Here is a 54,598-nt window from a genome sequence, read left to right on the forward strand (position 1 = left end):
TGTCGTCATTGCCCGCGCCCGCGTCGATGCTGTCATTGCCAAAGCTGCCCGACATGCTGTCGTTGCCGTCACCACCCGAGAGCGTGTCATTGTCAGCCCCACCCGCGACCACGTCATTGCCTGCGCCGCCCGAAATCGAATCCGCGCCAAAGCCACCGCCGATGATGTCATCGCCGTCGCCACCGTCGATGGTGTCATTCCCCAGACCGCCGCCGATGTTGTCGTTGCCGGGGCCGCCCGCGGCCTGATCGTTGCCATCCGACGACGAGATCGAATCGTTGCCCGCCCCGCCGTCAACACTGTCATTGCCTGCACCAGCGGCGATCTGGTCGTTGCCATCCGTGCCCGTCAGCGTGTCGTCGCCATCTGTGCCGGTGATGACGCCGGTTGGTTCTGGCTCGACAAAGCTGCCCACCTCCAACTGCCCCAAGAACGCAGCATCTCCGGCAACACCAAAGAAGAGGATAGCGCCATCGGGATTGATATGCAGTTCGACGATGTCGGGATCGAAGCCACCTTCGACGCCGCCATCCACCACCACGATCTCTTCTTGAAACACACCATCTGCGTTGAAGCGGCGCACATGCAAATCAATGCTGCCGACAAACTCGTTGCCAGTCTGATAGGCCAAGGCGAAACCGCCATCGGACAAGGGGAACAACTCGGGCTCGAATTGACGCGCGGCGCGCTCCCCACCGCCATTTGCCATGAAGGCTGGGGTATTCCCCGTGCCATCGGGATTGAGGATCATCAAAGTCATCTCGCTGACACGGCTGAGCGCATCGGCGGAATCGTAAGTGTTCACGGCGATAACGATCCGCCCATCGGGCAGCCGCAGAATGGCGTAGTCGTCCAGCTCGCCAAAAATCGCCTCGGGGAAATAGGTATCATCCAGCAGAACGATCGGATCGCCGACGGCGGCAAGGTCCGCATCGACAAAGCTGCCATAGAGGAAATTGCCGGTGCTGGTGCGCGCGTCGGGATCGGTGTAGCCAATGGCGAAGAACCCACCGTCCGGCAATTCCACGGCCCCGGTGTTGATGATCGTCCCTGCGGTCATCTCTGCCGGGTCGATCCGAAAGATCGCATTTCCGATCGTGCCATCCGCAAAGATCTTGGCCATGACATTATGGACCAGCAGACCGCTGCCGTCAGGCAGGGAGATGACCGAACCCGGATCAGAGAACGACAGGTCTACCGGGGCAGTCACAACATTTGAAATCGCCCCCTGCGCGGTGATCGTGACGATAAAATCGGTGACAGTGTTCGGAACCACCAGGGTTCCGGTGTCGGGGTCGCGAATGCCATCCGTGCTCTCGTTCAGATAGATCACGGCACCGCCATCCGGCTGCGCAATCGAGAATTCGACGCTGTTGCGATAGAGCCCCACCTCTGCCTCTGGCAGCTCACCGACGCGCAGGCGCAGCGGCTCTCCGATGCGCACACCGGACGGATCATGGAGCGTGACAGTCTGGAAGTTCTCTGTCGTCCCGGCGGGAAAACTGGTCTCAAAGAAATTTTCAAAGCTGAGGAAGTTACCGTTCGACAGGCGCAAGACTTCGGTGGAATTCATTTCCGCTCCAATTTATTCAATCAAAGAAGTCGCCACGGAAATGCCGCTGCGACCACAGGTTTCAACATTGTGTTCAACAATGCCTCAGGTCTACATCACATCACGCGGCGGGATCCCGCCGCGTGACATGTTTGAAATTTCTCCTGTCAGAGCGATATGTCAACTGGGATTATCACATTCTTGTGATCGTCTTTTGAGCCATGGCATGCCGATCACGCTGCGGCATCTTTGGCGTCCATATCGACCCGGAGGCTCTGCGTGCGGCCTTGCTTGCTCTCGCCGAAATAGATCGTCTGATGTGGAAAGGGGATTTCGATGTTGCGGGCGTCAAACACCTCTTTCAGAACACCATTATACGCCCGCCCAATGCCCCATTGCCGACCCGGCACACATTTGATCCGGGCGCGTAGCATCACGGCGCTGTCGCCAAAGCTGTTGACGCCGAACCATTCCAGATCGTCGAGAATTCCATTGGCCTGATCGGGATCGCCCCTGAGCTCGGCAAAGGCGTCGAGCATCGCCTGTTTCACCTCGTCGACATTCTCGCGATACGCCACGCCCATATCGCAGACGAAATAGCCATAATCGCGCACATAGTTCGAGACCATGTCGACCGAGGAAAACGGGATGATGTGATAGACACCCTGCACATCGCGTAGGCTGACAGAGCGGATCGTCAGACGCTCAACGGTGCCGGTGACACCGCCAACCGTCACCACATCGCCCACGTTCATCGCATTTTCGAACTGGATGAAAATGCCGGTGATGATGTCCTGCACCATCTTTTGCGCACCAAAACCGATGGCCAGGCCCAGCACCCCGGCCGAGGCGAGAAGCGGCGCGATATCAAGGCCGATTTCAGCCAGCACGAACATCAGTGTGACCACGACAAGCGCAATCGTCGCGGCGTTGCGCAAGAGCGTCAGAAGCGTCTGTTCGCGAGCGGTGGCCACCTTGCCGAATTCAGGATTGAGCCGGTAGTCGACCCAAGACGTCAGCGCCAGCCACAGACCAAAGGCCACGAGCAACACTAGCGAAACCGACAGGATCATGCCCGTAAGCCGCAAACCGAACTGGCTGACCATCCAGCCGCGCAGATCGATGAGGCCAATGGCGTTGAAGGCCAGCAGCACGACCCCCGCAAAGATCACTGCGCGCAGCGCAAAGAGAACCTTGGGCAAAAAGGCATTGAGGCGCCCCTGCAAGAGCGGCACCCGCGCCGACATGCTGGGCGGCAGCATCACGCCGCGCGCCATGACGCGGCTGAGAAAGGTCGCGACCGAGAACCCGAGAAGCCCGACGACAAGCACCTGACCAGAGGCAAGAAAGGCCTGAAAGACCGCGTTGCCGGGGCGGATCAGCACGACCAGGAACATGGCCAAAAGATAGGCCAAGGCGGGCCAGTGCCAGTGGCGGGCAAGATAGGCAAGCGCCCCCTTGGGCGGCGTGGCATCCTCGGTCTGCGGGTCCAACAACCAGTCGGACACGGTGCGGCGATTGCGCAGCACCAACCCGATGGCAAGCATCAGAACCGCCATGGCGATCAACGCCGAAGTCGCCCGCCCGGCGGCAAAGGACACATTGCTGTTGAGGATCGGCACGATCAGCAACTGCCCATAGCCCACGATCCCGACAATAAGATTGATCCGCGTCGACAGATAGGACGCCGCCCGGTCAGGGATCGGCAGCGGCCGCAGCGCGGTTGCAGATGGCGAAAGCACCAGCCTGACCGCGACCTTGGCCATTTCCACCAGAAGGAAAGCGTTGAGATAGAGGGTCTGACGGATGCCGATCTGGCCAAATTCGCCCAAGGCCAGAATGGCAAGCGCATAGCCTGCCGCCCAGGCGATGAGCACGATCATCGCATCCGTAACGGCGGAGGCGAGAAAGAGCAGGATGGTTCGCGCCAGCCCACCGTCACGGGCCGACCTGCTCATGCGGGCATAGAGCGTCTTGCCAAAGCCACGCAGCACCAGAAAGGCCGCGACCGTTCCCGCGATCACCAGCGCAAGCTCGGCCAAGGCGTCGATCAGGACGGCGGCCTCACCTCCACTCAGCCCATCGAGCACGGCCGGAGCGCGGGCGATCTGACGGGCAAGGCTGGTCGTCCAATCGGCAAAATCCTCGGCGGCGGCCTGAGTGACCAGAGCGATCCGGCGGCCAAAGGACAGATCCTCAGGCAGCGGATCGGTGGGGGCTACGCTCTCGGCCTCGTCGGGCAGTCCGGCGGCGCGGAGCCGCTCGACAAGCTCGGTGCGGGCGGCGTCATCTTCGATCACGTCGATAAGCAATTCGACGCTGGAGCGCGCAAGCGCGGGATCGGCTGCACTCTGCCCCGGCTCTTGCGCCGTGGCCGCGGTGACGGTCAAGAACAAGGCAACAAGAAACTGCGCAAGAAATCGTAGCATGACAAAGGCTCTCCATGTCCCGTTTGATATTTGGGCACAAGGAAGCGCCCGCGAGGGCGCACCGCGATCTTTGCACAGCACACCGCGCCAATTGGCGTCAGGGCCGTAAAACCTATTGGAATCTGTGCTGGGGTCAAGGTTTGGGTGGGGTTACGCCACGCAAAGGGACGATGGTGCCCCGCTCAGGCGACCATCTGTTCCGCCTTCTTGAGATCCACCGAGACAAGCTGGCTCACGCCCTGTTCGGCCATCGTCACGCCAAAGAGCCGGTCCATCCGGCTCATGGTCACGGCATGGTGAGTGATGATGAGAAAGCGGGTTTCAGTGCGGCGGCACATTTCGTCCAAGAGATCGCAAAAGCGGGTGACATTGGCATCGTCAAGGGGCGCATCCACCTCGTCGAGCACACAGATCGGCGCGGGATTCGCGAGGAACACCGCAAAGATCAGCGCCAGCGCTGTCAGCGTCTGTTCCCCCCCCGACAAGAGGCTGAGCGTCGAGAGCTTCTTGCCCGGCGGTTGGCACATGATCTCAAGCCCCGCTTCAAGCGGATCATCGCTCTCGACCAGCACAAGATTGGCCTCGCCACCGCCGAAGAGATGGCGAAAGAGCAGGCTGAAATTGGAATTAACCGTTTCGAACGCCGTCAACAGCCGCTCGCGCCCCTCACGGTTGAGGCTGGCAATGCCGCTGCGCAGGGTCTTGATCGCCTCTTCCAGATCGGTCTTTTCCTTGATCAGGCTGGCATGCTCGGCCTCGACCTCCCTCGCGTCCTCTTCGGCGCGCAGGTTCACCGCGCCCAACGCATCTCGCTGACGCTTGAGCCGGTTCACATCAGCCTCGATCGCGTCCGAGGCGGGCATCACGTCAGGATCGACCGCGAGGCTCTGCAAGAGAGCCTCTGGCGTCTGGTCCAGCGTTTCATGTATCCGCTCGGCGGCATAATCGCGGGTCTCGCGCGCTGCATCGAGCCGCGCCTCGGCGCGGGCGCGCATCTCGCGCGCTTCAGACGCCAGCCGTTCGGCTTCGCGCTCGTCCAACGCGGCCTGACGCGCCACGCCCTCGGCGGTCGAGAGCGCATCGGCAGCGGCGGCGCGGCGCGCTTCGCTGCGGGTGATTTCCTCGCCCAGTTCGGCGCGCTTGGCGGCCAGAAGTTCGGGCGCGGCACTGGCATCTGCCAAGGCATCCTCCGACTCTTCCTTGCGCTCGACCAGTTCGGCGATACGCCGCTCTGCGGTCTCCAGACGATGACGCCAACCGCTGATTTCCTTGGTGATTTCCTGACTGCGGCGGGTGCGCCGCTCGCCCTCGCGGCGCAGTTCATCAGCCCCCGAGCGCTTGGTCATCATGGTCATGCGCGCGGCCTCGACGGCCATCTTGATGTCTTCGAGATCGGCGCGGGCGGCGCCCAGATCGCCAAGACCGGACAGTCCCTTTTCCGCCTCCGACAGGCTTTGCCGGGCAGTCATGGCCTCTTCGTCATGGCGCGTGACGGCAAGACCCAGCGACTCGAGCCGCGATCCGGCAAGGTTGCGATCCGCTTCGGCCCGGCTGAGGGCGCGATTGGCCTCGTTGACGGCGGCATCGGCGGCACGGCGCGCCTCGCGGGCGGCGCGGTCCTCTTCGGTGCGGCGGATCAACGCCTCGCGCAGGGCCTCGTGCCCGCGCACGGCCCCTTCCGCGCGCGCCGTTGTGTGCTCAAGCTGCTGCTTGAGTTCCTCCAGACGGTTGAGCTGTTGCAGACGCAGCGCGGCCGCAGAGGGCGCATCCTCGGCCCAGGCGCGAAAACCATCCCAACGCCACAAATCCCCCTCGGTGCTGACCAGCCGTTGACCGGGCTTCAAGAGCGGTTGCAGCCGGGCGGCATCCTCGGGATCAATCAGACCGATTTGCGACATCCGACGCGCCAGCACCTCGGGAACCGAGACATGACGGCTGAGCGCGGTCACGCCTTCGGGCAGGGGCTGCGGCGTGGCATAGGCAGGCAGCACGGTCCAGCCAGAGGGGCCATCGGTCTCGACCTCGGGGGCGCGCAGATCATCGGCAAGGGCAGCGCCCAACGCCTTTTCAAAACCCTGCTGCACCTGCAGGCGATCCATCACCTGCCCGCCCTCGGCGGTATCGCGCTGCACCAGCTTGGCCAGCGCCGTCACCTCGGCGCGCAGGGCCCCCAACTCGCCCTCGGCCTCAGAGCGGGCGGCGCGGGCCTCGGCCTCTTGCGCCTGTGCCTCGGCATGGGCCTCGTCGGCGGCGATAAGAGCCTGTTCTGCCGCCTCCGCGCGCGCAACCGCCTCGGCCTCGGCCTCATGCGCGGCGGCGTGGTCGGCTTCGGCACGGGTCAGGGCGGCGCGCAGGTCCGCTTGCGCGGCGCGAGCACGCTCGGCCTCGGCCTCGCTCTTGGCCAGGGTCTTGCGGCTATCTTCCAGCAGGCGTTGCGCGGATTGATGGCGCGCGGCAAGGCGGGCCATATCCTCGGTCATCTGGCTGAGGTCATTTTCCCGCTGTTGCAGGATTTGCGCCGCTTCGCGGGCCTCAGCCTGAGCCGCCTCGAGCCGGGCATCATGCCCCTCGGCCCCCTTGGCAAGCTCACCTGCCTCCCACTCCAGCCGGGCGATGGTATCGCCTGCGTCACGGTTCAGCCCCGCCTCACGCTCCATGTCGCGGACGAGCTGCTCGATTCGGCTGCGCAGGGTGGCGATGCGGTCTCGGGCGGTCGCCTCTTGCTCGGTCAGGGTGTCGCGCTGCACGCTCAGCCGTTGAAGGATCGCCGCGGCGATGGCCTCTTCCTCGCGCAGCTTCGGCAGCGCCTCTTCGGCCTTGGACCGGACCTTGGCAGCCTCGCGCGCCGCCGATTCCGCGCGGGCAGCGGCCGTGGTGCGTTCGCGCAACTCGTCCTCGGATCGGGCATGAGCCAAATCCGCCTCTTTCCAGCGGCGATAGAGCAGGAGCCCCTCGGCCAGACGCAGCTCCTCACCAATCTGCCGATAGCGCGCCGCCTGCTTGGCCTGCCGCGCCAATTGCGCCAGTTGGTTCGCCAATTGCTCGACCACATCGTCAACGCGGGTGAGATTGGTCTCGGCCCCGCGCAGTTTCAATTCGGCCTCATGGCGGCGCTGATAGAGGCCGGAAATACCGGCGGCCTCTTCCAGAATCCGCCGCCGCGATTTGGGCTTGGCGTTGATCAGTTCGGAAATCTGCCCTTGCCGCACCAAAGCGGGCGAATGTGCGCCGGTCGAGGCATCGGCAAAGAGCATCTGCACGTCGCGGGCGCGTACATCTTTGCCGTTCACCTTGTACGCACTGCCCACATCGCGCGTGATCCGGCGGGTGATCTCCAACTGATCGGCATCGTTGAACCCGGCAGGGGCCAGACGGTCGGAATTGTCGAGATGGATCACCACCTCGGCAAAATTGCGCGCGGACCGCGTGGCGGCCCCGGCAAAGATCACATCCTCCATCCCGTCGCCACGCATGGCGGTGGGACGGTTTTCCCCCATCACCCAGCGCAGCGCCTCAAGCAGGTTGGATTTGCCACAACCATTGGGACCCACAACGCCGGTGAGACCGCGCGCGATGATCAGATCGGTCGGGTCGACAAAGCTCTTGAAGCCGGTCAATCTGAGTTTCGAGAACTGCACCTGCGCGCGCGCCCTTTGTCCCGGGTGATTCCGTTATCATGAAATTGTGAGGTGTGAGGGGCCAGCCTGTCAACGATCAACCACAGGATATGGGGCAGTCGTGGGATTTATCCACATGATATTGGGCAAAGCACCGCCAATCCCCGCAAAAAGTGGTTCTGTTGCAAAGTTCTTCAGCGATAAGCATTTTATGCTGCATTGCTGAGATAAAGGGGATTGCAACAGAACCCGATAACTTTCTTAGGCGATTTGGACCGCCGCCACAGATTGTTCAAACCGGCAGCAGGTGGCACAAAGCATCCAACCGTTTCGTGATCGCCTCGCGGCGGTCAGCGAGCAGGAGCTCGGACGTCCAAAACAGACTCTGGTGTGTGAACCCCAGCAAGGGCTCGATCCCGCCGAATTCCTTCTGTCCCAGTAACCACCGCAAGAACCCGGTCTTCGGCGCGAGGTCGCCGGCCGCCTCACGGGCGGTGAACTCAGCCAACATGAGCGGCACGAGCTTCTCGAGACGCGCGGTAATGCCGGGCGCACCGCCAAGGCGCTTGGCCCGTTGCAGGGAATGAGGATAGCGAAACGCATGAGCGAGTTCTGGTTCCAGCTGCCGCTGCACAGCCTCCAGCACCAACTGTTCGGCATCTGCCAGCGTGTATTCATGCGTGCGTGAGGCTCCAACCAGCGTGCCTTGGAATGACAGGCTGCGCATACACGTGATCCCGAGATCGTGGACAGCCAACGCATTCAGCGCCAGCAGTGTGTCAAACAACTTTCCGCGACGCGCCTCGAAGCTCTGGATCAATGCTTGCTCCAGTTGATGCAGGGCGAAGTCGGCAATCTCCAGTCGGCCGAGGTCCTTGGTCAAGCTGTCACCATGCGATTTGGGCCCTGATCTTATCGAAACGGCGCGCCGTAAGGTCTTCAGGCGAAATCCAGATTTGCAGCGCACTGCAATCCCCCCAGAGCGTCGTCAATCCGTAGCCGGTGGCGAGGGTCAACAACAGTAAATCCGTCTTTGCGACGTTCTGGGGGTCTTTCGGTCCGAACAGGACGTGCGGGACCGGGGTGTGCCGCTCAGATGGGAACTCCGTGCTGCTGCGATCATAGCGCATCTGCTTTGCTGCCAGCGATCGGATCTCTGCGGGGATGTCGTCTGCTGTATCGTCATGTAGCGTGAAATGGCGCGTGGCGCGCAGCGGCGGCATGGCAAGGGGCTCGAGCGTGCTGACAAAAGCGTCATGCAGATCAAGACGCCAGTCCCGCTCTGCCGGGGTTTCTTGCGCTGTTTCGACCGGCAATGTGGCACCTGCCGCATCCAGCGATGCCAGCCAGGCGCGATACTCTGCGGCGATCTCGGAGGGGATGTGGCCCAGCGGATCCTGATGCATGACGCGCGCGGCCCAGGCCCGCACATCGCCGTCCAGGTCGCTGCCCCACAGAGTCTCTCGGGCCCGGGCCGCCTGCTCAATTCTTTCGTCGACGTCTTCGTCGTCCTTGATGAAACGATATTGCCCGAAATAGAAGTAACTCTCCATGCATTCCTGGATATCGCTCCATCTCCAAGGAAAACTCCGTGGCACCAACTGCACGCCCCGTGCCAGGGCATACTTATCTTCGGCCTTGTTCTCGATGAAGGCCGAAGCCCAGTTGGGCAACTCCTCCAGCACAAGAGCGACGCCATCTTCGGCCAGAGGGTCGGCGGGCAGCGCTTGTTCGAGGGCCGCCTTTTGCAATGCCTCCAACTCATCACTGTATTCGGCGCTCTCGGTACCGACATAGGGAACCGGTTCAAAGGGCAGGCGCGGCTCCCAGTTGGGGGCCTGAAGTGGCACATCCGTTTCGGCTGGACGCTTGCCATAATCGCGACGGAAAATGCCCAAAGACGTGCGGTTCCATCCGCTGTCTCGCAATGGCGCAAGTGCCGCGGGCGGCGCGACGGGCGCAAGATGGGACACGGAGTCGGCCGTGTAGATCAGGCGCACAGTCTCTTCGTAAAAGGCGTCGGCCACGGCATCCAAGAACAAGAACAGCGTGCCTTCGTTCGGGATGTCGGGAAGGGTGAAGCCGTCAACGGATCTAGGCAGCGTGGCGCAGTCCAGTTGCATCAGGAAATGCAAGGGCCGTCCGTCGCTGGTGCAAGGCCATTCAAGCGATGCCGGCAGTTGTGGCCAACCGCAGAATTGGTTCGCCGTGGTTCGCTCACCTGGCACAAGGGGTTTCAGGATCAGCCCGGCGCGCCGCTCCATGTTCGCCGGAAGAGCGGGCAGCGCGGGCTGACGCGGCTTGGCAAACCAGCGCCCGGCGCGGTTCACTCGTTCAAAGCGCACTTGATGGTTGTCAAAGTCACGGGCGCGTAAATCTTGGCGCGACACCACGAAATGCATCACATAGTCATCCGAAACCAGATCGAGGTTGCAGGCAGAATTATGCGCCAATTGGAACAGCAATACCTCGTTATTGTGCTCTGACGCCTTTGCAAGCTCATAGGTCTTGCGGGCATGTACCAGCGAATCTGCGCGACTGCGGTCCAGGGTCAGGGATTTCAGAAGTTGCAGGCGCGGCGCATACCCAAGCATTTGCAGTGGACGGATGCCATCCTCAGCCGTGGTCGCCGACGGCTCAACGCGCATCGCATCATAGAGCGGCTTTGGGTCCGCATCCGGGTGCGAGTCAAAGCTGTGAGGCGTCAACGCGACGGGCGCGAAATATCCGGTTTGCCCTGTGCCCGAATAAGCTTTTGGTTGTTTTCCCAGAAGTCGGGACAAAATGCCCTGCGGTTCCGGCTTGGGTTCGACCTTCAATTCGATGTTTCGTTGGGCATGGGAATATTCACCCAAGGGCGGCGTCTCTGCCGGATGCTCGACCGGCGCCCGCCCAGGCTTTGGTGCGTAAATGATCTTGGACGCGCCGTCGTCTTCGCCCAGTGAAGGCGCGCCGCGTTGGTCATAGTTCCCAGTGATAAACAGCCAGAGCATCCCCTCCGCCGGAAAATCAGGGTCGACGCGAGGGACCTCGGCACAATCGATCTGGAGCACGTGATGCATCGGACGCCCGGCGGCATCCATTGGCCAGGGCATATCAGTCGGAAGATTAGGATGGCCGCCAAAGCGAGACATGTGGTGGGAGGGGTTCTCCGATGAAGTCGGAACCAAAGCGACAGCAGGGTGGATCAAATGAACTCTCCAAGAACGAACTAATACCTGACTTGCACAGGATCGTTGGCTTGGGATTGTGTTGATTTTTCGAAACAAATGAGACTTCAAAGAGGATGCGTACCGCCATCGGTTCGTTCAGGGTTTGATCGACTTCTACCCCGATGCGCTATTGGGGCTTGACGACGGCGACAAGGCCAAGTTCTGGATTTCACGCGACGACCTGTCGCTTGGGCATTTCGACGATGTATTCTTGCTGGGAGGACAATCATGATGGCTGACGCGTCACAGAGAAAAATCCGCTTCTCCGTGGCAGGAACGGCACATATGCAAGCCGTCCTTTCGGAGCACTTCGCGCGTCCGGTCGAACCGGCTGAGGTTGGAATCCTTGCTGGCAAAATGGGCCAATTGGACCCGACCACTCGGGGTGTTCTCAAGAGCGCTTGGGCAGAGGCGACAGTTATGCCGGTTGATCAGGTTGAACTGGGCCGAATGCTGGAGGAGGCGCGCTGCGAAGGGGTGTTGCTGCGCAAGACGACGGATCGGTTTCGCGCGGGGCGGTCTTGGCTTATGGGCGCGCCGACGCTGCCACTGGAAATCGATTGGCCGTCCGCGACCTTGCCGGGCGGCGCGACGGTCACGCTCGATTTCGTGGCGCAGCTGGACCTCGGCCATGTGCCCTCCAGTGGCAAACTCCCCGCCGAGGGTTTGCTGTTCTTCTTTGTCGACCTTACATCGCCGCTGGACGACATGTATCGTGCGGCGAGGGTTATCCATGCCGCATCGGTTCCGGAAACATGTCCGATACGTGTAAATGAGTCCGCGCCGGCAAGGTCCGAAGCCGTTTCGATCCGATTCCAGCCCATGGCCGGGTATAACAGCGGCCTGTTTCGGAACCAGGCTTTCGAAAAGGCCGCGATGGGCCTGACGGCCCCAATCTCTGCGCGATTTCGAGAAACTCGGGACGAGGTCGTTTACGAACACAGCGGGGGCCTCGTGTCTCGTGTTCTGGGGAGGAAAAAGGTCGATATTCGCCAATACCTCCACACCCTATTTCTCGGGCCGGATTTTGGGAGATGGCAGGATTTTGATGACGCCGACCGAGTGCCGCTTTTGACTCTCGATACCGAAGACCGTGATGATCTAAACTTGCCGGACCACATCCTGCACGGATGGCCCTTGACCTTTGCCATTCAAGAAAGGGCGCTGTCGGCGCACGATTTTGACGTCGTGACTGCGTTGTTGAGAGAGTGAAAGGGATGGAGCCGACCAATGCAGTCGCGGCGTTGGGGCGAGCAGTCTGGGCACTAGGGGCATAGGAAGGTTCTGTTGCAAAGTTTTTCAGCGGCAAGCATTTTGTGCGGCACTGCTGAGACAAGGGGTGTAGCATGAGCGACATCAAAGGCCGTCATTCCCGAGGTGAAATCGTGCTTTGGGCTGTGCGTTGGTACTGCCGCTACGGGGTTAGCTATTGTGCCCTTGAAGAGATGATGGCCGAACGAGGTCATCGGGTTGACCGCTCTACGATCTACCGCTGGGTTCAACACTATGCCCCCGAGATCGAGAAGCGCTTGCGTCGGCAATGGCGGCACCCTCGATCGGATAGCTGGCGGGTAGATGAGACCTATATCAAAGTCCGTGGGAAATGGGCTTATCTCTAGCGGGTCGTCGACGAATTCGGGGACTTGATCGACTTCTATCTTTCCCCGACGCGTAATACGAAAGCTGCGAAGCGCCTTCTGGCCAAGATGCTGAAAGGCTTGGAGCACCCGCGCGTTAGCAACTCCGACAAGGCGCCGACTTATGGCGCTGCGCGGGCTGAACTCATGCAAGAGGGTAAATGCGCAAGCGACGTTCGGCACCGTCAGGCCAAGTATATGACCAAAGTCGTTGAGGCTGATCACGGCAGGCTCAAGCAGCTGATCAAACCGGTGCGTGGGTTCAAGACGATGAAAACCGCCTATGCCACGAGCAAGGGTTTCGAGGTGATGCGGGCCCTGCGCAAAGGGCAATCACGCAGCTTCAATTTGATCGGCGACATCAACGGCGAGGTGCGTATGATCAAACGCTCTTTTGGCTTGGGCCCCTGCGGTCTCGCGGAGGCAATGTCTATGCTCGAACTCCGTCTCGCATCATAAGACCAATGGCGAAACTGGTTCTTCTCGCTCTCCGGAAAGGATTGCAACAGAGCCAAAAAGAATGCCGCAGATTGCTCCTCAGCGGTCGCAATCCTCCTTGACGGGGTGGCGCACAGCCTGCATACCAAAAGGGCAAGGTTCCTCGTTTGGGTGCAAAGCGCCTCGGGGATGAAATGGGAATGACGTGCCGGTGGACCCAATCAGGGCGCCCATGCGTCAGCCGCCCCCGCGACTGTAAGCGGCGAGCCCCTGCCAGATGCCACTGAGGTGTAAAATCCTTGGGAAGGCGGCAGACAGGCGACGACCCGCGAGCCAGGAGACCAGCCCTGCGTTCGTCAATCCCGCCTCGGGTGAGAGGCGCAAAGGAGATACCGCCATGACCGCATTGGTTCAAACCGCTGCAAAATCCACCGTCCTGCCCTTCGTCGCAGCCCTGTTTCTGGGCCTCGGCATCGTGACCGTTGCCGGCCATGTGCAGGCCTCGGCACTGCATGACGCCGCGCATGATGTGCGCCACGCGACCGGCTTTCCCTGCCACTAACGCATGTTTTCAAAAATCGCGACCAGCGCGTTGTTCGCTGGTTTCTGTGCAGGGCTGATAGCCGCCCTGTTGCAGATCGTTTTCATTCAGCCGGTGCTGTTGCACGCAGAGCTGTATGAAGGGGGCAGTCTTGTGCATTTCGGGGCGGAGGCGGTCAGCGCCACGCCCGAATTGCCGGGCTTTGACGTGATGCGCGACGGGCTGAGCATCCTCTTTTCGGCACTGATCTATGTCGGTTACGGGCTGGTTCTGGTGGCCTGCATGGGCTTGGCAGCGGAGTATGGCGTGCGTATCGACACGCGCAGCGGCATCGTCTGGGGTGTGGCGGGCTTTGTCGCGCTGCATTTCGCCCCCGCAGCATCCTTGCCGCCAGAGGTTCCGGGCGTGGCCTATACAGACATCACCGCACGTCAAATCTGGTGGTGGGGCACGGTGATTGCCACAGCGGTCGGGCTAGGCCTGATTGCTTTTGGCAAAGGGCCCGTGATGCTGGTCGTTGCGGTGGCGCTGTTGGCTGCACCGCATCTGATCGGCGCGCCCGAACCGGAGGCCTTTACCGGCCCGGTGCCGCCGGAACTGGCCGCGCTCTTTGCCGCGCGTGCCCTTGGCGTGGGGCTTGCGGCGTGGGTCTGTCTGGGTGCCTTGGCCGGGTATTTCTGGCAACGCGAGAACGCAGCCGCCTGACATCTCAAAACCCCGGCATCACGGTGCCGGGGTCATTCGACAGGAGACAGGAACGATGGCCAAACCACTTGCCTTTCTCGGCATCGGCCTTTTTTTCGGCACGGGGCTAGGCTTTCTGGTCGCCGCCACATCCGGCGCGCAGCTTGAGGGGCATGACCACGACCATGGCGCGGCGGTGCATGACCACGCAGCACATGATCATGGCGGCGCACATGCGACCCTGACCGAGGCGGGCACGCCCGCGCCGGTGCTGCGCCTTACCCTGCACCCCGACGGGGCGCAGAGCCGCAACCTGCATATCGAAGTGGAAAACTTTACCTTTGATCCCGAGGGTGTGAACGGTCCGGTCATACCGGGGCGTGGGCATGCGCATCTCTATCTCAACGGGATCAAGATCGCGCGCGCCTATGGGCCTTGGATGCAGTTGGATGCGCTGCCGGTTGGCACGCATGAGCTGCGCGTGACTTTGAATGCCAATGACCATACGCAACTGGCCGCAGGAGGCGTACCCATAGAGGCCACGATTGCGGTGGTGATCGAATGATCCCTCAGCCCGGCACGCGCCCGATCAGGCAATGCCGGAGCCGTCCGGCAGGGCGTGCATCCTCGATCCAGCCATCGGCGCAGGCAGCATATAGCGCGGCAAAGGCCAGCGTATCCTCTAGATCGATCGTCGGGTCGATGTCGCCAAAGAGATACGTGGCCTTGCCCGCTGCGGAAAACGCCACACTGAGCGGACGGCCGCAATTGGACATGCAGTCATGGTCCTGCACCGTGAACTCCATGCCCCGTTCGCTGAAAGCCGCGCGCAAACGGGCCGCAAAGCCCTTGCCATCCGTGCCCTCGCACGTAGAACAGACCACAATCCGGTGCGTCATCGCCGATCCCCTTTTACACCGGGCTTAGGCCAGCCGCCCCGCCCGATGCAAGCCCCTGAAGGAGCCAAGACATGCAAGCCAAGATCCCCGCCACCGTCGTTACCGGATTTCTCGGGGCCGGCAAGACCACGCTGATCCGGCACATGCTGGAAAATGCGGGCGGCAAGCGCATCGCGCTGATCATCAACGAATTCGGCGATCTGGGCGTGGATGGCGATATCCTCAAGGGCTGTGGGATCGAGGCCTGTTCGGAAGAGGATGTGATGGAATTGTCCAACGGCTGCATCTGCTGCACCGTGGCCGAAGACTTCATCCCCACCCTGCAAAAGCTCTTGGACCGCGAGCGTGCGCCCGATCACATCGTGATCGAGACCTCGGGTCTGGCGCTGCCGCAACCGCTGGTGCGGGCCTTCAACTGGCCCGAGATTTCGACGCGGGTGACGGTCGATGGCGTGGTGACGGTGGTCGATGGCAAGGCCGTGACCGAAGGCCGCTTTGCGCATGACGTGGCGGCGGTGGATGCTCAGCGCAAGCTGGATGAGAACCTTGACCACGAAACGCCTCTGTCGGAGCTCTTCGAGGATCAGATGGCCTGCGCCGATATGATCGTGATCAACAAATCCGACCTGCTGACCGAAGACGAGCGTGCGGCGCTGAGCGCGCGGCTGCGCGCAGACTCGCGCAATGGCGTTCAGGTTGTGACCGCGACCATGGGGGCCCTGCCCATCGAGGTGCTTTTGGGGCAAGGTATCGGGGCCGAGGCGGATATGGAAGCGCGGCACGAGCTGCACCATCATCACCACGACCATGACGACGACGATCATCACGACGACGAGGACCATGATCACCACGATGATCATGACCACGACGCCTTTGAGAGCTTTGTAGTGACGCGGCCCGAGATCAGCGATCCGGCCAGCTTTGCCCGTCAGGTCACAGAGGTAATTCGCGCCCATGACATCCTGCGGCTCAAGGGCTTTGCCGCAGTGACAGGCAAACCGATGCGCCTGACCATTCAGGCCGTAGGGCCGCGCGTGGACAGCTATTTCGACCAACCCTACGGAGCCGGTCCGCGCCAGACGCGGCTGGTGGTGATCGGTCAGGCGGGTCTGGATCGGGCTGCAATCACCACCGCACTCTCGGCATGATCATCGTCGAGGCGGCAGACCCAAGGCATCCAGAGGCCAGCGCGCTCTTGCGGGCGAGCCATGCGCTGATGGAGTCGCTCTTTCCGCCCGAGGATAACTTCTTTCTCGACATCGACGCGCTCTGCGCGCCTGATATCCGCTTCTTTGCCGCGCGCAGTGCGGCGCGGATCGTCGGCACCGGTGCGCTTGCGCTACGCGATGGATATGGCGAGGTGAAATCCATGTTCGTGGCCGAGGCGGCGCGGGGACAGGGCGTGGCAGACGCCCTGCTGCGCCAGATCGAGGACGAGGCGCGCGCGCACGCTTTGCCCTGCCTGCGTTTGGAAACCGGGAATTTATTACACGCGGCCCACAAGCTCTATGCACGGCATGGTTTTGCAAGACGAGGCCCGTTCGGGGACTATCCCGACGCCCTCTCGTCCATCTTCATGGAAAAGCAGCTATGAGCCTATTTCGTGGCTTTCTCGGCCTTCGCCTTGAGGCGGGCAATCAGCTCTTCCTTCGAGGGGCGCTTGCCGAACGGGTTCTTGTCGGTGCCCGGCGCGTTATGCTCTTTGTGACGCGGGATCTTGCTGCCCTTTTTGGAGGCGCCCAATGCGTTGTAGTCCATGGCTCTGCCCTTTCGGCGATACGCCCCGACAGGGGCAGCTGTGACGCTGCTCTTGCCGCAAATCGCAGCCCCGTTCAAGCTGGAACCGCCTGATGCATCTGCTCGCCGCCACCCCCGGTGCCATCGAGGATGGCAAAGACCCCGTTGATCTGGGCCAGACGCCCGCCGATGTGATCGTTATCTCTGCCGCTGATACCGAACTGGCAGCGCTGAGCGAGGCGCGTGGCGAGTTGGAAGAGCCGCCCAGTCTGCGACTGGCAAACCTCAGCCATTTGCAACACCCGATGTCGGTCGATCTGCATCTTGATCAATGCGCCACGAAATCGCGACTGGTGATCGCGCGGGTTCTGGGCGGTGTAGGCTATTGGAAATACGGGGCCGAGCAATTTGCCGCGCGCCTGCATGAGGCGGGCGTGCCGCTGGCGCTCTTGCCCGGCGATGACAAGCCGGATGCGGAACTGCGCGGTCTGTCGACGGTCTCGGACGCGGATTACGATGCGCTTTGGGCCTATCTGGTCGAGGGCGGGCCAGAGAATGCGGCGAACTTCCTGCGCTATGCCCGCTCCGTGCTGGAGGGGGGCGAGAGCCCTGCCGCCGCCAGCCCGCTGTTGCGCGCGGGCGTCTATTGGCCGGGGGCCGGGGTCGCGGGCCTCAGCGCCGCGCAAGAGGTGTGGCAGGCGGATCAGCCCGTCGTGCCGGTGATCTTCTACCGCGCTTTGGTGCAGGGTGCGGGGCTGCACCCGATCAACCGTCTGGTGAAATCACTCTTACGGGCCGGGCTCAATCCGCTGCCGATCTTTGTCGCCTCGCTCAAGGACCCGGTATCGGTGGCAACGCTGGAGCATCTGTTCGGCATTGCCCCCCCATCGGTCATCCTCAATTGCACCTCCTTTGCCGTCGGCTCGCCGCATGCGGGCGACGATAGCCCCGAGAACCCGCTCTCCATGCCCGCCGCCAATGGTGCGCCGGTGTTTCAGGTGGTGCTTGCAGGCACATCGGAAGAGGTCTGGGCCAAGGGGCTGACCGGCCTTTCGGGGCGCGACATCGCGATGAATGTGGCCTTGCCCGAGGTAGATGGCCGCATCCTGAGCCGCGCCATCAGCTTCAAAGGCGAGGCGTTTTTCGACGAAGCCACCGAATGCCCAATCGCCACTTATCGCGCGGTCGGCGACAGGGTGGATTTTGTCGCGCAATTGGCCGCGAATTGGGCCAAGCTGCGCCAGACGCCCGCGCCCACGCGACGGGTGGCACTCATCCTTGCCAATTACCCGAACAAGGATGGGCGTTTGGCCAATGGCGTGGGTCTCGATACGCCTTCGGCCACGGTCCATGCCCTGCGCCTGATGGCCGAGGCGGGCTATTCTGTGATCAATCCCCCCGAGGATAGCGATGCGTTGATGCGGGCGGTGATGGCGGGGCCGACCAACTGGCTGACGGATCGCGCCAGCCGCGAGGGGGGCGAGAGGCTGTCGCTCGATACCTACCGCGAGCATTTTAACGCCCTGCCTTGGGATCTGCGCGAGGCGATGATTGCCCGCTGGGGTGCACCCGAAGACGATCCTTTCATCGTTGCAGAACTGCGCGACTCCGACGGCCCCGCCTTTGCCCTGTCGATCCTGACCTTCGGGCATATCGTGGTCGGGCTGCAGCCCGCACGGGGCTATAACATCGACCCGACCGAGACCTATCATTCCCCCGATCTGGTGCCGCCGCACAATTACCTCGCCTTCTATATCTGGCTGCGCCATCATTTTGGTGCGCAGGCGATCGTGCATATGGGCAAGCATGGCAATCTGGAATGGCTGCCGGGCAAGGCGCTGGCACTCAGCGCCGAATGTTGGCCCGAGGCGGTGCTGGGGCCGATGCCGCATGTCTATCCGTTCATCGTCAACGATCCCGGCGAAGGCACGCAGGCCAAGCGGCGCGCGCAGGCGGTGATCATCGACCACCTGACCCCGCCCCTCACCCGCGCCGAGACATACGGTCCGCTGCGCGATCTGGAGGCGCTGGTAGACGAATACTATGAGGCCGCCGGAGTTGATCCGCGCCGCATCGCCCATCTGCGCCGCGAGATCCTGACGCTGAGTGCTGCCACCGGGCTCGACAAGGACGTGGGCATGTCGGGCACGGATGAGGCGGGCGATCTGGCGCGGCTCGATGCCTATCTCTGCGAGTTGAAAGAGGCGCAGATCCGCGACGGGCTGCATGTGTTCGGGCAGTCACCGACGGGTCGATTGGAAGTCGATTTGGCTATCGCTCTGTCCCGTGTGCCGCGCGGGAACGGAAAGGGTGGCGATGCCTCGCTGATCCGGGCTCTGGCCCTGGACCACGGCCTGAGCATTGATCCGCTCGATTGCGACATGGCGGCCCCTGCGGCTGAAAAACCGCTGGCTTTGGCAGACCTCAGCGCCGATCCATGGCGCAGTAATGGTGATACGGTCGAACGGTTGGAGCTGATGGCGCAGCGCCTCTTGGCGGGGGATGATCAAGAGGCCGGACCACATACTGCGGCGGTTCTGTCAGAGATTGCCACGCGCATCCGCCCTGCCATTGCGGCCTGTGGGCCGGGCGAGGGCGCGGGGCTCTTGCGTGCGTTGGACGGACAGGCGATTGCTCCCGGACCCTCGGGCGCCCCCACGCGCGGGCGGCTCGATACCCTGCCAACGGGGCGCAATTTCTATAGCGTCGACAGCCGCGCCGTGCCCACACCGACCGCTTGGGCCTTGGGCTGGAAATCCGCCAACCTATTGATTGAAAAGCATCTGCAGACCCATGGTGATTGGCCACGCGCCCTGCTGATCACGGCGTGGGGCACGGCCAATATGCGCACCGGTGGCGATGACATTGCACAGGCGCTGGCGCTGATGGGGGTCAAGCCGACATGGGATGCCGCCAACCGTCGCGTGACCGGATTCGAAATTCTGCCTGAGGGCGTGCTGGGGCGGCCACGGGTGGATGTGACCCTGCGCATCTCTGGGTTTTTCCGCGATGCCTTTCCACAACTCATCGCGCTGTTCGACAGCGCGGCGCGGGCCGTGCAGGGGCTGGACGAGACCGAGGACAACAATCCCGCCGCCGCGAGAGCGCGGAGCGAGGGCGTTGCACCGCGTATTTATGGATCAAAACCGGGGGCTTATGGCGCGGGTCTGCAGGCGATGATCGACGAGCGGCTGTGGGCGGACAAGGCCGATCTGGCAGAGGCATACCTCACTTGGGGCAGCTATGCCTATGGTGCCAAGGAGGCGGGCACACCGGACCGCGCGGGCTTTGAAACGCGGCTGAAACAGACCGACGCCATCGTGCAGAATCAGGACAACCGTGAGCATGATCTGCTTGATTCTGATGACTATTATCAGTTCGAGGGGGGGGCTGCGGCGGCGGTCAGCACCTTGCAGGGGCGCGACCGGCCGGTTTACCACAATGACCATTCCCGCCCTGAACGGCCGGTGATCCGCACGCTCGAGGATGAGATCGGGCGGGTGGTGCGATCCCGCGTGGTCAATCCGAAATGGATCGAAGGGGTCAAGCGGCACGGCTACAAGGGCGCGTTCGAGATTGCCGCGACGGTGGACTATCTCTTTGCTTTTGCAGCAACAACTGGCGCCGTGCGCGGGCATCACTTTGATCTGGTCGAGGCCGCGTTCCTAGAGGATGAGGACACGCGGGCCTTTATCGCGGCGCATAACCCCTCGGCCTTGCGCGAGTTGGCGGAGCGGCTGGCAGAGGCCATTGACCGGGGGCTGTGGATGCCCCGCTCCAATTCCGCGCGGGCGCGGATTGATGCGGCGCGGGGACGGTAGAGCGCTGAAAACAGAGGGAAATCCGCGTCGGTATCGTGTCGGTATTACGTCGGTATATCCATGCCTTCGAACCAGAGCGCCCCGTCGCGATAGCCCCCCCGGATCAGACGCCCCGACTGTTTGACTTCGGGATAGTCAGCGGCCCAATCGCGGTAGCGGTCATTGGTGACGATGGGCGCGCCCACGTCGCGCGCGACAGTCAGAAGGTAGCGATCGGCAACGGTGCCCTTGGGCACGACCATCACCCAATCCTCGGCCAGCCCCAGATAGCCAGCCATGGCATCATCATGTTTGTATTTTCCGGTCAGCAGATAGCCCGCATTGGCATCAAACACGACCCCCGGCGCAAAGCCGATGCGACGCAGCTGCCCGATGACCTCGCGCAGCGTTTCGATCCTCGGGGTGTTGTCGCGCCAATACATGACGTTGGAGCCATCGATCAGGATGCGGTTCGGCTCTGGCACAGGTTCGGGCGCGGCCGGGGCCGTGATCCGCAGAAAAAGGGCGCGCCAAAGCAGGATCAACGCCGCGATGGTGCAAGGCCCCGCCAGCAGGATCAGATCGCCATAGCCGGGCAGCAGAAGTGCCACGGCAGCGCCAATGAGGGAAAGGGCAACGAGGAGAACCGGGACAACCATGAGAGGTGTTTAGCGCGGGGGATGCGGAGGGGGAAGTGGGGGAGTTGGGGTGCTATTCGAGAGGGCTTCACCGGGAAAGCGGAGATTGGGGGAGGGAATGGTTGGAGAGGGGATTACCGGGATTTTGATGATGACGGCTGTAAACAGCACTACCCACACCACTCTTGCTTGGGGCGGACTTATTGCCACGGCTTCAACCTCAGGGTAGCGTACGCAGGCTTTACCTTGCAGAATGAGTGTGTTGATATATATGGCAACGCTGACTGAGCTTTGTGATTCGGGTGCTCTAGATACCATTGATCCGTTGGAGCCTGACGAGCTACCGTGGAGAACGCTATATGGGACTATGGAATTTCTTACATGGCTTGATCAGGTTTTGCCGAATTTGGAGCACAACCCAATGTATGCGAAGCTCACGCCACTTGAGCAGGTTTCTGCGTTGTTCGCAGAATACGTGTCTGGCGATGATTTTTTCTCCGACCGTCGGTTCAAGAAACTTAGCTGGACGCCAGATAGATACGTTTGGGAACTCAAGACAGATGATGTCCGTATCTTTGGTTGGGCACCCAAAAAAGATGCGTTCATTTGTTGTTTTGGCGATGCCAAGGATAGAATAGTGATCGAGAACAGTTATGGGCGTTACATAGCGCAGACAGTTTATGTGCGTGATCACATTGAACTAAATGAGCCGAAATGCTTGACGGGAGGGAGCTACAAAGATGTCATATCAAATAAAAATTGATCCGAAGTCACGGAAGGCGGCTCGCTTTATTTCGCTTCTTCAGAAGAAGGTTCAGAAAGCCTTCGTCGCGACGGGCAAAACCCAGCAAGAAGTCGCGACGATCCTGGGAGTTGATCGTTCTGTTATTAATAGGCGATTGACTGGTAGTGCTAATCTTACGGCTCGGTCCATTGCCGAATTTGCGTACGCGTTCGACAAAGACATTTACATTGAGTTTGTTGATCGTCCTCGCGTCGGCCCGTCCAACGTTACAAGGTCTGCCGACCACGTACTTAGATTGCCGGAGCAATATAGGGTTCATACCAGCGGGACAATTAGCCCTGTATCGGAATTTAATCTTGAAAAGATCGCTTCATGACGGACCACGCCTATGGAATCACGATGTTTTGTGATGACATTAGACATGAAGTTAATGGGAAGTTAACTTTAGTCGGCTGTTATTCTTCAGAACTAAACTTCACCGGCCCGCCTCCGGGAGTGTTGCCGACTTTTGCTGCGCTAGTACATCTTCGGTTCCCTCAGGAAACCACGTTCGAGACGTTGGATCTAAGCGTCATAAAAGTTGAAGAAGAAGAAACATTGCAGATATTTTCGTCACAGACAAAAGTCTCCCAAGACGCATTCCTCGATAAATCTGACGCTAAAGAGGATAATCAAAGTGACAAGATATTATCCGTCGTCGTGCCAATACAGTGGGCAGCCCTAGTGTTTTCAGGTCCCGCGTTACTCAGAGTGCGTGCGAAGTTGGACTCCGGCGTGGAAGTGCGCGCAGGATCACTTGTCATCAACTTTCCGACAGAAAACAGCGAAGAGCAGCTGACTTCTCCTAAAACAGCGTCCACCTAACATTCTCGAACACACCTCGCCACGCCTGATTCGGCAGACTGCGTTTGTGGCTCTCTGAACGTGCTACAGGCTGAGCCGACAAATGAATGCCGTCTTTGGAACTGCGCGGGCCTTGTGTCCGAGATAACAACACCCCCCCCTACAAAACATACCTCGACAAATCCGCGGACCGCATCAATTCCCCCAAATTCGCCTCAACGAAGCCTGCATCGACCGTCACCGTCTCACCCGCGCGGTCGGGGGCGGTGAAGGAGAGTTCCTCGAACACCCGCTCCATGACGGTGTAGAGCCGCCGCGCGCCGATGTTTTCGACCGATTGATTGACCTCTGCCGCGATATGGGCGAGGGCGGCGATGCCATCCTCAGTAAATCTGACCGTCACCTCTTCGGTGCCCATGAGGGCGGTGTATTGCAGGGTGAGGGCGTTGTCGGTCTCGGTCAGGATGCGGACGAAATCACCTTCGGTCAGCGCGCGCAGTTCGACCCGGATGGGCAGGCGGCCTTGCAATTCGGGCAGAAGATCCGAGGGTTTGGCGATGTGAAACGCCCCCGAGGCGATGAAGAGGATATGGTCGGTCTTGACCGGGCCGTATTTGGTGCTGACGGTCGTGCCCTCGATCAGCGGCAGCAGGTCACGCTGCACGCCTTCGCGGCTGACATCGGCACCGCGCGCGTCCGAACGGGCGCAGACCTTGTCGATCTCGTCGAGGAAAACGATGCCGTTCTGTTCGACCGCCTCGAGCGCGGTGCGGTGGACGGTTTCGTCATCAAGGAGCTTGTCGGCCTCTTCGCCAATCAGAAGCGCATAGCTGTCGGCGACGCTGACACGCTTGGTCGTGGTGCGCTGGCCGAACGCCTTGCCGAAGAGGTCGCCAAGGTTCATCATCCCCATCTGGCCGCTGGGCTGGCCGGGAATATCCATCATGCCCATGGGGTTGGAGGTATCGGCCACCTCAATGTCGATCATGGTATCGTTCAGGAGGCCATCGCGCAGCTTCTTGCGGAACATGTCGCGGGTGGCCGGGCGGGCATCCTCGCCCGCGATGGCGGTGATCACGCGTTCCTCAGCGGCCTGTTCGGCGCGGGTCTTGACGTCTTCGCGCATCCAGTCGCGGGTCTGGGCGATGGCGCTGTCCAGAAGATCGCGGATGATCTGTTCGACATCGCGGCCGACATAGCCCACCTCGGTGAATTTGGTCGCCTCGACCTTGATGAACGGGGCGCGGGCGAGTTTGGCAAGGCGTCTGCTGATCTCGGTCTTGCCGACGCCGGTAGGCCCGATCATCAGGATGTTCTTGGGGTAAACCTCGTCGCGCAGGTCAGGGCCAAGCTGTTTGCGCCGCCAGCGGTTGCGCAGGGCGACGGCGACGGCGCGCTTGGCGTCGCGCTGGCCGATGATGTAGCGGTCAAGCTCCGAGACGATCTCGCGCGGGGTCAGGTCGGTCATTTGGAAATCCTTTCCACCGTCAGCTTGCCATTGGTGTAGACACAGATATCGGCAGCGATGGCCATGGCACGGCGGGCGATATCCTCGGCACTCAGGTCGGGGTTCTCGGCAAGGCCACGCGCCGCGGCAAGCGCATAGTTGCCGCCCGAGCCGATAGCGGCCACGTCATGCTCGGGCTCGAGCACGTCGCCTGCGCCGGTGATGACATAGAGCTGATCGCCATCGGTGACGATCAGCATCGCCTCGAGCTTTTGCAGGTATTTGTCGGTGCGCCAATCCTTGGCCAATTCCACGCAGGCGCGTTGCAATTGGCCCGGCGTCGCCTCGAGCTTGGTTTCCAGCCGTTCGAGCAGCGTAAAGGCATCCGCGGTGGACCCGGCAAAGCCCGCCACAACCGGATGACCGCCGGGCGAGAGGCGGCGCACTTTGCGGGCGGTGCCCTTGATCACGGTCTGGCCAAGGCTGACCTGACCATCCCCTGCAACGACAACCTCGCCGCCCCTGCGCACGCCAATGATCGTGGTGCCGTGCCAACCGGGAAACTTGCTCTCGGACATATGATATTCCTTCCGTTTCGCGGCCCTATATGACTGTCGCGCCCAATGTTTACAACCTTTGCCCCGCTTTCAAGCCGCTTGAGCAAAGGAGTCTTGTGGATTAGGTCTTAAGCCATGATGCAGGGGCACCGCGCGCGGTTGTATTTTCCAAATCCGATGGACAAGCGCGCGAGAGCGGGTGACCATAATTTCGTGAACAAGCTGCAAAAGGCGCTGGCGCTGTCGGGGTGGACCCTGGATATTTGCACGGCTGGCCCGGTGGACACTTTGGCCGCCGCGGACGCAGACGACTATGCCCTCTTCTTGATGCAGGAACCGGCGCATGCCAAGGGGCTCAGCCTGCGGGTTGCCTATATCATGCCATTCTGGAGGATCGAGCGAACGGCAGAGCGATGGAATTTCGATGTCGCCCATGCGGCGTTTGATCCCAGCCGGATTGATCCGGTCGAAGCCACGCGTTTTGCCAAATATTGGGCCAAGCGGAAGTTTGACTTAAACCCCGACGACAGCCGTCGCGACGGGACAATTTATGTGGCGCTGCAGGGGCATATCGGCGAGCGGCGCTCGTTTCAGGTTATGTCGCCGCTCAAGATGCTGCGCGAAACGCTGCGCCGGGCAGACGGCAGGCGGGTGATCGCAGGGCTGCATCCCAAGGAGCACTATTCGGACGCAGACATGCGGAAGCTGGAGGAGTTGCGCCGCGCCCATCCGCTGTTGGATGTGACCACAGGCGGGATGGAGGCACATCTGCGCAGCTGTGATTTCGTGGTGACAGAGAATTCATCGGTCGCGTTGATGGCGATGTTTTTCCGCAAGCCTGCAATTGTTTTTGCCAAGATAGATTTTCATCACGTCACGCTGAACGTGGCCGGGATTGGCGTGGACAGGGCCTTTGATCTGGTTGCGGGGCACGCCCCGGATTGGGACAAATACCTGCTCTGGTTTCTCAAGCTGAAGTCCATAAATGCCGGTGCGCCAGAGGCATCGGACCAGATCGCCGCCCGGCTGAGAGCGCTCGGCTGGCCATTGGAGTAAAGGCCAGGTTCACCCCAGCATGTCGCGGGCGACCTGATGAAAGATCCGCGCACCGATGGGGATGAGATCATCGGGGAAATCGTAATCGGGATTGTGCAGCGCGGCATGTGCGGTGCCCGCGCCAAGGAACAGCATCGCCGCCTTGGCGCGTTGACCAAAGCGGCCAAAATCCTCGGAGGCGCGCATCGGCAGACCGCGCGCGTTATGGGGCACATGCAGCGCATCGAGCGCGCGGCGCAAGATCAGGGTTGCCTCGGGGTGGTTTTCGCAATGGGCGAAAATGTCGTGATAGCTGATCTCGGTCGTCAGCCCCTGCGCCGTGGCGGTATCCATCACCAGCGTTGTCGCGGCATCGCAGAGCGCCTGCATGCCGCCGTCGGTCAGCGTGCGTAACGTGACGTAGAGCGTCGCATCGCCCGGCGCGATGCCAAAGGCGGGGGCACCCATCTGGACATGCGTCACCGTGGCCAGCGTGAAATCGGTGTCTTGGGGCGTGCCGTGGCTGAGGGCCGTGAGTGCGGGCATGAGATGCGCCAACGTGTGCATCGGAGAGCGGCCATTTTCCGGCTCTGACGCATGGGCGGATTTGCCGGTCAAGGTGACGGCCATGCCGCGCGAGGCGCAATTGACCGGGCCGGGAATAAGGCCCACATGACCGAGTGGCAGACCGGGCATATTGTGCAGAGCAAAGGCATAATCGGGTGAAATAGTCTCGAAATCCGGATTTCTCAACACCGCCTCTGCGCCTGCGCCGGTTTCCTCGGCGGGTTGAAAGAGCAGCACGACGCGACCCCGCGCAGGACGCTGACGCGACAAGAGACGCGCGAGCGCCAGAAGCACCGTCATATGCCCGTCATGGCCACAGAGATGCCCCGTGCCCGGCACGGTCGAGCGGTGGGGCAGATCGCCCTGTTCGGTGATCGGCAGCGCGTCGAGTTCGCAACGAAAGAGGATCGTTGGGCCATAGTCTTGACCCTGATAGACCGCCGCCACGCCATGCCCGCCGAGCCCGGTCAAGAGCCGGTCGGGTGAGTGCCCCAAGAGCGCGTCGGTGATGCGCCCGGCGGTGCCCTGCTCTTGGCCCGACACCTCAGGGTGTTGGTGCAACAGGCGGCGCAGGGCGGTCAGCTCTGTGATATCGGCATTGGTCAGGGTCATGGGACAATCATGCAAGTTTTGCGGGCAAAGAAAAAGGGCCGCGACAGGCGCGACCCTTACACGACGTAGCTGGTCGTCTCAGATGCTGTCTTCGATCCAGCTCTGCAGGGCCGCCTTGGGGGCAGCACCGGCGCGGTTCGACACAACCTGCCCATCCTTGAAGATGAAGAGCGCCGGGATGCCGCGCACGCCCATGGCGACGGCGGAATTGGGATTGCTGTCCACATCGACCTTGACGATTTTGACGCGGCCGGACATCTCGGACGACAGCTCTTCCAGAACCGGGCCGATCTGTTTGCAGGGGCCGCACCATTCGGCCCAGAAATCGACCACGACGGGAATGTCGGAATTCTTGACTTCGGCGTCGAATGTGGCGTCGGTGACGGCAACGGTGGCCATGATATGTCTCCTAGTGGTCAGGGTTTCGGTCGTGAACCTATGGAGCCGGGCGCGGCACGTCAAGCGATGGTGGTGGATTCCAGCGCCCTGGTCACAAGATCGTGGGGTAAGGGCATGAGCGTCGCGGTGCGGGTCCAGAGGATCGCGGTTTCGATGCGATGATCCGGGTAAAGCTGTGCGAGCGCATGGGCATAGGCCCCCATCTGCCGGAGGAGCGCATCGGGGCAATCGGTCACGGTGTCAGGCACCAGCGCATTGGTCTTGAAGTCCACCGCGAAGATACGGGTATCTTCGATGATCAGGCGGTCAATAACACCATGGATGCGCCGCCCCTGAAGCGGTGCGAGATTGGCGGTGATCGGCACCTCCGTCAGGGCTGTGGGGGTGAAGAGCGACGACAGGCTGGACCGGGTCAGAACCTTGTCCGCTTCTGCAAGAAGGAGTGAGAGTTCTTCACCCGAGGCGGCATCACTGCCGTTGGAGAGGAGGCGCGCGGCGGTGGCGGGCCAGTCAGCGGCAGGCACGGTGGGCAGGAACTCAAGCAGGCGGTGGATCTGGCGACCGCGCCGTTTGGCGGCCTCTTCATCCAGCCCGCGCTCGCCGGGCAACGCCTTGGCCCCGCCCAAATCCGAGGGGCTGAGCGTTTTGATGCGTGCAGGGAGCGGGGCGGGGCGCTCAAAGAGCGGATCAAGGGTGATTGTCTGAGGCGGCGCAGCGGGTGTGGATTCAGTCTCTCTTTCGGCCCAAAGACCATGATCGAGACGCAAACCGGGACCATGGGCAAAGCTGTGAGGTTGCGCGCCCGCTGCCAGCATCCCGCGCTGCACCTTGTCATACCAGGTGTCGCCCTGCTTGCCCAAATCGCCATGGGCGGCGATGATCAACCACGTCTCGGCCCGGGTCATGGCAACATAGAGCAGGCGGTCACGTTCAGCCAGCAGCGCGCGCCGTTCGGCATCGATCGCGTCGGCTAGCGTCGGTGGCATATCATCGGCACGCCCGGTCCAGAGGGCATGCCCCGCTTGCGTCACGATCTGCGGCACGTTGGGACTGCGCCAGGCGCCACATTCGGGCAGGATCACGACGGGTGCCTCAAGCCCCTTGGCCCCGTGCACGGTCATCACACGGATGCGGTTGCCGGCGCTGTCGAGTTGGCGCTTGATCTCGAGGTCGTCGGTCTCCATCCAGACGAGAAAGCCAGTGAGGCTATCGACCGCGCGGCGTTCATAGGCCATTGCCTGGGCCAGCAGCGCGTCGATGCCGTCCTCGGCCTCGGTCCCCAGACGGGCCAGCAGGCGGCGGCGGCCATCATGGCGGGTCAGGATACGCTCGATCAGGTCATAGGGACGCAGGAAATCGGCATTGTCGAGCAGGTCGCGCAGGATTGCCATGGTGTCAGGGTGGTCGGCGGCGCGAGCGCGCAACTCCTCCCAGAGGTAGGGGTGGTCGCGCCCTTGGGCGAGGTCGTAAAGCTGCGCCTCGGACCAACCGAACAGCGGTGAGCGCAGGGCGGTGGCGAGCGCCAGACTATCTTCGGGCGTGGCGAGAAAGGACAAGAGTGCCTCGAGATCGCGCACGGCAAGCTCTGCCCCGACCTTGAGCCGGTCGGCCCCGGCGATGGGCAGGCCCTGTGCCTTGCATTCGCGGATGATCTCGTGAAAGAGCGCGGAACGACGGCGCACGAGAATGAGGAAATCACCCGGTTGCACGGCGCGAAAGCCGCTGGACGATTTCGGGTCGGGGATCGCCTGTCGCGCGGCGATCATGTCGCGCATGGCGGCCGCCACCTGCCGCGCCAATAGGATGGCGGGATCATTGGAGGCGCGGATGTCCACCGGCATGTGCCAGGGGGGTGTTTCCTCTTCCTCCGGCTTTGCGACAACCGGCCAAAGATCGACGCGGCCAGGGAGCGTGTCGAAAAAGGCTTTGTGACCCTCTTCCGGTGTAAAGCCGCTCTCGCTGCTCTGGTCAAAGCAGCAATCGACGGTGGTCAGGATCGCCCGCGACGAGCGAAAGGAATAGGCCAGAACGCGCGATTGCAAGGGACGGTTGGTAGCCCCCAAACGCATGCCGAATTCCTGCTGCATGCGGTCGAATTCACGCGGATCGGCCCCCTGAAAAGAATAGATCGACTGTTTCTTGTCGCCCACGACAAAGATGGTGCGGGCCACATCGGCGCGCGCCCCCTCGCCGCTGGTGAATTCCTGCGCCAGACGCTCGATCACTTGCCATTGCACCGGGCTGGTATCCTGCGCCTCGTCCACGAGAATATGGTCGATGCCGCCATCTAGACGGTAGAGGACCCACGCGGCGACCGCCGGGTCAGTCAAGAGATCACGGGCGCGCAAGATCAGGTCGTCGAAGTCGAGCAGGCCGCGCAACTGCTTGGCGCGTTCATAGGCAGGCAGAAAGGCACGGGCGAAGTCATGCAAGGCGCGGGTCTTCTGCATGGCGAGGAGAGCAAGGCGCGCGGGGCGCGTATCCTCGACGCGCAGCATCCATTGCTCGATCTGCGGCATGACATGGGCGAGGGCGTCCCGAGTGGCTTTGGTTGGGAAAGTGCCTAACTTGGCGGAAAAGGGCGATTTGGTGCCCTTCCCGGTGAGAAAAACATCCTCCAAAAGCGGCAGTGCGCCGATGTCGAGCACGCCGACCCGCGCCAGCTTGGCGGCGGCCTTGACGTCATTGGCGGATCCGGCCTGAAGTGCAGGCAGGAGGTGATCAAAAAGCACCATTTCATTGCCCAGAAACACCCGTTCACGGATCATTTCAGGGGTGAGACCCTCGGGCTGATCGAAGAGTGCGGCGAGGTCCGCGTTGCTCAGCGGTTTCGAAAATCCGGTGCGGTGGCGCACGATCTCGGCTGTCAGTTTTTCCAGAGTTTCGCCGGAATAGTGTCTGGCGAGCGCATAAAACGTGGATGCGTACGGCCCGCCGGCCAATTCTTCGACAATCTCGGCGCGCAGGAGGGTGGCGGTGCGATCCTCCATCTCGGTGAATTGTGGCGTGACGCCCGCCTCGAGCGGAAAGCGGCGCAGGAGCGAGGCGCAAAAAGAGTGGATCGTCTGGATTTTGAGCCCACCCGGCGTCTCGATCGCGCGCGCAAAGAGGCGGCGAGCCTCACACAATGTTTGATCGGTGATCGCGCCCTCATGACCCAAAAGGCCCAATTCCTGCTTGAGATCGGCATCGGCCAGCATCGCCCAAGCGCCCAGGCGGCGAAAGAGGCGGTTTTGCATCTCGCTCGCGGCGGCCTTGGTATAGGTGAGGCAGAGGATGTGCTGCGGATCGACCCCGTCGAGCAAGAGCCGGGCCACGCGGTCGGTCAGAACGCGCGTCTTGCCCGACCCTGCATTGGCAGAGAGCCATGTCGAAAGGTCGGGGCGCGCGGCCTCGACTTGGGCTTGGGTGGCGGCGTCACGGGCGGTCATTGGCCCACCTTGGTCACTTGGGGTGGATCGGTCAGATCCCATTCACCATAACGGGCGAGTTGGTCGTAATCGCCGTCCTCATCGGCATTGCGCGGCGCACGACGGGACGTATAGCCCATATCAGGGTCTGAATAGGCTGAAATCAGCGCGTGAAACTCGGACCAGATTTTCTCGGGTGGCTCTGCGTCGAGCGGCGCGTCGAGTTCTTTGGGGGGGCTGCCCAACCCGATGAACATCGCGCGGGCCACGCGGCTTGGCCCCATATCGGCAAAACCCGCACGCGTGGCAATCGCGGCCTCAAGCAGCAATTGCTTGTCAAAACTGGTTTGTTCCTTGGCGGAGGGCGGCGCGCCGGTCTTGTAATCATAGATATGAACCTGCCCCAGATCATCGAGATCGAGCCGGTCGGCCTTGGCCGAGAGGGTAAAGCCCAGATCGGGCAGGGTGGCGCGGCCCTTGGCTTCGAACGCGACGGGATGCGCGCGGGCGCGGCGGGCAAACTCCGTCTCGATGAACCAGTCCGCCACCCGTTCCAGCCGCGCCAACCAGAGCGCGCGCGCCTCGGCCCAAGGTACGTTTTCGGCCAGAACAGTCTCTGCATGGTGCATCAGGGTGGCGTGATTGCACCGTGCCGGATGCTCTAGCGTTTCGCGAATGAAGCCTTCGAGGATTTCGTGCAGCACCGTGCCGCGCAAGAGCGCATCTGGCGTACGCATCAACGGATCGAGCCTGCGCAGGTTGAGGATATGGCGAGCATATATGGCGTAGGGATCACGGATCAGACGCTTGATCTCGGTCACGCTCAGGTGATCGGGGCGCACGGCGGCGGGAGGTGCGGGTGCCGGACGCGCGGCGCGCGGCACCTCACCGGGTTCCTCAAGGGCCGTAGCGCGGTCGAGCCAGAGGCGACCACGCGCGCACATAGCGTCAATCGCCGCCTGCCCGCCCTGATCCGGCAGGCCAGAGAGCAGGTTCAGGATACGGTTGAGCCAGCGCGAAACCACGGTTTCGGCATCCGCAGACCGCACGGACCGGGTGAGCCAGACCTCGGGCGCGGCAATCGCCTGTTGAAAATCATGCGCCGAGAGGCCGATGCGCCGCTCTGGCAGCAAGAGACCCACCTGATGACGCAGGGCGCGATTGAGCCATGGGTCAGGCTTGGGGGATTCTGGCCAACTCCCCTCATTCAGCCCGGCAAGGATCAAGAGATCGGCCCCCTGCACGCGCGCCTCTAGCGTGCCCCAGATCAGGATATGGGGATGCGGATCGACCGGGTTACGCACCTCGCGTGCGCTCAGGATCTTGTGAAACAGGCTGGAATAGTCACTGGCGCTGAGGGCCCCGGCATGATGTGCCTCGGTCCGAAGTTCGATCACGGCTTTTTGCGCCTCTTGTCCGGCATCCTTGAGCCAGAGGGTCCCGGAGCCTGTACCGTGGCAGCCTTGGGCGATTCTCTCGGCCAGTTCGAGATGCGCTGCGACGCTTTTTTCAAGGGGCATTTCGCCGGAATAGTCTCTGTTCACAAAGCAAGCGCAGAGCCAGTTCACCCAGTCAGGGGCAAGCGCATCCTTTTGCGCAGCACCCCAAGCGCGCAGGCTGTCTTCGGTCGGATAGGGCGGACCGTGGCGGCGCAGGTGCAATTCCAGCTCGCGCGTGAGGCGCAGATGTGGGCCACGCTCCGCCCCCTGATGTGCCAGAGGATGTTTGAGCAGGGTCAAGAGGGATTCAGCGCTGAGCCGATTGCGGAAGAGATCGGCGACATGGCGCAGAAAGCGCCCCGGCGGCGACAAGTGCAGCGGCAGACCCGCGCTGTCATCGGGCAGAATATCCCAGCGGTCGAGCGCGGCGGTCACTTGACGGGTAAGGGTCCGGTCCGGGGTGATGAGGGCGGCGGTGCGCCCGTCCTCGGCCGCTTGACGCAGGCGCATGGCGATGGCCAGTGCCTCTTGTCGCTGCGATTGGGCCTCGACCAGGGTCACATCGGCCATAGCCCCGGCAATGTCCGCCAGATGCGGGCCGTCGCGCAGCCACTGATCGGTCACAGGCGCGGGGCGCAGGGCGAGCGACACCAGCGCATTGCGTGCCGGATGGGTGGCGGGCATGTCGGACCACGGGCGGACGTCCGCAGGCGTGATCCCGGCCCCCGCTGCCACACGGCAAAAACGGTATTGCGGGTGATCCTCGGACAGCATGGCGTCGCCCAACGCCTCCCAGACCGCGCCGGGCATGTCGAAATCAAAGCCGGGCAGTACCACCGCACCTTGCGGCAGGCGTGCAACCGCCTGCATAAGATGCTGCGTCGCGCCACGCGACCCGGTCGAGCCCGCAAGGATCACAGGGTGCGTTGGCGGGGTTTGAGCCCAGAGGGACACCAGCCGTTCGATGACAAGGCGCTGACGGGTTTCCACATCGGGGGCGGCACCGCCTGCCTCGAAATAATGGCGGACAATGCCAAGGAAGGATTTGATCCGCGCCCAATGGCCAGATTGGTCACTGACATCGAGCGCCTCGATAGCCTGTGGCACCACCCCTTCGCCGTGCATTTCATCCATCAACCCGGCAAGGCTATCGGAAAGGTCGTAAATCGCGCTGCGCGGGGCAAGATCGGGGGCATTGTCGAGAAGCGTGGTGATCAGCTGCACCAGCTCCAGCCTGCGGCGAAGAGGCGGCACCGGATCGGGGATATGGGCCAGATCCCAAAGCTCTCCGAGATCGGTCAAAAGGCTGATGCGCGGCAAGAGGCACGGCGGGCCCTGGTCGAATAGCTCGCGGATGCGGCGGGCCATGCGGCGGGTGTTAACGATGAGCTGCACGCGGGCAAGGGTTTCGGGCGGCTGGCCCAGGTGCCGCGCCCGCAAGCCGTCGACCAACGCACGGGGAAAATCCACGCCGGGGGGCAAGCCGTAGAAGCGGGGGGTGTCCGAGCGATCAAACATCGGGAGCGGCAAGCAGGGTTTCGGCCAGCGCGATTCCCTCGGGGCGGCCGACATCGCACCACTGGCCCGGGTAATCTGCGGCATAGAGCCGGCCATCGGCAAGCATCATGTCCCAGAGGCGGTTGAGGGAAAAGGCACGCTCGGGAATGGTCTGGAGCAGGTCGGGTTTCACGATCTGAAGCCCGGAATAGACAGAGCCCGCGCCGCGTGTCGCCCTACCGTCCGGGGCGATCTGAAAATCCCCGGCCCCGCTATGGCCCACGGCCTGCGCGCGCGGGACGCACAGCAAGAGCGCATCCATCTCGGCGGGGCGCCAGAGGCGTGCCAGGTGATCAAGCGGGTTTGGACCGCGCCAGACCGCATCGGTATTCATGGTAAAGACCGGGCCGGGGCCAAGCAGCGGCAAGGCTGCGCGCAGCCCGCCGCCAGTCTCAAGGATCTCGGGCGTTTCATGAGAAAGGCGGATATCGCGCCCCGCCAGATGCTGCGCCAGTTGATCGGGCAGATAATGCAGGTTGGCCACAATCGGGGCCGCGCCATGTGCGGTGACAAGATCAAGCGCATGGTCGATGAGCGGGCGACCCGCCACCTCGATCAGGGGCTTGGGCCGGGTCGCGGTCAGCGCCCCCATGCGCGTGCCGAACCCGGCGGCAAATAGCATCAAGGGCAGGTTCATCGGGCACATTGCGCGCGCAGGCGCTCTCTGATGGCGGATGTCGGCGCGGGCAGGGCAGCGCGCAAGAGATCGGCCACCGGCGACAGGGTCGGATGGTCGAGATCCCGTTGCAGATGGTCCCAGACGCGTGGAATGAGGTCGATATAATGCCCTTTGCCATCGCGTAGGCAAAGGCGGGCAAAGACACCCAGAATGCGCAGGTTGCGTTGCGCGCCAAGGCAGTGATAGGCCCCCTCGAATAGGGTCTGTTCCGTGGCGGTCGCAGCACAATAGCGGGCGATCATCGCGGCCTCGACAGCTTGGGGCACATCGCGGCGGGCGTCTTGCAGCACCGAAACCAGATCATACGCGCGGTGCCCGGTCATTGCGTCCTGAAAATCGAGCAGGCCGACGCGGGCCGCGCCAATGCGTCCCGGCAGCCAGAGCAGGTTTTCGGCATGATAGTCGCGCAGGACGATCACATCGGTGGTCGCGGCGCGCTGACGCAAGAGCCGCTGCAGCGCGGCGAGCACCTCGGCGCGCTGCGGACTGTTATCCCCGGTAGCGCCAGTAAGATACCAGTCAAAGGCCAAGGCCGCCATGTCGGTCATGGTCTCCGGCCCATAGGGTTTGAGGCCCTCGGGCGGCGGCGCGCGGTGCAAGTCGATCAGAACGTCGGTGGCCGCAGCATAAAGCTGATCCTCCATTTGAGGGGCAACGGGGATCACACGGGCAAAGAGCGCATCACCCAAGTCTTCGAGAATGAGAAAGCCGCGCGACTCGTCCTGTGCCAGAATCTGCGGCGCGCTGAGGCCAAGACCGGTCAGGTAGCGGGCGATATGCAGAAAGGGGCGCACATCCTCGCCGCGCTCGGGCGGGGCATCCATCAGCACGGCCGTCGTGCCGGTTGAGGGATGGGTAAGGCGCAGGTAGCGCCGGTTCGAGGCGTCCCCCGCCAGCGGGGCAATCGCCGCCCCGGCCCAATCGGTCGCGGCGATGAACTCCTGCATCAAGGCGCTCCGCTCAGTCATTCAAAACCCCCTGTAATCGCTGTGCCCACCTGTCATCCTGCCAAGTGATCCGCAAGAGGCGGCTATCCTCTGCACCGGGGTTTGACAGCGGTTCCAATTCCAGCCAGAGCGCACCGGGCGGTGTCATGTCTCCCAGCCGGTCAGGCCATTCGATCAGGCATATGGCTTCTGCAAAGGCTTCGGTCAGGCCCAATTCGACCAGTTCCATCGTATCGCCAAGGCGATAGAGATCGGCATGCCAAATCTCGGCCCCCTGCCCCTGATAGGTCTGCACCAGCGTATAGGTGGGCGAAGGCACATCCTCGGGCGCAAGAAGCAGGGATTGGATCAGGCAGCGCGCAAAATGCGTCTTGCCCGCGCCGACACCGCCCGACAGCAGGAGCGTATCGCCCGGCCGGAGCCGGTGTGCCAAGGCGTGCGCCAAGGCGCAGGTCGCATCGGGACTGGCAAGGAGGATCTGGGCGCGGGGATCGGACATGCAACGACACTACACGCGCCGCGCCTGCCCGCAACCCGTCTCAGCGCAGAGGCAAGTCCACGCGATCCGCCTCGGCTACGGTGCGATCCTTGAGACAGAGCATGGATTGGCCCTGCCCCAGCGGCACAATCCGAAGGTCGGCCCCTGCCTGCCCCCGCGACACGGCGCGATCATGGAGGGTTGCAACCAGACGTCGGGTTGCGAGGCGATCCTCGACCTCGGGCCAGAGGCCGGGATCGGGGTAGCGCGCGGCACAGGCGGCGATGACGTCATGCAGGCCCATTTCGGCAAAGCTGGTGTCCGGGTCGATGCCCAGCATTTCGCCAAAGGCACTGTTACAAAAGAGCAGGTGACCATCCTGTGCCAACACCGCGATTCCCTCTTGCAGGCGGTCGATCACGGATTGGCGCAGGTCCATCTGGAGCCGGTGACGGCGGGTGGTCGACACCTCGAGTGAGATATCCTCGAACAGAAACGCCACAGCACCATCGGGGTGGGGCCGCCCGGTGACGCGGTAGGTCTGGCCCGAAGGCAGGGTCCAAACCTCGTGATAGAGACCGCCCGCAGCACTCTTGACCATATCGGTGATCTGGCTACGCCAGCTTGCGTAATTCTTGGGTTCGGGCATCACCATCCGGTCGCGCAGGGCATCGAAAAAGCCAAAGAGGCTGGGCCGGGCGCTGAGGAACTCAGGGGGCAGACCCGTGAGATCCGTGAGCGCGGGGTTGAAGACCGCAAGCATCTTGGCCCGGTCAAAGACCACAAGGCCGGTGGTGAGGTCGGCAAAAGTCTTGCTCAACGTCTGGACAAACTCGCGTTGCAGCGTTTCGGCGCGAACAAGGCGGGTGATGTCCTGCGCGTGGTGGACACAGCCCATCGCGGTGCGGGTTACATGCAGGTCATAGACATGATCCTGCTCGCCCGCCTCGCTCGCAAGACGGAGCCGCGCGCAGGAGGTGTCGCCCACCTCCGGCGGGAAGTCGGGCCGTGCGGTCAGGTGCGGAACATGGGCGGGCGGCACTGCGCCGGCGCTGTCATTTTGCCAGAGGATGGAACCGGCGCCATCCATGATCCAGATCGGGGTGGGCGCACGCTCGGCTGCCAAAGACCGGGAGAGAAGATCGTGACGCTCGCTTGCGAGGGCGTGGCAGGCGGCTGCGTCAACGGGGGCCGTGTCACGCAGCACGGCGCGCAGGCTATCTCGCTGCCGGATGAGGGTGAGGGTCGCGCCATCCTCGGCCTGCAAGAAGATGCTCTGGCCTGCGTTCATGTCGTCGTGATGTTGCGGCAGATCGCCAAACCGAAAACCCATCCAGTGGCAAAAGCGCGACCAATCGCTGACCTCAGTCGCGGCCTCGGGCAAGGACAGGCTGGAGGCATCGTGATCGACCAGCACGCCATCGCGAAAGAGAAAGGCCACATCGCGCGGGCCCGGTACCGCTTGCGCGCGCCGGCTAAGAGGGCTGGGATGGCCCATCAGCCAGAGAATACCCAATGACAATAGAAGCGCCAAAGGCACAAGAACGGCGATATCCGAAGCAGCCATGGCAAACATCTACATCCCTCGCAGGCGGGTTCCGAGACCAAGCTTGGCGCAGAGTGGTTAAGAGGGAATTAACGCCGACCGGGGATCAGCCACGCAGAGGCTGATTGAGGCCCAAGGCAGGGGTGAGAGCCCCGGATGGGGCCTCGAGCGCGTCGCGGGGCCAGGACACCTCGACCAAGGCACCGGTACGCGCGGCACGGCTGGCCTCTTTGCGAAAGGAATCCGAGCCATTGGCAAAGGTGAGATCGGCGCCTGACCGCTCCAGCAGGGTCTTGGCGATGAAAAGACCAAGACCCATGCCCTCGTATTCCGGGCGCTGTGGATCGTTGGCGGGGGCGCGGCGGCGAATGAAGGGATCGCCGATGCGCCCCAGCATGTCGGGCGGATAGCCGCGCCCGTCATCCATGATTCGCAGAGTGATGGCATCCGCGGTCCAGCCGCTCTCGACCCAGACATTGTCACGGGCGAAATCCACGGCGTTCTGGATCAGGTTGCGCAGGCCGTGGATCACCTCGGGGCGGCGTAGCACGGTTGGTTGGCTGGTCAAATCCTCTGGCCCGTGGTCGAAATGTATGTGTTTGCCGCGCGCGATATGCGGCTCTGCCGCCTCTTCGATGAGCGCGGTGAGGGGCGCGCTGCGCAGGTGCAGGTCATCCTTGCCCACGCGTCCCATGGAACGCAGGATGTCGCGGCAGCGATCGGTTTGCTGCACGATAAGCAGAGCATCCTCGCGCAGGTCAGGGTAGTCGGCGAGTTCCTCGGCCAATTCGGCACTGGCGAGTTTGATCGTGGCCAGCGGCGTGCCCAGCTCATGCGCTGCGGCGGCAACCACGCCGCCCAGATCAGTCAGTTTCTGTTCGCGCGCCAAGGCCATTTGCGTCGCTTGCAGGGCGTCGGACATGGCGCGCATTTCCTGCACGATCCATCGCGAATAGACCCCGAGGAAAAGCACCGCGATGACAATCGCCATCCAATTGCCAAAGCGGAATACATCCGGCATCGCCAGAACGAAACCGTCCTGAAGCCGCAGTGGCAAGTAGAATTGCATCAAGAGCGTGACGATCATGATCGCCATCGCGCCGAGAAAAGCGGTGGAGCGCCCCGAGAGCGCGGAGGCCGACACCGTGACCGGCCCCACGATCAGGATCGAAAACGGATTGTGCAGCCCGCCGGTCAGATAGAGCAAGAGCCCCAGTTGCAGCATGTCGAAAAGCACGACCAGAAAGGTATCCTGTTCCGACAGGCGTTTGTTTTCGGCAAAGACAAAGGCGGCGACGAGATTGCTGGCGATCGAGACCCCGATCACCAGAAAACACAGGCCGATTTCGAGATCGAGGCCATAGACCCGCTCGGCGATGATCAAGGCGGATGCCTGCCCCACGATGGCCCACCAACGCAAAAGGACCAGCGTGCGCAGGCGAATCCAGTTGCCGCGTTGGCGAGATTTCAAGGGTTCCGGCGAGAGATCAACCATATGTGCGCCTACGTCCCATTGCACGCGAGGGGTGTGATGATACATAAGCAAAGTCGCACTCTGACCCCACGAACGCAAGGATATCCCATGACCCGCTTGATCGCCATCGCCGCTGGATTAGTCGCCATCGTCGGGCTTGGGATCACCTATGCCATGACCATGATGCAGGGTGAGGACGACCAGTTTGCGCAGTGCCGGGCGTCGAATGTCGCCGGCGGCGCATCGCAGATCGGCGGTGCGTTTACGCTTGTCAGCGAAACCGGCGAGACCGTGACCGACAAAGAGGTGATCGACCAGCCCTCGCTGATCTATTTTGGCTATACGTTCTGTCCCGATGTCTGCCCGCTCGACAATACGCGCAATGCCGAGGCGGTGGATCTGCTCGAGGACCGTGGTGAAATGGTCAAGCCGGTGTTCATCTCGATTGATCCCAAGCGGGACACGCCCGAGGTCATGGCGGAATACACCGACTATGTGCACCCCCGCCTGCTGGGCCTCACGGGCAGCGAAGAGCAGGTGCGCGCCGCCTCAAAGGCCTATCGCACGTTTTTCCAAGCGCATCAGCCGACCGAGGGCGAAGAGGATTTCTATCTCGTGGACCATTCAACGATGACCTATCTGTCCCTTCCCGAGCATGGCTTTGTCGAGTTTTTCCGCCGTGACGTGACCGCAGAGCAAATGGCTGATCGCGTTCAATGTTTTCTTGACGCTCGCTAGAATAGCGCGTTTGTTTGACGCAGGTCAGGCTGCGGGCTAGAACCTGTGTCAGAATGGCGGAGCGGGAGGGACGGCATGACCGACGAGATACAGGATATCGGTGAAGATAGGTCTCTTCTGCTTGTGGATGATGACGAGGCGTTTCTAAAACGTCTCGCCAAGGCGATGGAGAAGCGCGGTTTCGAGGTTGAAACGGCAGGATCGGTCGCGGCCGGGCGCGCGATTGCCACGGCGCGCCCCCCCGCCTACGCGGTTTGCGATTTGCGGCTTGAGGATGGCAACGGGCTCGACGTGGTCGAGGTGATCCGCGAAAAACGCCCCGACAGCCGGATCGTGGTGCTGACGGGCTATGGTGCGATTGCCACCGCTGTTGCGGCGGTCAAAATCGGGGCCACGGATTACCTGTCCAAGCCAGCGGATGCCACCGACATCACCAACGCCCTCTTGGCCAATGGCGCCGACCTGCCGCCGCCGCCCGAAAACCCGATGAGCGCCGATAGGGTGCGATGGGAGCATATCCAGCGGGTTTATGAACTTTGTGATCGCAACGTGAGCGAAACCGCTCGTCGCCTCAATATGCACCGCCGCACCTTGCAGCGCATCCTCGCCAAGCGGTCGCCCAAGTAAGTTTGCACCGCACCGGGGTGCGATTTGATCATTTAGCGTCAACAGACTATATTTTTAGCTAAGATTGTTTCTCAAAAGCCCGTATTAAATGTTGAGGAATAATTTAAGGCCGTTCCGGGCAGGCAACAGGACGTGATTTTTGGGGGCATGGCAGTCATATCGGATGCGGTTGCGGCGCAAACGGGCGAAGATTCGCGCGTTTCGCAAGCATTTTTCGCTTAATCCGGTGATCAACCGCACCGATCGGATCAAGCCGGGCGATGTGTTGTTATTTTCAACCATGCGTGACGAGCATATTCGCCTGCCCTATTTCCTGCGCTATTACCGCGAATTGGGGATTTCGCACTTTCTGATCGTGGATAATGACAGCACCGATGGCGGCGCGGAATATCTGGCGGCGCAAGAGGATGTGTCGCTATGGTCAACCAAATCGAGCTACAAGCGCGCGCGGTTCGGGGTGGATTGGCTTAACTGGCTCCAGGGAAAATATGGCCATGGCCATTGGACGCTGGTCGTCGATCCTGATGAATTCTTCATCTATCCGTTCTGCGATACGCGCCCCATTCGGGCGCTGACCGATTGGCTGGATACCTCTCAGGTCAAATCCTTTGGCGCGATGCTGCTCGATATGTATCCCAAGGGGCGGATTGATGCGGTTCCCTATCAGCCGGGGCAAAACCCGATAGAGATTGCCGCATGGTTCGATCCCGGTAATTACATCATCGAAAAGAATAAGTTTTACGGCAATCTCTGGATTCAGGGCGGGCCGCGGGCGCGGGTGTTTTTCCCGGACAACCCCAAAAAGGCGCCGGCGCTGAACAAGACACCGCTGGTGCGGTGGGACAGGCGCTATGCCTATGAAAGCTCGACCCATATGATCCTGCCGCGCGGTCTGAACCTGACCTATGACGAATGGGGCGGGGAAAAGGCGAGTGGCATCCTGCTCCATGCCAAGTTTCTGGACACCTTTACCGTCAAGGCGGCAGAGGAACTGACCCGCCGCCAGCATTATTCCGGCAGCGTCGAATACAAGGCCTATGCAGAGTTGGTGAAGGACAATCCCGAACTTTGGTGCAAATGGTCGGAAAAATATATAAACTGGCGACAATTAGAAATTCTCGGGTTGATGTCCAAGGGGAACTGGGCATGAGCACGGGGACGGGAACAGGGACAGAATGAGCGTCGGCATCATCATGCTGGTTCATACGGCCTTTGGTCGCGCCGAACAGGTGGCGCGCCACTGGGCGGCCTCAGGCTGTCCGCTGGTTATCCACGTCGACAAGGCAGTCCCACGCAAGACCTACAATGCCTTTGTGCAGGCGCTCTCGGATATGAGCGATGTGCGCTTTGCCCCGCGCCATCGGTGTGAGTGGGGCACCTGGGGGCTGGTCGCGGCAACGCAAGGGGCCGCTGAGATCATGCTGCGCGACTTCAAAGCGGTGCGGCATGTGTATCTTGCCTCTGGTTCGTGCCTCCCGTTGCGCCCGGTGCAAGAGTTGATCGATTATCTGGGAAAGCGGCCACATACCGATTTCATCGAGAGCGCCACAACGGCGGACGTGCCTTGGACCATCGGCGGCTTGGATCAAGAGCGATTCACGCTGAGGTTTCCATTTTCCTGGCGTAAGAACCGCTTTCTCTTTGACAAATACGTCGCGCTTCAACGGCTGGTGCGGTTCAAGCGGCGCATTCCCAACGGTATCGTGCCGCATATGGGAAGCCAGTGGTGGTGTCTGACGCGGCAAACGCTATCCGCCATTCTGGAAGACCCGGAGAGGCGGATCTATGACCGTTACTTCTCCAAGGTGTGGATTCCCGACGAGAGCTATTTTCAGACCCTGGCGCGGCAATATTCTCGCCAAATCGAGAGCCGGTCACTGACGCTGTCGAAATTCGACTATCAGGGCAAGCCACATATTTTCTATGATGATCACCTGCAACTCTTGCGGCGCTCCGACTGTTTTGTCGCGCGCAAGATCTGGCCCTTTGCCGACCGTCTTTATGAGGCGTTCTTGACCGATCAGGCCAGTGCGATGAAGCGCACGGAACCGAACCCCGGCAAGATCGACCGCATTTTCGCCAAGGCGGTGGAGCGGCGCACGCGTGGGCGCCCCGGTCTCTATATGCAGAGCCGGTTTCCGGTCGAGGGGCGCGAGAACGGACTAACCTGCGCACCCTATTCGGTGTTCGAGGGTTTCAGCGATCTTTTCGAGAATTTCGAGCCGTGGCTGGCACGGATGACCGGCATGCGGGTGCACGGCCATCTCTTTGCGCCGGAACGGGCCGAATTTTCCGACGGGCAGATGGTGATGAACGGGGCGCTGTCAGACAGTGCCGCGCTGCGCGATTACAACCCGCGCGCCTTTCTGGCCAATCTGATCTGGAACACGCGCGGCGAGCGGCAATGTTTCCAGATGGGACCGCGCGATGTCCTGACGGATATCGAGTGGGATATTGTCCGCGATCCCAACGCGCAGGTTTCGGTGATTTCGGGGGCTTGGGCCGTACCACTCTTCAAATCCAACGCCAATTTCTCGGACATCCGGCGCGAGGCGGCACAGTTGCAGCGGATAGAGAGCAAGCATCTGGAGGTGCTGCGCTCGCAATGGATCAAGGCGCGGGTGCGCATCTGGACCATGGCCGAATTCATCGAGGCCCCGATGGAGCCATTGCAAACCATCATCGACGAGATTGGCCAGCAGAACCTGCGCGGTTTGGCCGAGGTGCCGCGCATGGCCGATCTGACCGGCTTTGGTCAATTCCTGCAAAACCTCAAGAATCAAGGGATGCACCCCTATGTGATGGGGGATTTTCCGGTGGAGCAGGGGATGAACGAACCGCAGAACAATCCCCGCAAACCCTATCTTGTGCGATAAGGCCGAATGACAGGCAATTTTGATTATTTCGTGGTGTTCGCAGAGATGCGCACCGGGTCCAATTTTCTTGAAAGCAACCTGAATGCCTTTGACGGGATCGAATGCCATGGCGAGGCGTTCAATCCGCATTTCATCGGCTATCCCAACAAGACAGAGCTCTTGGGGTTGACCCAAGCTGAGCGGGACGAGGTGCCAGAGCGGTTGATCGGCGCAATCAAGGGGCAATCGCAAGGCATCGGCGGGTTTCGCTATTTCCACGATCACGACCCGCGCATTCTGGATCTGATGCTGGACGATCCGCGCTGCGCCAAGATCATCCTGACGCGCAACCCAGTCGAAAGCTATGTGTCGTGGAAAATCGCGCAGGCGACTGGGCAATGGAAACTGACCAACGTCAAACGCCGTCGGGACAGCAAGATCACCTTTGATCCGGCCGAGTTCGAGCTGCATGTGGGCCGGTTGCAGGCGTTTCAGGTGTTGCTGCTAAACCGGCTGCAAGCGGCGGGGCAGACGGCATTTTACGTGGCATATGAGGATTTGCAGAGCCTTGAGGTGATGAACGGTCTGGCGCGCTACCTGGGCTGTGAGACGCGGCTAGAGGCGCTCGATGCTTCGCTCAAGAAGCAGAACCCCGAGCCACTGGAAAGCAAGGTCGAGAATTTCACGGAGATGGAGCGGGCACTGGCGGGGCTCGATCCGTTCAACCTGACGCGCACCCCCAATTTCGAGCCGCGACGCGGCGCGGCCGTGCCCGGATTCGTCAGCGCGGCACGCGCGCCATTGCTCTATATGCCGGTGCGCTCCGGCCCCGAGGCAGAGGTCTGTGCGTGGCTCGCGTCACTGGACAATGTGCCGGTCGAGACATTGCCCACCAAGCTCAATCAAAAGGCGCTGCGGCAATGGATGCGGCGCAAGCCGGGGCATCGGCGCTTTACCGTGTTGCGACACCCGGTGGCACGCGCGCATGCTGCCTTTTGCGACAAAATCCTGATCAAGGGACCGGGATGCTATCGCGACATTCGCCGCACGCTGCGCAATTTTCACAAACTGCCGATTCCCCAAGGGGATTTGGATGCGAGTTATGATCGCGATGCACACCGGCTGGCCTTTGCGGCCTTTTTGCGGTTTCTCAAGGCCAATCTGGCGGGACAAACCGGCATAAGGGTGGATGCACATTGGGCAACACAGGCCGCCGTGCTGGAGGGGCTGGCGGACTTCGCCCCGCCCGACATGGTGGTGCGGGAAAGTGAAATGGCGGGGTATCTGACTGCCTTGGCACGGCAGGTCGGCTATTCCAAGGCCCCTTCCCCGGCCAACGCGCGCGACACCGCACCCTATCCACTGGCCGAGATCTACGATGCCGAAATCGAGGCTCTGACGCGCGAAGCCTATTTGCGCGACTACATGACCTTTGGTTTCGGCGATTGGGCGTAAATGCGCCAAGCCTCACGCAAGGGTGACGCCGGCGCCCTGTGCAGGGGCCGGGGAATATGGGAGACTTGGTGCAGCAATCCTTTGACTGGAGCCTCCGATGCGCCTTGTTTCTGCTCTTGCGCTCTGCCTGTTGTTCGCCGGGCCGCTAGAGGCCGCCCAGCCCTGCGGTGATCCCGACACGCCCTGCGAGACAGCGACAGGCAGCTATCACATCGCCCTGCCCGAAGGGCCGGGCCCCTACCCGGTGATGATCTTTTTGCATGGGCATGGCGGGCGCGGCGGACCGATGGTCGAGGGTGCCACCGCACGGGATGCCACAGCGCGCGGCTATGCCTATATCGCGCCCAACGGGCTGATCCGTATGGGGCGCACACGCCCCAGCTGGAATTTCCACCCGGATTTTCCGGGACAGCGCGATGAGGCGGCGTTCCTGCAAGAGGTGATGCAGGATGCCGCCGCACGCTTTGACATTGATCCAAAACGCAGTCTCTTGGCCGGGTTTTCCATTGGCGGGTCTCTTACCAGCTATATCGCCTGCGCCACGCCGGACGCCTTCAGCGCCTATGCCCCAGTGTCCGGCAGCTTTTGGCGACCGCATCCGACAGGCTGCGCCGGGCCTGTGCGGCTATTGCATACGCATGGCTGGCGCGACGAAGTGGTGCCGCTCGAGGGGCGCGTGATCCGTCAGGTCATGGGGCGTGATTTTGCCCAGGGTGACGTGTTTCATGCCATGAGCCTGTGGCGCGCGGCCAATGGCTGTGACAATTACCGCGCCGACAGGTTCGAAACCTCGGGCGATTTCCTGCGCCGAAGTTGGACCCGCTGCGCCCCCGGTTCCGCGCTAGAGTTCGTGCTGTTCGACGGGGGGCATAGCGTGCCGAAAGGCTGGTCCACGATGGCGCTCGACTGGTTCGAGACGCTCAAGGGACCCGGCCAGTAGCTGTTACTCGGCGGCGATGGGCGGGCTCTCGGGATGGCGGAACATCATCCGGTGATTGCGCGCCAATTGCAGGATGGGCGGGGTATCGACCATCTCGGGCGTGGCCATCAGGGACGCAAGGCCACGACGCTGATCCAGCCGCAGGCCCGACACCATCGAGAGCGGCACGGCGGCAACCAGGCTCACCGCAATCGGCAAAAGCCAGAGCGATACCACCCCCGCCGCCATACCGAGCACCAGAAGCGCACCGCTGACGGTTTCGAGCGCATGAAACTTGAGGACGGTGCGCGGGCTGTAATCGCCGCCTTTGCGCGCTTGCGGCGACCAGGTGGGACGAATGCCGATCACGGTGCGCAGCACCGCAACCACCTGTTGCACCATCATGATCGGCGAAAAGAGGATCGACAGCAGCACTTCGACCAGCAGCGAGAGGGCAAATCGTGCCCCGCCGCCATAGCGCTGCATTTTCTGCTCGGTGAGGCCAAGCGAAAGCGCGCCCAGCATCTTGGGCGCAAGCAGCATCCCATACATGAACAGCAGAATGAGCACGGAACTGACCCGGCTCATTTCTGGCCAGACCGGATAGAGTGGGTTTTCCATCGAGAAATAGGTGATGACGCTGTCTTGGCCATTCCCCAAGATAGCCCAGATCACCAGAAGGCCGAACCACGCGGGCGAGAGCAGATAGCTCATAGCGCCGTGGAAAAGATGAAAGCGAGAGACCGGATGTAGGCCGCGCGTCGCCAGAAGGCGGAGGTGTTGAAGATTGCCATGGCACCAGCGGCGATCACGCAGCGCATAGTCGATCAGGGTGGCGGGCGGCTCTTCAAAGCTGCCGGGAATGGAGGGAAGGAACCGCACCGCCCAGCCGGCACGGCGCAAAAGGCCCGCCTCGACGAAATCATGACTAAGGATTAGCCCACCCTTGCCGCGCAGCGACGGCATGCGCGGCAGGCCCGCGCAATCCGCAAAGGCGCGGGTGCGCAGGATGGCGTTATGGCCCCAATAGTTGCCTTCGGAGCCTGTCCATCCCGCCAGCCCCTGAGACAGAAGCATCCCGTAGACGGAGGCCGAGAATTGCTGCATCCGGCCAAAGAGCGTGTCAGACCCCACCACCAGCGGGGCCGACTGAATAAGCCCTGCGGTCGGATCAAGCGACATCTCGTCAGAGAGGGCGATGACCGCCTCGGGGCTCATCAGGCTATCGGCGTCCAGCACAAGCATCGCCTCATAGGCACCGCCCCAGTTTTCCAGCCATTGCGCGATGTTGCCCACCTTGCGTTCGGTGTTCTGCACCCGCCTGCGGTACCAGACCGGGGCATCGGGCGGCATGGTGGCGCGCAGCGTGGCATACGCGCGCTGCTCGGTCAGGGCGATGTCACTGTCCTGCGTGTCGGACAGGATAAAGAGCTCGAACCGATGCGCACTGCGCGCCGCGCGCAAGGCGCTCATCATGGCGCTGGCATTGCCAAAGACTTCGGCAGTGTCCTCATTGTAGATCGGCACAAGCAGCGCCACGCGCAGCGGCGCGGGCGTGGCCCCGATGCGGGTGCCTTTCTGTTTGAGATGAACGGCAAGGCCAAGCGTCGCCGTGCCCATCGCCAGAGCGATCCAAAAGAAGGTGGCGACCACAAAGGCCAGCAGCACCCATTCCAGCCACCAGATGCCATTGGTCGACAACCAATCTCCAAAGGCCCAGGCCAGGGCCCCCGTCGTGATGACGGCCGGCAGAAACGCCGCCAGACGCCGCCACTGGAACACGGCAGAAGGTTTCCAGACCGGCGCACTGGGGTCTCGATAGGCGTGACGCAGGCTCTGGACCGGATGGGCCAGAGGCGCAGGCGCGGGCATCAGCCCGGTGCCGGGAAAGGGGGTCAGACTGTCCATCGGTAAAGCCAGACTTCGGACACGGCCTGTCCTTGGTGATAGAGTTGCGCACGCATTTCCGACGCCTCGGCATCGCCGGGATCAAAGGAAAACACCAGCCGCGGTCCGTCTGTTTCCGGATTGCGCTGAATTTGGGGGACAGACGTTTCAAAGGTATTGGCCCTGACGTAAGCGACCAACTCCTCATAATCATCGGGCAAGGCGGGATGCGGGGCAAAGTCGATGACCACGACCTTGTGATCATTATGAGCAAAGCCCTTGCCAAGGCGGGTATTCAGCACCGGCGTCACCGGCTTGGTCGCCTCGATCTGGTCGGTCCAGGTCATGCGATAGCTGAACGCGTGTTCAGAGCCCTCCGCAAGAGGTGTCCGGGGTTTCCAATAGACCACGATATTGTCGTAGATTTCCTTGTCCGTCGGGATTTCGACCAACGTTACCGCACCCTGTCCCCAATCTTCGCCGGGCGTAATCCAGAGGCTGGGGCGCTCATGGTAATGCGCCTCGAGATCCTCGAAGTTTGAGAATGCGCGCTCGCGTTGTGCCAGGCCGAAACCCTTGGGGTTATCATCGACGAAACTGGAAATCTGGATAAAGGTCGGGTTGGCCAAAGGCCTCCAGATCAACTCGCCATTGCCGTTGTGGATGCTGAGCCCGTCACTGTCATGCACGGCGGGGCGGAAATCATCGAACCGGCCACGGTTGGTCTCGTCGAAGTAGAACATCGAGGTCAGCGGCGCGATGCCGACATTCGCAAGCTCCGTGCGCGGCCAGAGGGTGCAGCGCACATCGACCTCTGTCGTGGTGCCACTGGGCCGCAAGGTGAAGTGATAGATGCCTGTGACAGAGGGGCTCTCGAGCAGGGCGTGAACCTTGTGCTCGGTGACCCCCGGTGCCGGCTTCTCGATCCAGAAGCGGGTGAAATCCGGAAACTCCTCGCCATCGGGCGAGGCGGTGTTGAGCGCCAGGCCGCGCGCCGAAAGCCCGTAGACCAGATCGCGCGCGATCACGCGGAAATAGCTCGCCCCCTGGAACACGGCATATTCCTGGAAGAAGCCCGGCTTTTCGATCTCTGCCCGCAGGCGGATCCCGGAATAGCCCAAGGCGTCGTCCACGGGTAGCTCCGGCACGATCTCATGCAGGTCATAGAGTGAAAAATCGAACGGCAGTCTGCGCGCGACGCCATTCTCGACCATGTTGACCTCAACCGCATGCGGGAAATAGAGGCCCGGCGGGAACATGTCGAATTCAAGCGTGGTGTCAGTGCCCGCCCAGATCGCCTTGTCGGTATCGTAGCGAATACCGCGATACTGATCATAGGTCAGTTCCCGCCATGCGTCAGGCACGAACGGGCGCTCTGCATAGGGATTGGCCGCGATCTGGCGGGCCAACTCGTGCAGCATTGCTTCGGAAAAGGCCACGCCCCCCTCTGCCCGGGCCATGCCGGGCCAAAGCGCAAGTGCCGCGATGGATTTCAGAACATCTCGGCGGATCATTTCGCGACCCGCCATGGATGAGATTTAAACCAGGCCGCGATGTAAGCCACCGCGATCAATGCCCCGAACCCGATGAAATTCGCGAGCGTTATGTTCCAGGTAGTGCGTCCGATCTGGTCCATGACAAAGCCCGAAAAGCGGGCGAACACCATGGAGAAGACGAAGACCGCCAGCGATTGCTGCCCGACCTTCAGAATCATTTTGAGCAGAACTCCCCACACATATGAGATGACGCCAGTGCCAGTGGCGCGCAGGCGCATACCACCTTCTCCGGCCGCTGCCCAGCACAGATATGCAAGTGCCAGAAAATGTACATAGCGCAGGATTCCGAAATCGGATTTGTTGAACAGCCCGTTGTTTGCGCCGCGCCAGTCGCGGGCCCAATCAAAGCCGAATTCGCGCACGCCGATGTTGGAAAGCGGGATATTCGCGATGACAATAGCTGCCGCGATGCCGATCAACACGCGATTCACCGGCGGTCTGGGCAACCAGCCGCGCATGAAGGCAAAGCCGGTGAAAAAGATCAGCTGCCAGCCGAACGGGTTGAAGAACCATTCGCGATTCGACCAAGGCTCTGCCGGAAAGGCCAGATGCCATTGGCCGAGGCCCAGTGAGGCAAGGAGAAACTCCTGCGCCATGAGCCACGTCAGCCCCATCGCCGCTGCCACCGCCCAGAGACTGATGCGGCTAAGGGCCACGACAACGGGCATCATCACGAGGATTACCATGTACATCGGCAGGATGTCGAAGTAATTGGGCACATACGTGAGGGTAAAAAGACCCAGAAGCTGCGGACCGGGATCGGCAAAGAACCTCTGGAGGTTCAGGCCGTTTACATAGCTCTTGTCGAAATCACCAATGATGTCAAAGGCCGCAAGCATCGTCGCGATGACAAAGAACATCCCGATATGCGCCCAATAAACCTGCCAGACGCGGTAACCCACACGCCCGGTGCCCAGCGTCCAGCCCGCGCGGTCAAAGGTGCGCCCAAAGGCAATGGCCGAGGCCATGCCCGAGCAGAACACAAAGATTTCGGTGGCATCCGAAAAGCCCCAACGCGCCGGAATCCAGCTTGTGAAGAAATTGCGCGGGGTGTGGGCACACAGGATAATGAACATCGCAAGCCCGCGAAAGAAATCCAGCCGGATGTCGCGCGTGCTGGCGACCGGCTTGACGGCTGCATGGGTGGTTTGGCCATGCGTCATGGACGGATCTGCAACACTCGTCATAACGGTGCCGACTCCTCTTCGTAAATCTGTCGAGACCTATTCCGCCGGCAAACGGTCCGCGTCGTCCCAGTCAACGCGCGAGCGCGAGATAAGTTCCAGACGGGTATTGGCATAGGAATCAAGACGGCCCGCGCGCTGTGTGGCGCGCTCTTGCAAGATATTTTCTGCCTCATCGAGGAATCCGCCGCGAATGGCGGCGTCGATGGTCAGACGTTCAAACACATCGCGTTGCGCGTGACTTCCACCCGCAAGCTGCATCGAGCGGCGCGCGCGGCCAAGGTTGAGAAAGGCGGTCTTGTAATCGCCTTCGCCAAAGGCCTCGAGCCCGGTGGCGGCCGACAGGCCGGGATTGGCCATACGCGCCATCAGTTCGCCCGCGTTGGTCTGTTTGGCGTCGCGGTGCATCCGCGCCAACATCCGTTTGACGGCCATGTCGCGATTGTCACCTACAAGCGCCAACAAATAATGCAGGTCGGCAAAGAGCAGGCAGGCATCTTCGCTGCGCCGCTCGGAAATCTCGGCCAATTCCTCCCAACGGTCGCCGACGTCATGCCCCTCGAGTTCGAGCCGCATCAAGAGGGAGGTGCCGTTGGAAATATCGCGGAAATCGTCGGTCTTGTCGCGGCGAATCTCTGTGTCGTAGAGGTCGAAAACTGCGTCAATCTCACCTTGATCGAGATGCATCAGCGCCTTGTGCCACCAGACATGATAGCGGAAATTGTTGCAATGCGTCCAAGCATGCTCGCGCCCTTCGAGCCAGTTGAGCCCGGCGCGCGCATTGGCGGTCATGTCAAAGACATGCGCAACCGCATGCAGACCCCAGGCATCATCGGGCGACAGGCTGAGGCCAAGACGACCAGCGGTTTCCGCGCGCGCATAATCGCCGGTTTCTTCGAGCGAGAAGGCATGACAGCCAAAGAGATAACCGCGCGCCGGGTTTTTGGCGTCATAGGCGGGCAAAAGTGCCTCAATCGAGGCGCGCATGCCCTTGCCATCGCCAAGGATGAACCGGGTGGCATGGCTGATCTTCATCGCCAGCGCGTCCTCGGGCCAGCGCGTGAGGATCGCCTCCATCTCGCGCACGGTCTCGGACGGACGACCATCGAGCCATGCCCCAAGCGCACGGACATAGCCCGCCTCGCGCGCGGTTGGAACGCTGCGTTGTGCGGCATCGACGGCAGAACGATGTGCCTCCTGCGCGGTTTCGTTCAATTCGCGCCGCCCCAGCATAAGGAAGAATAGCCCCTTGGTGGCATGGGCCATGGCAAAATCCGGCTCTTGGCTAAGAACAGCCCCCAGATATTCAGGGGTCTTGGCGGCATGGGCGAGAAAGGCCAATACCATCTTGTCCCACGCCTCAGCGGCGGTAGGGGATGATATGGTCAACTCATACCCGAATTGATCTGAACGCATGACCCGAAATCCTTTTTCTAGCTCTCACCACAGCTATTTCGGCAAAATATGAAAGCGGCAACACATCCGCCCCTCACCTCACCAAGTCGTTATCGCCAGCTTAACGATTGTGACCGCCAAGTGGCAGGGCAATAGGTGTAATGCACCGGAAAATAGGCGCAATTTCGCTTAGGTGAGGATCACGGGCGTCCGCCCCGCCTCAAAATCATTCAGCGATGGCTGTTTCGGCGACGGTTTTGAAAACATCATCCAGTTCGGACGCAAGCGCCCGGAGGTCATCCCCGCCCTCGTCGAAATAGGGGGTAAAAACCGCCGTCGGCGTCTTGTAGCTGAGGGTTGCGGTGCCGTCGGAATCTTCGGTCACATATAGACGGATCGGGGCCTCGATTCCCGCCGCAACGCTGGCGGCCAGCATGCGGCGCGCATAGTCGTTGCGGTAAAGGCCAAAGATGCGGTTGCCCGGGATAGTTATCCCCTGCCCGCGCGCGCCATCCGAGGCGCTCGCCTGTGTGACAATCGCGATGGGCGCAGTCTTGACCGCTTCGCGCACAGCCTCGACCAATGCGTCAAAGCCTTTGTCGGTGTCGTGGATGACCCAGCCTTCACGCGGTTCCAGTGCTTGTGCTGCGCCAGACAGGAACAGAAAGGCGGTCAGAATTGTCAGAAATCGTTGCATGAAATGGCCCTCCGGCTGCACCCGGAGGGGTAAGGCATCGCCCGAGTCGCAGCAAATCACGTGGCCGCGAGGCGAGGTTACAGATCGCGCCTCAGTGTTGAGAGCACCGCCTCGGTATCCGCCCCGGTCGCAGGCGGAGCAGAACGGTAACTGACCGGCGTGCGCGAAAACTTCAGCGGATTACCAATGAGACGCACCGTGCCTTTGGCGGTATCCGGCGCAGGCATGGTGATGGTCATGCCGCGCGCCTGCGCCTGCTCGGTTTCCAGCGCCTGCCCAATCGTGTTGACCGGCCCCACAGGCACCTTGCGCACCTCGAGACCGTCGATGACATGCGCGGTGGTGCGCGTGGCCAACACCTCGGCGATCATCGGCACAAGAGTATCGCGATGCGCAAGCCGCGCGGTATTGGTGGCATATTGCGGATCGGTGGCCCAATCAGGACGGCCCAGATAATCGCAAAAGCGGGCATATTGGCTGTCATTGCCCACGGCCACGATCACATGGCCATCAAGGGTCGCAAAGACCTGATAGGGCACGATATTGGGATGGGCATTGCCCGCGCGCGTGGGCGAGACCCCGGAGGTGAGATAATTCAGCCCCTGATTGACCAGCCACGCCATCGTGGCATCGACCAGCGCGATGTCGATATGCTGCCCCTCACCTGTGGCGTCACGGTGACGCAGCGCCGCCAGGATCCCGGTCGCTGCATAGAGGCCGCAGACCACATCTGCCACGCCCACGCCAACCTTCATCGGCTCTCCCCCGGCCTCGCCGGTGATCGACATGATGCCGCCATAGCCCTGCGCCATGAGGTCATAACCCGGCTTGTCACGGTTCGGGCCGGTCTGGCCGAAACCGGAAATCGAGCAGTAGACAAGACCCGGATAGGCGGCACAGAGCGTCTCGTGATCAAGACCGTATTTGCGCAAACCGCCGGGTTTGAAATTCTCGATCACCACATCGGCGCGGCCAGCGAGGTCATGCAGCAGGCGCTGCACCTCGGGGTCGGTCAGATCCACCGCCACGGATTTCTTGTTGCGGTTGGACGACATGAAATAGGCCGAGAGATCGGTGGGATTGCCCTCGGCATCCAGCGCAAAGGGCGGCCCCCATTGGCGGGTATCGTCGCCCTCAAGGCTCTCGATCTTGATCACCTCTGCCCCGAGGTCACCCAGGAGCTGCGTACAGGTGGGACCCGCCAGAATACGGCTGAGGTCGAGGATAACGAGACCATCGAGCGGGCCGGGCATGGGCATCTCCTCAGATACGGTTGTCGTAAGAGCCGCGATCTATCTCGGCGGCGATGACGGTAAAGGTGTCAGCCTCTTGCGCGGCCAAGAGGGCGGCGCGCAATTCGGCGCGGTTGGTCACGCGCACGCCATGCCCGCCAAAGGCGCGCCCGATGGCGGCGAAATCGTGATGGCCGAAATCGACCGCCAGATTGACCATCTGCCGCTCGCGCTGCTTCTTTTCGATGAGCGCGAGGCTGGCATCGACAAACACGATGAATATCACCGGAAGTTTGAGTTCCGCCACGGTCGAGAGTTCGCCGGCGACCATAAGGAACCCGGCATCCCCCGAAAAGCTGACAACAGTGGCGTCGGGCGATGCCAGCTTGGCCCCCATCGCCAACGGCACGGCACAGCCCATCGTGCACAGCGCGGTGGATTGCAGCAAGGCGCGAGGGATGTAGCTCGTCCACATCTGCGACAGCAGAATTCGATGCGCGCCGCTATCAACGGTGGCGATGGTATCCTCGGGCAGCACAGCCCGCGCCTCGGCGATGACCCCGGCGGCACCCCAGTCGTCCTCGGTCGGAAAGGCACGCGCCAGCGCCGCACGCGCCGCTGTCACCTCGCCCCCGGCCCAAGTGGCGCGAGGGGGGACACCCTGGGCAATGGCCGCGAGTGAGGGCGCGCAGGCGCCCACAATATTCATTGTCGCCTGATGCATGTATTGATCGTTGGGCACGGCGGCGATGTCGATCACCTTGAGCCTCTGCCGGGTCCCAGATCTCGCGCCAGCCGGGGCGCATTTCAATGGGGTCATAGCCCACGCAGAGGATCAGATCGGCCTCTTGCACCAGCGGCACGAGGATGCCGTCTGCCAAAGGCGACAGACCCGCGCCGCCCAGACAGAGCGGGTGGGTTTCGGGGATGATCCCCTTGGCCTTGTACGTGGTAATGACGGGGATTTTCAGGCGCTCGGCAGTCTCGAGGATTGTGGCGCTCGCCCCTTCGTTGACCGCATCAAGGCCCACGATCATCAACGGGCGCTCGGCCGCCGCCAGCCAATCGCGGGCCGCTTGCGGCGCGGCGGGCTGCATCGGCACGGCATCGGGGCGTCGGCGCAGGCGGGGCGGG

At 61.9% G+C, this 54,598-nt stretch carries 43 protein-coding genes, 2 pseudogenes and 1 riboswitch; of the genes and pseudogenes, 19 read left to right on the forward strand and 26 right to left on the reverse strand.

The genetic code is table 11. The features are described from left to right. From ROSMUC_RS20815 to ROSMUC_RS05305, 5 genes are all read right to left on the reverse strand, one after another. Positions 1-1,573, reverse strand: a 1,573-nt coding sequence (locus ROSMUC_RS20815; protein ID WP_281256580.1) for a calcium-binding protein, incomplete at its 3' end; no start/stop codon positions are given. A gap of 212 nt (positions 1,574-1,785) precedes the next feature. After that, positions 1,786-3,981 (reverse strand): mechanosensitive ion channel domain-containing protein, encoded by a 2,196-nt coding sequence (locus ROSMUC_RS05290; protein WP_037270339.1) that lies wholly within the window; start codon positions 3,979-3,981, stop codon positions 1,786-1,788. Between the two features lie 182 nt (positions 3,982-4,163). Next, on the reverse strand, positions 4,164-7,619 hold the full coding sequence (smc, locus tag ROSMUC_RS05295) for a chromosome segregation protein SMC (protein WP_037270340.1): 3,456 nt from the start codon (positions 7,617-7,619) through the stop codon (positions 4,164-4,166). A gap of 271 nt (positions 7,620-7,890) precedes the next feature. Continuing rightward, positions 7,891-8,481 carry a hypothetical protein gene (locus tag ROSMUC_RS05300; protein WP_037270342.1) on the reverse strand — a complete coding sequence of 197 codons (591 nt, stop codon included), beginning with the start codon at positions 8,479-8,481 and terminating at the stop codon, positions 7,891-7,893. 4 nt (positions 8,482-8,485) lie between these two features. Beyond that, positions 8,486-10,867 carry a DUF1963 domain-containing protein gene (locus tag ROSMUC_RS05305; protein WP_146005670.1) on the reverse strand — a complete coding sequence of 794 codons (2,382 nt, stop codon included), beginning with the start codon at positions 10,865-10,867 and terminating at the stop codon, positions 8,486-8,488. 46 nt (positions 10,868-10,913) lie between these two features. On the opposite strand from ROSMUC_RS05305, the gene ROSMUC_RS21550 reads away from it, so the two are divergent. The 6 genes and pseudogenes from ROSMUC_RS21550 (at position 10,914) to ROSMUC_RS05330 (ending at position 14,675) form a co-directional block, all read left to right on the forward strand. Next, the gene (locus ROSMUC_RS21550; RefSeq protein WP_281256581.1) at positions 10,914-11,042 is read left to right on the forward strand and encodes a hypothetical protein; all 129 of its coding nucleotides are present in this window, start codon (positions 10,914-10,916) and stop codon (positions 11,040-11,042) included. Beyond that, positions 11,039-12,022: a DUF1963 domain-containing protein gene (locus ROSMUC_RS05310; RefSeq protein WP_037270345.1), complete on the forward strand. Its 984-nt coding sequence runs from the start codon at positions 11,039-11,041 to the stop codon at positions 12,020-12,022. The genes ROSMUC_RS21550 and ROSMUC_RS05310 overlap by 4 nt, the downstream gene beginning before the upstream one ends. 134 nt (positions 12,023-12,156) lie before the next feature. Then, positions 12,157-12,906, forward strand: a pseudogene (locus tag ROSMUC_RS05315) (IS6 family transposase). 118 nt (positions 12,907-13,024) lie between these two features. Then, positions 13,025-13,249: riboswitch (cobalamin riboswitch) on the forward strand. 33 nt (positions 13,250-13,282) lie between these two features. Next, entirely contained in the window at positions 13,283-13,447 is a 165-nt protein-coding gene (locus ROSMUC_RS05320) for a CbtB domain-containing protein (protein ID WP_009816443.1), read from the forward strand. A 3-nt stretch (positions 13,448-13,450) separates the two neighbouring features. Beyond that, positions 13,451-14,131: a CbtA family protein gene (locus tag ROSMUC_RS05325; RefSeq protein WP_037270347.1), complete on the forward strand. Its 681-nt coding sequence runs from the start codon at positions 13,451-13,453 to the stop codon at positions 14,129-14,131. 55 nt (positions 14,132-14,186) lie between these two features. Continuing rightward, entirely contained in the window at positions 14,187-14,675 is a 489-nt protein-coding gene (locus ROSMUC_RS05330; RefSeq protein WP_037270349.1) for a hypothetical protein, read from the forward strand. A 4-nt stretch (positions 14,676-14,679) separates the two neighbouring features. Here ROSMUC_RS05330 and ROSMUC_RS05335 read toward each other — a convergent pair whose 3' ends face one another. Continuing rightward, complete coding sequence (locus ROSMUC_RS05335) at positions 14,680-15,009, reverse strand: DUF1636 family protein (RefSeq protein ID WP_037270350.1); 330 nt, start codon at positions 15,007-15,009, stop codon at positions 14,680-14,682. Between the two features lie 71 nt (positions 15,010-15,080). Here ROSMUC_RS05335 and cobW point away from each other — a divergent pair, with 71 nt between their 5' ends. Together cobW and ROSMUC_RS05345 are read left to right on the forward strand one after the other, a co-directional pair. Then, on the forward strand, positions 15,081-16,157 hold the full coding sequence (cobW, locus tag ROSMUC_RS05340) for a cobalamin biosynthesis protein CobW (RefSeq protein WP_037270352.1): 1,077 nt from the start codon (positions 15,081-15,083) through the stop codon (positions 16,155-16,157). Continuing rightward, positions 16,154-16,603 carry a GNAT family N-acetyltransferase gene (locus tag ROSMUC_RS05345; protein WP_037270354.1) on the forward strand — a complete coding sequence of 150 codons (450 nt, stop codon included), beginning with the start codon at positions 16,154-16,156 and terminating at the stop codon, positions 16,601-16,603. The genes cobW and ROSMUC_RS05345 overlap by 4 nt, the downstream gene beginning before the upstream one ends. 2 nt (positions 16,604-16,605) lie before the next feature. Here ROSMUC_RS05345 and ROSMUC_RS20975 read toward each other — a convergent pair whose 3' ends face one another. Continuing rightward, entirely contained in the window at positions 16,606-16,767 is a 162-nt protein-coding gene (locus ROSMUC_RS20975) for a hypothetical protein (protein ID WP_037270356.1), read from the reverse strand. A 92-nt stretch (positions 16,768-16,859) separates the two neighbouring features. Here ROSMUC_RS20975 and cobN point away from each other — a divergent pair, with 92 nt between their 5' ends. Further along, positions 16,860-20,567 carry a cobaltochelatase subunit CobN gene (cobN, locus tag ROSMUC_RS05350; protein WP_037270358.1) on the forward strand — a complete coding sequence of 1,236 codons (3,708 nt, stop codon included), beginning with the start codon at positions 16,860-16,862 and terminating at the stop codon, positions 20,565-20,567. A 44-nt stretch (positions 20,568-20,611) separates the two neighbouring features. Here the strand turns inward: cobN and ROSMUC_RS05355 are convergent, their stop codons facing one another. Continuing rightward, entirely contained in the window at positions 20,612-21,157 is a 546-nt protein-coding gene (locus tag ROSMUC_RS05355; protein ID WP_342748344.1) for an NYN domain-containing protein, read from the reverse strand. 298 nt (positions 21,158-21,455) lie between these two features. Between ROSMUC_RS05355 and ROSMUC_RS05360 the strand changes: the two genes are divergently transcribed. From ROSMUC_RS05360 to ROSMUC_RS05365, 3 genes are read left to right on the forward strand one after another with little or no spacing between them, the layout of a single operon-like run. Further along, positions 21,456-21,947, forward strand: a complete 492-nt coding sequence (locus tag ROSMUC_RS05360; RefSeq protein ID WP_146005671.1) for a hypothetical protein — start codon at positions 21,456-21,458, stop codon at positions 21,945-21,947. Further along, the gene (locus tag ROSMUC_RS20820; RefSeq protein WP_146005672.1) at positions 21,925-22,305 is read left to right on the forward strand and encodes a helix-turn-helix domain-containing protein; all 381 of its coding nucleotides are present in this window, start codon (positions 21,925-21,927) and stop codon (positions 22,303-22,305) included. Before ROSMUC_RS05360 ends, ROSMUC_RS20820 begins: the two co-directional genes overlap by 23 nt. After that, entirely contained in the window at positions 22,302-22,793 is a 492-nt protein-coding gene (locus ROSMUC_RS05365) for a hypothetical protein (protein ID WP_037270361.1), read from the forward strand. The genes ROSMUC_RS20820 and ROSMUC_RS05365 overlap by 4 nt, the downstream gene beginning before the upstream one ends. A 139-nt stretch (positions 22,794-22,932) precedes the next feature. Here ROSMUC_RS05365 and hslU read toward each other — a convergent pair whose 3' ends face one another. Together hslU and hslV are read right to left on the reverse strand one after the other, a co-directional pair. After that, complete coding sequence (gene hslU / locus ROSMUC_RS05370; protein WP_037270363.1) at positions 22,933-24,240, reverse strand: ATP-dependent protease ATPase subunit HslU; 1,308 nt, start codon at positions 24,238-24,240, stop codon at positions 22,933-22,935. Next, positions 24,237-24,797 (reverse strand): ATP-dependent protease subunit HslV, encoded by a 561-nt coding sequence (gene hslV, locus ROSMUC_RS05375; RefSeq protein ID WP_037270365.1) that lies wholly within the window; start codon positions 24,795-24,797, stop codon positions 24,237-24,239. The genes hslU and hslV overlap by 4 nt, the downstream gene beginning before the upstream one ends. Before the next feature lie 114 nt (positions 24,798-24,911). Here hslV and ROSMUC_RS05380 point away from each other — a divergent pair, with 114 nt between their 5' ends. After that, entirely contained in the window at positions 24,912-25,832 is a 921-nt protein-coding gene (locus ROSMUC_RS05380; protein ID WP_037270367.1) for a hypothetical protein, read from the forward strand. 9 nt (positions 25,833-25,841) lie between these two features. On the opposite strand, the gene ROSMUC_RS05385 is transcribed toward ROSMUC_RS05380, so the two are convergent. From ROSMUC_RS05385 to regB, 9 genes are all read right to left on the reverse strand, one after another. After that, the gene (locus tag ROSMUC_RS05385; RefSeq protein ID WP_037270369.1) at positions 25,842-26,990 is read right to left on the reverse strand and encodes an amidohydrolase; all 1,149 of its coding nucleotides are present in this window, start codon (positions 26,988-26,990) and stop codon (positions 25,842-25,844) included. Positions 26,991-27,068: 78 nt separating this feature from the next. After that, positions 27,069-27,389 carry a thioredoxin gene (gene trxA, locus ROSMUC_RS05390; RefSeq protein WP_008279716.1) on the reverse strand — a complete coding sequence of 107 codons (321 nt, stop codon included), beginning with the start codon at positions 27,387-27,389 and terminating at the stop codon, positions 27,069-27,071. A gap of 59 nt (positions 27,390-27,448) precedes the next feature. Continuing rightward, on the reverse strand, positions 27,449-30,820 hold the full coding sequence (gene addA, locus ROSMUC_RS05395; RefSeq protein WP_037270371.1) for a double-strand break repair helicase AddA: 3,372 nt from the start codon (positions 30,818-30,820) through the stop codon (positions 27,449-27,451). Next, positions 30,817-33,756 carry a double-strand break repair protein AddB gene (gene addB, locus ROSMUC_RS05400; RefSeq protein ID WP_037270373.1) on the reverse strand — a complete coding sequence of 980 codons (2,940 nt, stop codon included), beginning with the start codon at positions 33,754-33,756 and terminating at the stop codon, positions 30,817-30,819. Before addB ends, addA begins: the two co-directional genes overlap by 4 nt. Beyond that, positions 33,749-34,432, reverse strand: a complete 684-nt coding sequence (locus tag ROSMUC_RS05405) for a nucleotidyltransferase family protein (RefSeq protein ID WP_037270375.1) — start codon at positions 34,430-34,432, stop codon at positions 33,749-33,751. Before ROSMUC_RS05405 ends, addB begins: the two co-directional genes overlap by 8 nt. Next, a complete protein-coding gene (locus ROSMUC_RS05410) occupies positions 34,429-35,442 on the reverse strand; it encodes an aminoglycoside phosphotransferase family protein (protein ID WP_037270377.1) in 1,014 nt (337 codons plus the stop codon). Before ROSMUC_RS05410 ends, ROSMUC_RS05405 begins: the two co-directional genes overlap by 4 nt. Beyond that, positions 35,435-35,920 carry a tRNA (adenosine(37)-N6)-threonylcarbamoyltransferase complex ATPase subunit type 1 TsaE gene (gene tsaE, locus ROSMUC_RS05415; RefSeq protein ID WP_037270379.1) on the reverse strand — a complete coding sequence of 162 codons (486 nt, stop codon included), beginning with the start codon at positions 35,918-35,920 and terminating at the stop codon, positions 35,435-35,437. Before tsaE ends, ROSMUC_RS05410 begins: the two co-directional genes overlap by 8 nt. Positions 35,921-35,960: 40 nt before the next feature. Continuing rightward, the gene (locus ROSMUC_RS05420) at positions 35,961-37,466 is read right to left on the reverse strand and encodes a PAS-domain containing protein (RefSeq protein ID WP_245875117.1); all 1,506 of its coding nucleotides are present in this window, start codon (positions 37,464-37,466) and stop codon (positions 35,961-35,963) included. 85 nt (positions 37,467-37,551) lie between these two features. Next, positions 37,552-38,940 (reverse strand): sensor histidine kinase RegB, encoded by a 1,389-nt coding sequence (regB, locus tag ROSMUC_RS05425; protein WP_037270462.1) that lies wholly within the window; start codon positions 38,938-38,940, stop codon positions 37,552-37,554. 87 nt (positions 38,941-39,027) lie between these two features. Here regB and ROSMUC_RS05430 point away from each other — a divergent pair, with 87 nt between their 5' ends. The 6 genes from ROSMUC_RS05430 (at position 39,028) to ROSMUC_RS05455 (ending at position 45,534) form a co-directional block, all read left to right on the forward strand. Further along, complete coding sequence (locus ROSMUC_RS05430; protein WP_037270381.1) at positions 39,028-39,657, forward strand: SCO family protein; 630 nt, start codon at positions 39,028-39,030, stop codon at positions 39,655-39,657. Positions 39,658-39,732: 75 nt separating this feature from the next. Continuing rightward, positions 39,733-40,284 carry an ActR/PrrA/RegA family redox response regulator transcription factor gene (locus tag ROSMUC_RS05435; protein WP_037270382.1) on the forward strand — a complete coding sequence of 184 codons (552 nt, stop codon included), beginning with the start codon at positions 39,733-39,735 and terminating at the stop codon, positions 40,282-40,284. Between the two features lie 163 nt (positions 40,285-40,447). After that, positions 40,448-41,434, forward strand: coding sequence for a glycosyltransferase family 2 protein (locus tag ROSMUC_RS05440; protein ID WP_037270384.1), 987 nt, complete (start codon positions 40,448-40,450; stop codon positions 41,432-41,434). Between the two features lie 25 nt (positions 41,435-41,459). Next, on the forward strand, positions 41,460-43,160 hold the full coding sequence (locus ROSMUC_RS05445) for a DUF5927 domain-containing protein (protein ID WP_037270386.1): 1,701 nt from the start codon (positions 41,460-41,462) through the stop codon (positions 43,158-43,160). 6 nt (positions 43,161-43,166) lie between these two features. After that, positions 43,167-44,594, forward strand: a complete 1,428-nt coding sequence (locus ROSMUC_RS05450) for a sulfotransferase family 2 domain-containing protein (protein WP_037270388.1) — start codon at positions 43,167-43,169, stop codon at positions 44,592-44,594. A gap of 97 nt (positions 44,595-44,691) precedes the next feature. Further along, positions 44,692-45,534, forward strand: a complete 843-nt coding sequence (locus ROSMUC_RS05455; protein ID WP_037270390.1) for a CE1 family esterase — start codon at positions 44,692-44,694, stop codon at positions 45,532-45,534. A 3-nt stretch (positions 45,535-45,537) separates the two neighbouring features. Here the strand turns inward: ROSMUC_RS05455 and mdoH are convergent, their stop codons facing one another. The 7 genes and pseudogenes from mdoH to ROSMUC_RS05490 form a co-directional block, all read right to left on the reverse strand. Then, on the reverse strand, positions 45,538-47,421 hold the full coding sequence (gene mdoH / locus ROSMUC_RS05460) for a glucans biosynthesis glucosyltransferase MdoH (protein ID WP_037270391.1): 1,884 nt from the start codon (positions 47,419-47,421) through the stop codon (positions 45,538-45,540). Next, positions 47,409-48,929: an OpgD/OpgG family glucan biosynthesis protein gene (locus ROSMUC_RS05465; RefSeq protein ID WP_245875118.1), complete on the reverse strand. Its 1,521-nt coding sequence runs from the start codon at positions 48,927-48,929 to the stop codon at positions 47,409-47,411. The genes mdoH and ROSMUC_RS05465 overlap by 13 nt, the downstream gene beginning before the upstream one ends. Beyond that, positions 48,911-50,143, reverse strand: a complete 1,233-nt coding sequence (locus tag ROSMUC_RS05470; protein WP_037270393.1) for an OpgC family protein — start codon at positions 50,141-50,143, stop codon at positions 48,911-48,913. The genes ROSMUC_RS05465 and ROSMUC_RS05470 overlap by 19 nt, the downstream gene beginning before the upstream one ends. 36 nt (positions 50,144-50,179) lie before the next feature. After that, complete coding sequence (locus ROSMUC_RS05475) at positions 50,180-51,556, reverse strand: tetratricopeptide repeat protein (protein ID WP_037270395.1); 1,377 nt, start codon at positions 51,554-51,556, stop codon at positions 50,180-50,182. A 205-nt stretch (positions 51,557-51,761) separates the two neighbouring features. Beyond that, positions 51,762-52,232, reverse strand: a complete 471-nt coding sequence (locus ROSMUC_RS05480) for a DUF302 domain-containing protein (protein ID WP_037270466.1) — start codon at positions 52,230-52,232, stop codon at positions 51,762-51,764. 77 nt (positions 52,233-52,309) lie between these two features. Beyond that, positions 52,310-53,485: a CaiB/BaiF CoA transferase family protein gene (locus ROSMUC_RS05485; RefSeq protein WP_037270468.1), complete on the reverse strand. Its 1,176-nt coding sequence runs from the start codon at positions 53,483-53,485 to the stop codon at positions 52,310-52,312. 10 nt (positions 53,486-53,495) lie between these two features. Then, positions 53,496-54,598 (reverse strand): annotated as a pseudogene (locus ROSMUC_RS05490) (thiamine pyrophosphate-binding protein); the annotation flags it as partial.

It is taken from the genome of Roseovarius mucosus DSM 17069, assembly GCF_000768555.3.
Classification (GTDB): Bacteria; Pseudomonadota; Alphaproteobacteria; order Rhodobacterales; family Rhodobacteraceae; genus Roseovarius; species Roseovarius mucosus.

Bases quoted from the DNA above. Each gene is read 5' to 3' on its own strand.
- hslU (WP_037270363.1), bottom strand. From the start codon at position 24,240: ATGACCGACCTGACCCCGCGCGAGATCGTCTCGGAGCTTGACCGCTAC.
- ROSMUC_RS20820 (WP_146005672.1), top strand. From the start codon at position 21,925: ATGTCATATCAAATAAAAATTGATCCGAAGTCACGGAAGGCGGCTCGC.
- tsaE (WP_037270379.1), bottom strand. From the start codon at position 35,920: ATGTCCGATCCCCGCGCCCAGATCCTCCTTGCCAGTCCCGATGCGACC.
- hslV (WP_037270365.1), bottom strand. From the start codon at position 24,797: ATGTCCGAGAGCAAGTTTCCCGGTTGGCACGGCACCACGATCATTGGC.
- mdoH (WP_037270391.1), bottom strand. From the start codon at position 47,421: ATGGACAGTCTGACCCCCTTTCCCGGCACCGGGCTGATGCCCGCGCCT.
- ROSMUC_RS05320 (WP_009816443.1), top strand. From the start codon at position 13,283: ATGACCGCATTGGTTCAAACCGCTGCAAAATCCACCGTCCTGCCCTTC.
- ROSMUC_RS05325 (WP_037270347.1), top strand. From the start codon at position 13,451: ATGTTTTCAAAAATCGCGACCAGCGCGTTGTTCGCTGGTTTCTGTGCA.
- addA (WP_037270371.1), bottom strand. From the start codon at position 30,820: ATGACCGCCCGTGACGCCGCCACCCAAGCCCAAGTCGAGGCCGCGCGC.
- ROSMUC_RS05385 (WP_037270369.1), bottom strand. From the start codon at position 26,990: ATGACCCTGACCAATGCCGATATCACAGAGCTGACCGCCCTGCGCCGC.
- ROSMUC_RS05330 (WP_037270349.1), top strand. From the start codon at position 14,187: ATGGCCAAACCACTTGCCTTTCTCGGCATCGGCCTTTTTTTCGGCACG.
- ROSMUC_RS05365 (WP_037270361.1), top strand. From the start codon at position 22,302: ATGACGGACCACGCCTATGGAATCACGATGTTTTGTGATGACATTAGA.
- ROSMUC_RS05480 (WP_037270466.1), bottom strand. From the start codon at position 52,232: ATGCAACGATTTCTGACAATTCTGACCGCCTTTCTGTTCCTGTCTGGC.
- ROSMUC_RS05310 (WP_037270345.1), top strand. From the start codon at position 11,039: ATGATGGCTGACGCGTCACAGAGAAAAATCCGCTTCTCCGTGGCAGGA.
- ROSMUC_RS05405 (WP_037270375.1), bottom strand. From the start codon at position 34,432: ATGAACCTGCCCTTGATGCTATTTGCCGCCGGGTTCGGCACGCGCATG.
- trxA (WP_008279716.1), bottom strand. From the start codon at position 27,389: ATGGCCACCGTTGCCGTCACCGACGCCACATTCGACGCCGAAGTCAAG.
- ROSMUC_RS05445 (WP_037270386.1), top strand. From the start codon at position 41,460: ATGAGCGTCGGCATCATCATGCTGGTTCATACGGCCTTTGGTCGCGCC.
- ROSMUC_RS05440 (WP_037270384.1), top strand. From the start codon at position 40,448: ATGCGGTTGCGGCGCAAACGGGCGAAGATTCGCGCGTTTCGCAAGCAT.
- ROSMUC_RS05290 (WP_037270339.1), bottom strand. From the start codon at position 3,981: ATGCTACGATTTCTTGCGCAGTTTCTTGTTGCCTTGTTCTTGACCGTC.
- ROSMUC_RS05455 (WP_037270390.1), top strand. From the start codon at position 44,692: ATGCGCCTTGTTTCTGCTCTTGCGCTCTGCCTGTTGTTCGCCGGGCCG.
- cobW (WP_037270352.1), top strand. From the start codon at position 15,081: ATGCAAGCCAAGATCCCCGCCACCGTCGTTACCGGATTTCTCGGGGCC.
- ROSMUC_RS05475 (WP_037270395.1), bottom strand. From the start codon at position 51,556: ATGCGTTCAGATCAATTCGGGTATGAGTTGACCATATCATCCCCTACC.
- ROSMUC_RS20975 (WP_037270356.1), bottom strand. From the start codon at position 16,767: ATGGACTACAACGCATTGGGCGCCTCCAAAAAGGGCAGCAAGATCCCG.
- ROSMUC_RS05380 (WP_037270367.1), top strand. From the start codon at position 24,912: ATGATGCAGGGGCACCGCGCGCGGTTGTATTTTCCAAATCCGATGGAC.
- ROSMUC_RS05420 (WP_245875117.1), bottom strand. From the start codon at position 37,466: ATGGCTGCTTCGGATATCGCCGTTCTTGTGCCTTTGGCGCTTCTATTG.
- addB (WP_037270373.1), bottom strand. From the start codon at position 33,756: ATGTTTGATCGCTCGGACACCCCCCGCTTCTACGGCTTGCCCCCCGGC.
- ROSMUC_RS05470 (WP_037270393.1), bottom strand. From the start codon at position 50,143: ATGACGAGTGTTGCAGATCCGTCCATGACGCATGGCCAAACCACCCAT.
- ROSMUC_RS05485 (WP_037270468.1), bottom strand. From the start codon at position 53,485: ATGCCCGGCCCGCTCGATGGTCTCGTTATCCTCGACCTCAGCCGTATT.
- regB (WP_037270462.1), bottom strand. From the start codon at position 38,940: ATGGTTGATCTCTCGCCGGAACCCTTGAAATCTCGCCAACGCGGCAAC.
- ROSMUC_RS05360 (WP_146005671.1), top strand. From the start codon at position 21,456: ATGGCAACGCTGACTGAGCTTTGTGATTCGGGTGCTCTAGATACCATT.
- ROSMUC_RS05435 (WP_037270382.1), top strand. From the start codon at position 39,733: ATGACCGACGAGATACAGGATATCGGTGAAGATAGGTCTCTTCTGCTT.
- ROSMUC_RS05410 (WP_037270377.1), bottom strand. From the start codon at position 35,442: ATGACTGAGCGGAGCGCCTTGATGCAGGAGTTCATCGCCGCGACCGAT.
- ROSMUC_RS05430 (WP_037270381.1), top strand. From the start codon at position 39,028: ATGACCCGCTTGATCGCCATCGCCGCTGGATTAGTCGCCATCGTCGGG.
- ROSMUC_RS05450 (WP_037270388.1), top strand. From the start codon at position 43,167: ATGACAGGCAATTTTGATTATTTCGTGGTGTTCGCAGAGATGCGCACC.
- ROSMUC_RS05335 (WP_037270350.1), bottom strand. From the start codon at position 15,009: ATGACGCACCGGATTGTGGTCTGTTCTACGTGCGAGGGCACGGATGGC.
- ROSMUC_RS05345 (WP_037270354.1), top strand. From the start codon at position 16,154: ATGATCATCGTCGAGGCGGCAGACCCAAGGCATCCAGAGGCCAGCGCG.
- cobN (WP_037270358.1), top strand. From the start codon at position 16,860: ATGCATCTGCTCGCCGCCACCCCCGGTGCCATCGAGGATGGCAAAGAC.
- ROSMUC_RS05465 (WP_245875118.1), bottom strand. From the start codon at position 48,929: ATGGCGGGTCGCGAAATGATCCGCCGAGATGTTCTGAAATCCATCGCG.